The organism is Kitasatospora sp. NPDC092039 (assembly GCF_044756065.1).
Classification (GTDB): domain Bacteria; phylum Actinomycetota; class Actinomycetes; order Streptomycetales; family Streptomycetaceae; genus Kitasatospora.
In genome coordinates, this window is sequence record NZ_JBIVSD010000007.1 from 334,553 (window position 1) to 392,223 (window position 57,671).

Sequence of the window (57,671 nt, forward strand, 5' to 3'; positions counted from 1 at the left end):
AGGTACGCCGCCCCGGCCTTGCCGATCGCCAGCAGCGCCACGACCAGGTTCACCGAGCGCGGCAGGCAGACCGCCACCAGGTGCTCGGGGCCGGCACCGTCCTCGATCAGGAGGTGCGCGAGGCGGTTCGCCCGCTCGTTCAACTCGGCGTACGAGACGACCTCGCGCGCCGCACCGCTGCCGAACACCACCGCGTCCGCATCCGGCGTCCGCGCGGCCTGCGCCTCGAACAGCTCCGGCAGCGTCGCGGCCGGCACCTCGCGGGCGGTGTCGTTCCAGCCGCGCAGCACCGACTCCCGCTGGGCGCCGTCGAGAACGGCGATCCGGTCGAGCGTGGTGGCGGAGTCCTGCTCCAGCCCGCCGACCAGGTTCTCCACCGCCGTGCACAGCAGACCGCACACCACGTCCGAATCCATCGGCGCGCACGCCTGCACGGTGAACCGGAACCCGACACCGGTGTCGTCGACCGACACCGTCAGCGGGTAGTTCGTCCGCTCGGAGGCGTACACGATGTCGATGCCCGTGGTCCCGCCACCGGAAGCCCCCTGCTGGTCGGGCTGAGGGCTGGGCAGGCTGTGGCGGTAGTTGAGGAGCGAGGTGAACAGGGGGCTCTGCGCCGGAACGCCGGTCACCTGCTGGGCGAGGGTCAGCGGGGCGTGCTCGTGGCGCAGCAGCTCACCCAACTGCTGCTGCGCCACCTTCAGACCCGCCACCAGCGGCTGGGTCGCGTCGACCCGGATCGGCAGGGTGTTGATGTACAGGCCCGGGGTGCGGCTCGCCGTGTCCCCGGCGTCCATCCGGCCCAGCAGCACGGTGCCGAAGACGGGGTGGGTCTGGCCGGTGGTGGCGGCGGCGACGCGCGCCCAGGCGAGGTGGAAGAACGCGGCCGCGCTGACGCCGTGGCGGCGCGCCTGCTCGCGGACCCGGTCGGCCAGGTCGGCCGACAGCTCGACGACGGCCTCGCCGGTGTCGCTGCCGTCACCGTGGGTGTCCAGCACGCCGTAGGGCGCGGTGGGCTCCTCGACGTCGCCCAGGGCGCGCTCGAAGTAGGCGCGGTGCTGCTCCGGGGTGACGGCCAGGCGCGCGTGGGCGACGAAGTCGCGGTAGGGCGCCGGCTCGGGCAGGCGGTCCTCCTCGTGCTCCAGGTGTGCGCGCACCTCGTCGAACAGGATCTCCAGGGCCTGGTGGTCGCGGGTGAGGTGGTGGCTGCGCAGGGCCATCAACCAGCGGCCATCAGCGGTGTCCTGAGTGATCGTCAGGTCGACCATGGGTGCGCGACGGATGTCCATCGCGGGCGGGCAGGCCGCCAGCAGCCGGGCCACCGCGTCGCCGCCGGAGTCACCGGACAGGGTGACCTCGTGGACGGGCAACTCCGCCTGCCGCAGCACGACCTGGAGCGGCTGGGGCAGGTTCTCCCACAGCACGGCCGTCCGCAGGATGTCATGCCGATCGACAACCGCCTGGAGTGCGGTCACGAACGCGTCGACCCGCTCACGGGAGTCGAAGGCCAGCACAGTCGGCAGGATGTAGACGTCACGGCCCTGCTCCGCGTCCAGCAGGTGGTGGAAGAAGATCCCCTCCTGCAGCGGCGCCAGCGGGTAGACGTCGGCGACGTTCGCCGCACCACCCGGGACGAACTCCACGATCCGCGCGAGATCGTCTTCGGAGACCTCGGCCAGCGTGACCATGTCCGGCGTCAGAACGGTGGCGTCCTTCGGGATCCGGTTCTCCGGGACCACGAACGCCTGACCCGCGTCGACGGCCGCGAGTCCGGCCGCCGTCGGGGCCTGGAACAGCGCCCGCACCGACACCTGCAGGCCCCGTGAGCGCAGTCGCTCGACCAGGGTGACCGCCAGCAAGGAGTGGCCGCCCAGCTCGAAGAAGTTGTCGTCGATGCCGACCCGGGGCAGACCGAGAACGTCGGCGAACACCTCGCAGAGCAGTTCCTCGTCCGCCGTGCGCGGCGCCCGGTAGGACGCCTCCGACAGCGCGCCGCGGTCCGGCGCCGGGAGAGCGCGGCGGTCGAGCTTGCCGTTGACGGTCAGTGGGAGTTCGTCCAGCGTCATGATCGCGGACGGGACCATGTAGTCGGGAAGCGTAGTCGCGAGCGCGTCCCGCAGGGCGACGACATCCACCTCCGCGTCCACGGCCGGGACGACGTAGGCGGCGATGCGCTTGTCGCCGGGGACGTCCTCGCGGACGATCACGGCCGCCTGCGCGACACCCGGCCGGCCGAGGACGGCCGCCTCGATCTCGCCCAGCTCGATGCGGTAACCACGCACCTTCACCTGGTCGTCGGTGCGACCGAGATAGTCCAGGGTGCCGTCCTCGCGCCAACGCGCCAGGTCACCCGTGCGGTACATCCGCTCCCCCGGCGCGCCGAACGGGCACGCCACGAAACGCTCCGCCGACAGGCCCGGACGGTTCAGATAGCCACGCGCCAACTGCACACCGGCGAGGTACAACTCACCTGCCACACCGACCGGAACGGGCTGCAGAGCCGCGTCCAGCACATACACCTGGGTGTTGCCGACCGGCCCGCCGATCGGCACCGTCGCCGTACCCGGCACGCACTCCCACGCCGTGACGTCGATCGACGCCTCCGTCGGCCCGTACAGGTTGTGCAGCGGAACACCCAGATCCCGCAGGAACGCGTCCCGCAGCTCCGGCGACAACGCCTCACCACTGGCGAACACCGCGCGCAGCGAGGTGCAGGTACGGGCGGCCGGCTCCAGCAGGAAGACCTGCATCATCGACGGGATGAAGTGCGCGACCGTCACACCCTCCGCCCGGATCACCTCCGCCAGGTAGGCCGGGTCGCGGTGCCCGTCCGGACGCGCCACCACCAGCGTCGCGCCCGTGGTCAGGGGCCAGAAGAACTCCCACACGGAGACGTCGAACCCGACCGGCGTCTTCTGCAGCACCCGGTCCGACGGCGTGAGCCGGTAGTCGTCCTGCATCCACGCCAGGCGGTTCACCACACCGTCGTGCGCGACCACCACACCCTTCGGACGCCCCGTCGATCCGGAGGTGTAGATGACGTACGCCGGGCTCTGCGGCCCGTGACCCGCACGCACCGGATCCGAAACCGGCTGCACGGCAAGCGCGTTGACGGTCTCCGGGCTGCCCAGGTCGATCCGACGGACACCCGCCGACAGCGCCCCGTCCATCGTCACACTGTCGGTGACCAGCACCGTCGGACGCCCGTCCTCCAAGGTCGAGGCCAGACGCTCCGCCGGATAGTCCGGATCCAGCGGCAGATACGCCGCCCCCGCCTTCTCGATCGCCAGCAACGCCACCACCAGCTCGGTCGAGCGCGGCAGGCACACCGCCACCAGATGCTCCGGACCGACGCCCTCCGCCACCAGCAGGTGCGCCAGACGGTTCGCCCGCTCGTTCAACTCCGCGTACGACACCACCTCACGCGCCGCACCGCTGCCGAACACCACCGCATCCGCATCCGGCGTCCGCGCCACCTGCGCCTCGAACAGGCCCGGCAGCGTCCCCGCCGCCACCTCACGCACAGTGTCGTTCCACCCTCGCAGCACCGACTCCCGCTGCGCGCCGTCGAGAACGGCGATCCGGTCGAGCGTGGTGGCGGAATCCTGCTCCAGCCCGCCGACCAGGTTCTCCACCGCCGTGCACAGCAGACTGCACACCACGTCCGAATCCATCGGAGCGCACGCCTGCACGGTGAACCGGAACCCGACACCGCTGTCGTCCACCGACACCGTCAACGGGTAGTTCGTCCGCTCCTGAGCGCGGAGGAGCTGGATTCCGGCGATCGTCCGCGCCGTTCCGCCGTCGGCCCCGGCCTCGGTGGCGAGGGTACGGCGGTAGTTGAGGAGCGAGGTGAACAGCGGGCTCTGGGCCGGCAGGCCGGTCGCCTGTCGCGCCAGGGTCAGCGGGGCGTGCTCGTGGGTCAGCAGCTCGCCCAACTGCGCCTGCGCCGACCGCAGTCCGGCGTCCAGCCGCTGGGTCGCGTCGACCCGGATCGGCAGGGTGTTGATGTACAGACCCGGGGTACGGCTCGCCGTGTCCCCGGCGTCCATCCGGCCCAGCAGCACGGTGCCGAACACCGGGTGCGCCTGCCCCGTCGTCGCCGCCGCGACGCGCGCCCACGCCAGGTGGAAGAACGCCGCCGCGCTCACGCCGTGGCGGCGCGCCTGCTCGCGGACGCGCTCCGCCAGCTCGTCCGACAGCTCGACGACCGTCTCGGCGGTCTCGCTGCCGTCGCCGTGGGTGTCCAGCACCCCGTAGGGCGCGGTCGGCTCCTCCACCTCGCCCAGGACCCGCTCGAAGTAGGTGCGGTGCTGCTCCGGGGTGACGGCCAGGCGCGCGTGGGCGACGAAGTCGCGGTACGGCGCCGGCTCCGGGAGCCGCTCGACGTCCTCCTCCAGGTGCGCCCGCACCTCGTCCAGCAGGATCTCCAGCGCCTGGTGGTCGCGGATCAGGTGGTGACTGCGCAGAGCGACCAACCACCGCTCACCAGCGGCGTCACGACTGACCGTCAGGTCGATCAGCGGTGCCGTGCGGATGTCCATCGCGGACGGGCAGGCCGCCAACAGCTCGGCCACCGCGTCGTCACCGGCACCACCGGCCGTGAGGACGATCTCGGAGACCGCCAGCGGAGCCTGCCGCAGCACGACCTGCAGCGGCTGCGAGAGCCCCTCCCACAGAACGGCCGTCCGCAGGATGTCGTGCCGGTCCACCACCGACTGCAGCGCGGACACGAAACCGTCGACCCGCTCACGGGAGTCGAAGGCCAGCACCGTCGGGAAGACGTAGATGTCACGGCCCTGGTCGGCGTCCAGCAGGTGGTGGAAGAAGATCCCCTCCTGCAGCGGCGCCAGCGGGTAGACGTCCGCGACGTTCGCCGCACCACCCGGGACGAACTCCACGATCCGCGCGAGATCGTCCTCGGTGACCTCGGCCAGCGTGACCATGTCCGGCGTCAGAACGGTGGCGTCCTTGGGGATCCGGTTCTCCGGCACCACGAACACCTGACCCGCGTCGACGGCCGCCAGTCCGAGCGGCGTCGGCGTCTGGAACAGCGCCTTCACCGACACCTGCAGGCCCCGGGCGCGCAGCCGCTCGACCAGCTTCACGGCCAGCAGCGAGTGACCGCCCAGCTCGAAGAAGTTGTCGTCGATGCCGACCCGCTCCAGCCCGAGGACCTCGGCGAACACCTCGCAGAGCAGCTCCTCGTCCGGGGTGCGCGGCGCCCGGTAGGACGCCTCCAGCAGGGCCGCCCGGTCCGGCGCGGGCAGGCCCCGGCGGTTGATCTTTCCGTTCGCGGTCAGCGGGAGCTCGTCCAGCACGACCACGGCGGACGGGACCATGTAGTCGGGCAGCGTCACCGCGAGCGCGTCCCGCAGCTCGGCGGCATCGGCCCGCACGGCCACGGCCGCGTCCGGAACGACGTAGGCGACGATGCGCTTGTCGCCCGGGACGTCCTCGCGGACGACGGCGACGGCCTGGGCGACGCCCGCCCGGTCGAGCAGGGCGGATTCGATCTCGCCCAGCTCGATGCGGTAGCCGCGCACCTTCACCTGGTCGTCGGTGCGGCGCAGGTACTCCAGCGTGCCGTCCTCGCGCCAGCGCACGAGGTCGCCGGTGCGGTACATCCGCTCGCCGGCCTCCCCGAACGGACAGGCCACGAAGCGCTCCGCCGACAGGCCCGGACGGTTGAGGTAGCCGCGCGCCAGGCCGCTGCCGGCGATGTACAGCTCACCGGGCACACCGACCGGGACCGGCCGCAGGGCGGCGTCCAGCACGTACACCCGGGTGTTGAGGACGGGCCGGCCGATGGAGACCGGGGTGTCCGCCGAGACGGTCGAGGCCGTGGACCAGATGGTCGTCTCGGTCGGGCCGTACAGGTTGGTGACGGAGGCGGCGGTGCCCGCCAGGGTACGGGCGAGCTCGCCGGGCAGCGCCTCGCCGCCGACCAAGGCCCGGACGGACCGCAGGACGTCGTCGTCCGCCAGCGCCCGCCACAGGCTGGGCGTGGCCTGCATGACGGTGACGGCCTCGCGCACGAGCAGAGAGCGCAGGGCGTCCGGGTCGCGCACCTCGTCGCGGTCGGCGAGGACGACGGCGGCGCCGGACACCAGCGGAAGGTGCAGTTCGAGCCCGGCGATGTCGAAGCCGATGGTGGTCACGGCCAGCAGCCGGTCCTGCTCGGTGACCCGCAGGTGGTGGCCCATCGCCGCGAGGAAGTTGTTCAGCGCGCTGTGCGGGACGACGACGCCCTTGGGGCGGCCGGTCGAGCCGGAGGTGAAGATGACGTACGCCGGGTTCTCCGGCCGGTGGCCGGGGCGCCGCGGGTTCGACACCGGCTGTGCGCCGAGCGCGTCGACGGTCTCCGGGCTGTCGAGGTCGATCCGTCGGACGCCCGCGTCGGCGGCCAGGGCCTCGCCCGTCGTCACGCTGTCAGTGAGCAGGGCGGTGGGGCGCCCGTCGGCCAGGGTCGCCGCCAGGCGCTCGACCGGGTAGTCCGGGTCGAGCGGCAGGTAGGCCGCGCCCGCCTTGGAGACGGCCAGCAGCGACACGACCAGCTCGGTCGAGCGCGGCAGGCAGACGGCCACCAGGTGCTCGGGGCCGACGCCGTCGGCCGCCAGCAGGTGTGCCAGGCGGTTGGCCCGCTCGTTCAGCTCCGCGTAGGTCAGGCTGCCGTCGGCGGTGACCAGCGCGGTGGCGTCCGGCGTGCGGGCGGCCTGCGCCTCGAAGAGCCCGGGCAGGGTCGCGGCCGGCAGCTCGGCGGCGGTGTCGTTCCAGGCGGTCAGCAGCTGGTCGCGCTGCCGGTCGCCGAGGACGGGGAGGCGGTCGAGCGGGATGCGGGAGTCCTGCTCCAGCTCGCCGGCCAGGCGCTCGACGGCGGTGTGCAGCAGGCCGCAGACCACGTCCGGGTCGATCGCGGGAACGGCCTGCACGGAGAGCCGGAAGCCGACGACGGTGTCGTCCACCGACACCGTGAGCGGGTAGTTGGTCCGCTCGTGCCCGTACAGCACCTGGATGCCGGCGAGTCCGGTGCCCTCGTTCGCGGCGCCCGGGCTGTGGCGGTAGTTGAGCAGCGAGGTGAACAGCGGGCTCTGGGCGGGGACGCCGGTGGCCTGCTGGGCGAGGGTCAGCGGGGCGTGCTCGTGCCGCAGCAGCTCGCCCAACTGGACCTGGACGGCGCGCAGTCCGGCGTCCAGCGGACGGGTGGCGTCGATCCGGATCGGCAGGGTGTTGATGTACAGACCCGGCGTCCGGTGCGCGGTGCCGCCGGCGTCCATCCGGCCGAGCAGCACGGTGCCGAAGACGGGGTGGGTCTGGCCGGTGGTGGCGGCGGCGACGCGTGCCCAGGCGAGGTGGAAGAACGCGGCCGCGCTGACGCCGTGGCGGCGGGCCTGCTCGCGGACGCGGTCGGCCAGGTCGGCCGACAGCTCGACGACGGCCTCGCCGGTGTCGCTGCCGTCGCCGTGGGTGTCCAGCACGCCGTAGGGCGCGGTGGGCTCCTCGACGTCGGCGAGCGCACGCTCGAAGTAGGCGCGGTGCTGCTCCGGGGTGACGGCGAGGCGGGCGTGGGCGACGAAGTCGCGGTACGGCGCCGGCTCGGGCAGCCGCTCGACGTCCTGGTCCAGGTGCGCGCGCACCTCGTCCAGCAGGATCTCCAGCGCGGTGTGGTCACGCGTCAGGTGGTGGCTGCGCAGCGCCATCAACCAGCGCTCAGCAGCAAGGTCCTGAGTGATCGTCAGATCCGCCATGGGTGCGCGGCGGATGTCCATCGCGGGCGGGCAGGCCGCCAGCAGCCGGGCCACCGCGTCGTCACCGGAGTCGTCGGCGCCACCGGACAGCATGACCTCGTGCACCGGCAGGGAGGCCTGTCGCAGCACGACCTGGAGCGGCTGGGGCAGGTTCTCCCACAGCACGGCCGTCCGCAGGATGTCGTGGCGGTCGACGACCGCCTGGAGTGCGGTGACGAACGCGTCGACCCGCTCGCGGGAGTCGAAGGCCAGCACGGTCGGCAGGATGTAGACGTCGCGGCCCTGCTCGGCGTCCAGCAGGTGGTGGAAGAAGATTCCCTCCTGCAGCGGCGCCAGCGGGTAGACGTCGGCGATGTTCGCCGCACCGCCGGGGACCTGCTCCACGATCCGGTCGAGGTCCGCCGGGCTCAGCTCGGCGAGGGTGACCATGTCCGGGGTGAGGACGGTCGCGCCGTCCGGGATCCGGTTCTCCGGCACCACGAACGCCCGGGCGGCCTCGTCCGCCGCCGACAGCCCGGCGGGCGTCGGGGCCTGGAACAGCGCCTTCACCGACACCGGCAGGCCGCGCGAGCGCAGCCGCTCGACCAGCGTCACCGCCAGCAGCGAGTGCCCGCCCAGCTCGAAGAAGTTGTCGTCGATGCCGACCCGCTCCAGTCCGAGCACGTCGGCGAACACCTCGCAGAGGAGTTCCTCGTCCGGCGTGCGCGGCGCCCGGTAGGAGGCCCCCGGCAGCGCCCCGCGGTCCGGCGCCGGAAGGGCCCGGCGGTCCAGCTTGCCGTTGACGGTCAGCGGAAGCGTCTCCAGGACCACGACCGCGGACGGGACCATGTACTCCGGCAGCATGGTCGCGAGGGCGCCGCGCAGCACGGCGGTGTCGGTCCCCGCGCCGGTGGCCGGCACCACGTAGGCGGTGAGCCGCTTGTCGCCGGGCACGTCCTCGCGGACGATCACGGCGGCCTGGGCGACGTCCGGCTGCCCCAGCAGGGCCGCCTCGATCTCGCCCAGCTCGATCCGGAAGCCGCGGATCTTCACCTGGTCGTCGGTGCGGCCCAGGTACTCCAGCGTGCCGTCCTCGCGCCAGCGGGCGAGGTCGCCGGTGCGGTACATCCGCTCGCCGGCGCCGCCGAACGGGCAGGCCACGAAGCGCTCCGCCGACAGGCCCGGACGGTTCAGATAGCCGCGTGCCAGCTGGCCGCCCGCGACGTACATCTCGCCCGGCACGCCGACCGGGGCCGGCCGCAGTCCGGCGTCCAGCACGTAGACGCGCAGTCCGGGGATGCCCTCGCCGATCGGGCTGCCCAGGGAGCCGTCGGCCGCCGTCGACTCGTCGAGCCGGAGGTGGCTGACGTGCACGGTCGTCTCGGTGATGCCGTACATGTTGACGAGCCTCGGGGCGTCGTCCCGGTGCCGCGCGTACCACTCGCGCAGGCGGCCGGCGTCCAGCGCCTCGCCGCCGAACACGACGGTGCGCAGCCGGAGTTCGGCTCCGAGGGCCGGGCTCTGGGCCTCGGCCTGGGCCAGCTGGTAGAACGCGGACGGGGTCTGGTTGAGGACGGTGACGCCCTCGTTCACCAGCAGGCGCAGGAACTCCGCCGGCGACCTGGACACCTCGACCGGCACGACGACCAGCCGGCCGCCGTAGAGCAGGGCGCCCCACAGCTCCCACACCGAGAAGTCGAAGGCGAAGGAGTGGAACCAGGTCCACACGTCGTCGGCGCCGAACTCGAACCACGGCTGCGTCTCGTCGAGCAGCCGCACCACGTTCCCGTGCGGGACGACGACGCCCTTGGGGCGGCCGGTGGAACCCGAGGTGTAGATGATGTACGCGGCGTTCGCCGGGGAGAGCGCGCCGGGGACCTCGGCCGGCAGGGCCGCGTCGCCCTTGCCGGCGGACAGCAGGGCGCGGGTCTCCGGGTCGTCCAGGACCACCCGGCGGACGGCGTCCTCGTGCGCGACCGCGCCGGCCGACGCGGTGGAGGTGATCACCAGGGAGGGTGCGCAGTCCGCGAACACGAAGCTGATGCGGTCCGACGGCGAGGCCGGGTCGATCGGCAGGTAGGCGCCGCCGGCCTTCAGCACGGCGAGCAGGGCCACGACCAGGTCGAGCGAGCGTTCGAGGCAGACCGCGACGGACGTCTCGGGCCCGACGCCGTGCCGGACCAGCAGGGCGGCCAGCGCGTCCGAACGCTCGGCCAGCTCCGCGTAGCGGATCCGCTCCTCGCCGAAGACCGCGGCGACGGCGTCCGGCGTCCGATCCACCTGCGCCGCGAAGAGCTCCGGCAGGGTAGCCGCCGGGCGGGTGCTGCGCGCGGGGGTGTGCCAGGTGTCCAGCAGGCGGTGGCGCTCGGCCGGGCTGGTCACCTCCAGCAGTCCGAGCGGCTGGTCGGGGTGCTCGATCACCGAGTCGAGGACCTGGACGAACCGCCGGGCCATCGCCTCGACGGTCGCCGCGTCGAACAGGTCGGCGGCGAAGGTGATGCTGCCGGCCAGGCCGGCGGGCCGGCCCTGGGCGTCGAACCGCTCGCTGAGCTGGACGTCGAGGTCGAACTTGGCCGGGCGCTGGTCTCCGCTCAGCGGCTCGACCTCCAGGCCGGGCAGCCGCAGCACGGCGTCCGCGTTGTTCTGGACGCTGAGGGTGACCTGGAACAGCGGGTGGCGGGACATCGAGCGGGCCGGCGCCAGGTCCTCGACCAGGCGCTCGAACGGCAGCTCCTGGTGGGAGAACGCCTCCAGCGACGTCTCCCGGACCTGCCGCAGCAGCTCCCGGAAGGTGGCCTGGTCGGCCACCCGGGCGCGGAGCACCAGGGTGTTGACGAACAGGCCGACCAGGTCGTGCAGGCCCTCGTCCAGGCGCCCGGCGATCGGCACACCGATCGGGATGTCGTCGCCCGCGCCGAGCCGCGACAGCAGCACCGCGAGGGCGGCCTGCGCCGCCATGAAGACGGTGGCGCCCTCGGCCTTGGCGGTCCGCACCAGCCGCCCGTGGAGGTCGGCGGGCACGGTCAGGTCGACCACGCCGCCGACGTGTGAGGCCCGGGTGGGTCGCGGCCGGTCCACCGGCAGTTCGAGCTCGTGCGGCATGCCCGCGAGCGCCTGGCGCCAGTGCGCCAGCTGCTCGTTGAGCAGGCTCTCCGGGTCGTCGTCGGCGCCGAGGACGTCCTGCTGCCAGTAGGTGTAGTCGGCGTACTGGACCTCGAGCTGCTCCCACTCGGGCGCCTGCCCGCCGAGGCGCGCCGCGTAGGCGACCGAGAGGTCCCGGGCGAGCGGGCCCCTGGACCAGCCGTCGCTGGCGATGTGGTGCACCACGACGATCAGCGCGTGGTCGTCCGGCGCGGTGGCGAACAGCCAGGCCCGCAGCGGGATGTCGTGCTCCAGGTCGAAGGTGTGCCTGGCCGCCTCGGCCAGGGCCGCCGGCAGGTCGGCGGCGGCCACCTCGGTCACCGGCAGGTCGATCCGGGCCAGGTCGGGGGCGAGGACCTTCTGGTACGGCTTGCCGTCCTTGGCCGGGAAGACGGTCCGCAGGACCTCGTGGCGCTCCACCACGTCCCGCAGGGCGTCCCGCAGGGCGTCGCGGTCGAGGGCGCCGCGCAGCCGCAGGGGCAGCGAGATGTTGTAGGTGTCGCTCGGCCCCTCCAACTGCCCGAGGAACCACAGCCGCTGCTGAGCGTACGACAACGGGATCATCAGATCTCCTCCTGCCTGGTGCGACGACGCAGGGCGGGCCTGGTGCGCTTGGGACGGTTGATGTGGGACGAAAGGCCCGCCACGGTGGGGCTCTCGAAGATCGCCCGGAGGGGCAGTTCGACCTCCAGGGCCGAACGGATCCGGCTGACCAGCCGGGTGGCCAGTAGGGAGTGCCCGCCGAGCTCGAAGAAGCTGTCGTCGATGCCGACCCGCTCCAGCCCGAGCACTTCGGCGAAGGCCTCGCACAGGAGGGTCTCCTCGGGCGTCCTGGGGGCGCGGTAGGAGGCCTCGAGTTCGGCGGTGCGGTCCGGGGCCGGCAGGGCGCGGCGGTCGAGCTTGCCGTTGACGGTCAGCGGCAGCGCGTCCATGAGCACGACTGCCGACGGGACCATGTAGTCGGGCAGCACGGTGGCCAGGGCGGCCTTGACCCCGGCCGGGTCCAGCCCGGCGCCGGCGGCCGGGACGGCGTAGGCGGTCAGCCGCTTGTCGCCGGGCACGTCCTCGCGGACGATCACCACGCCCTGGGCCACGCCCGGGCGGGCGAGCAGGGCGGCCTCGATCTCGCCCAGCTCGATGCGGAAGCCGCGCACCTTCACCTGGTCGTCGGTGCGACCGAGGTAGTCGAGGGTGCCGTCGGCCCGCCAGCGGGCGAGGTCGCCGGTGCGGTACATCCGCTCGCCGGCCTCCCCGAACGGGCAGGCCACGAACCGCTCGGCCGTCAGGTCCGGGCGTCCCAGGTAGCCGCGCGCCAGCTGCACGCCGGCGATGTACAGCTCACCGGGGACACCGACCGGAAGCGGACGCAGGGAGCCGTCCAGCACGTAGGCGCGGGTGTTCCACATCGGCCGGCCGATCGGGACGATCTCCGACCCGTCCAGCTCCTCCGGCAGCACGAAGTCCGTGCAGCCGACCGTCGCCTCCGTCGGGCCGTAGTGGTCCACCACCGCGACACCGGGGTTGCGCTCGCGCCACTGCGCCACCGCCGCCGCCTGGACGGCCTCGCCGCCCACCATCAGCCGGCCCGTCGGGCTCACGGCGCCGCCCAGCGAGTCCAGCACCGCCAGAGCACTCGGCGTCACCTTCATGAACGACGGACGACGACCACCCAGCACCCCCGGCAGCGCGTCGTTCAGCGCGGCCACGACGACCTCGCCACCGCACACCAGCGCTCCGTACAGACCGGTCACACCGGCGTCGAAGGACACCGACGCGTGCAGCACCGTCAGCCCCGCGACCTCCGGGTACTCCTCCACGCACCGGACCACGTAGTTCACCAGGCCCGCCTGGGTCACCACCACACCCTTCGGCCGACCCGTCGACCCCGAGGTGTAGATCACGTACGCCGGACTCTCGGCACGGTGGCCGACCCGCTCCGGGTCCGAACCCGGCTGTCCGGCGAGTGCGTTGACCGTTCCGGTGGCGTCCAGGTCGATCCGCCGGACACCGGCGGCCACGTCCCCGGCCACACCGACGGCGGCGGCGGTCAGCAGCGCCACGGGGCCGCTGTCGGCCACCGTCGCGGCGAGCCGCTCGACGGGGTACTCCGGGTCCAGCGGCAGGTACGCCGCCCCGGCCTTGCCGATCGCCAGCAACGACACCACCAGCTCGGTCGAGCGCGGCAGGCAGACCGCGACCAGGTCCTCCGGCCCGACCCCGCCCTCGACCAGCAGGTGCGCCAGCCGGTTCGCCCGCTCGTTCAACTCCCCGTACGTCAGGCTCCCCGACGCGTCCGACACCGCCACCGCACCCGGCGTCCGGACCGCCTGCGCCTCGAACAGCTCCGGCAGCGTCACCGCCGGCACCTCACGCGCCGTGTCGTTCCACCCGCGCAGCACCGACTCCCGCTCCGCCTCGCCCAACACCTCGACGCGGAGGGCCGGCTGGCGCGGATCGGCGGCCATCGCCGCGAGCACCCGGTGCAGCCTGGCACCGAACTGCTCGGCCGTGCCGTGCTCGAAGAGGTCCCTGGCGTAGACGATGCGGCCCCGCAGGCCTGCCGGGCGCCGGTCGGCGGTGAAGCACTCCTCGAAGGTGAAGTCGAGGTCGTACTTGGCCGGCCAGCTGCCGCTCGGCAGGCCGCTGACGTCCAGCCCGGGCAGTTCGAGGGTGGCGCCCTCGTTGTTCTGCAGGACCAGCATGACCTGGAACAGCGGGTGGTGGGTCAGCGAGCGGGCCGGGGACAGGCTCTCCACCAGGCGCTCGAACGGGACGTCCTGGTGCGCGAACGCCTCCAGTCCCGCCTCGCGGACCCGGTGCAGCAGTCCGGAGAACGTCGGCGAACCCGAGAGGTCCGTCCGCAGGACCAGGGTGTTGACGAAGAACCCGACCAGGTCGTCCATGGCGGCGTCGGTACGCCCGGCGACCGCGGTGCCGATCGGGATGTCCTCCCCCGCGCCGAGGCGGGACAGCATCGTGGCCAGGGCGGCCTGGAGCACCATGAACATGGTCACCCCCTCGGCCCGGGCCAGTCGGGTCAGCTCCTCGTGCAGCCCGGCCGGGACGGTCAGTTCGACGACCCCACCGCGGTGGGTCAGCGCCGCCGGGCGCGGGTGGTCCGCCGGGAGCTCCAGCTGCTGCCGGGCGCCGTCGAGCGTCTTCTCCCAGTAGGCGAGCTGACGGTTCAGCACGCTGCCCGGGTCGTCGTCCGCGCCGAGCAGGTCGCGCTGCCACACCGTGTAGTCGGCGTACTGCACCGGGAGCGGGGCCCAGTCGGGCGCGCCGCCGGTGCTGCGCGCCGTGTAGGCCGCCGAGAGGTCCTGGGCCAGCGGCCGCATCGACCAGCCGTCCCCGGCGATGTGGTGGATCACCACCAGCAGGACGTGCTCCTCGGGACCGACCTCGAACAGGGTGGCCCGGATCGGGATCCCGGTGGCCAGGTCGAAGGGGCGGGCGGCCTCCCGGGCCAGCAGCCCGTCGAGGTCCGCCGCGGCCGCCGGGACGACCGCGAGCTCGCAGCGGTACTCGTCCGCGCCGAGGACCCGCTGCCGCGGCTCCCCGGCCGGGGCCGGGAAGACCGTCCGCAGCACCTCGTGCCGCGCCACCACGTCCCGCAGGGCGTCCGCCAGCGCCGAGCGGTCCAGGGCGCCCCCGAGCCGCAGCGCCAGCGGGATGTTGTAGGCCGCGTTCGCGCCGTCCAGCTCGTTGAGGAACCACATCCGCCGCTGCTCCAGGGAGAGCGGCAGCACGTCCGGACGGGCGGTGGCGACCAGCGCGGGCGCGGCCTGCTCCGCCTTGGACAACCGGGGCGCCAGCGCGGCCACGGTCGGGCTCTCGAAGACCACCCGCAGCGGCAGTTCCACCCGCAGGGCCGAGCGGACCCGGCCGACCAGCCGGGTGGCCAGCAGCGAGTGCCCGCCGAGCTCGAAGAAGTCGTCGTCGACGCCGACCTGCGGCAGGCCCAGGACGTCGGCGAACGCCTCGGCGAGCAGCTGCTCCTCCGGTGTCCGCGGCGCCCGGTAGGACGCCTCCAGCGCCGCGGCGTGGTCCGGAGCCGGGAGGGCGCGCCGGTCCAGCTTGCTGTTGGCCGTCAGCGGCAGCGCCTCCAGCACCAGCACCGCGGACGGGACCATGTAGTCCGGCAGCACCGCCGCCAGCTCCGCGCGCAGGGCGGAGGTGTCCACCGCCACGCCCGTCTCGGGCACCACGTAGGCGGTCAGTCGCTTGTCGCCGGGCACGTCCTCGCGGACGATCACCACGCCCTGGGCGACGCCCGGGCGGGCGAGCAGCGCGGCCTCGATCTCCGCCAGCTCGATGCGGAAGCCGCGGATCTTCACCTGGTCGTCGGTGCGGCCCAGGTAGTCGAGCGTGCCGTCCTCGCGCCAGCGGGCGAGGTCGCCGGTGCGGTACATCCTCCCTCCTTGCCCGCCATCGGACAGGAGGGGCCCATGCCCGGTCCCGCCGAACGGGCAGGCCACGAAGCGCTCCGCGGTCAGGCCCGGGCGGTTCAGGTAGCCCCGGGCCAGCCCGGTGCCGGCGATGTACAGCTCGCCGGGCACCCCCACCGGCACCGGCCGCAGCGCGGCGTCCAGCACGTACACCCGGGTGTCGTCCATCGGGCTTCCGATGGGCAGCGTGTGGCCGAGCTCGGCCCCGGCGGCCATCGGGTGCTGGGTGGCGCACAGCGTGGTCTCGGTCGGACCGTACAGGTGACGGACCGTCAAGTGCGGCAGGGCGTCGAGCAGCCGCGCGACCGCCGTGGGCGGCACGACGTCGCCGCCCGTGAGGACCTCCGTCACCTCGGCGAAGATCTCGGGGTTCTCCTCACCGATGACGCGGAAGAGCCCTGCGGTGACGTGGACGTGGGTCGCCCGGGTGTCGGTGATCAGCCGGTGCAGGGTGGCGCTGTCGAGCTTGACCTCGGGGGCGATGGAGACGCTGCCGCCGTGGACGAGCGGGACCCACAGCTCGTAGGTGGACGCGTCGAAGGCGTGCGGGGCGTGGAACAGCACGCGGTCGGCCGGGCCGACGTTCCAGCGCGAATCCCGGACCAGGGCGGCGAGGTCGGCGTGGGTGGTGACGATGCCCTTGGGGGTGCCGGTGGAGCCGGAGGTGTACATGATGTACGCCGCCTGGTCCGGCAGCACCCGCGCGGGGCGGACGGCTTCCTCCGGCGTGACCGGGCCGTTCGCTCCGGGCTCGGACGCCCCGTCGGCGCCGACGAGGAGGACCGGGGTCCCCTGCTCCCCGGCCGCGTGCACGACCTCGTGCTCCCGCAGGGCGGAGTCGGCCACCAGCAGGTGCGGCCGGGCGTCCGCCAGGACGGCCGCCATCCGCGCCCGCGGCGAACGCAGGTCCAGCGGGACGAACACGCCGCCCGCCTTGGCGATCGCCAGGAAGGTGGTCACCAGCTCCGTGGAGCGGTGCATGCCGACGGCGACCAGCGTCTCCGGCCCGACCCCGTGTCCGGCCAGGACGCGGGCCAACCGGTCGGCGCGCGCGTCGAGTTCGGCGTAGGTCAGCGTCTCGTGGTCCGTACCGCCGCCCGCGGCCGCGCGGTCCGCGGCGTCCGGGTCCATGCCGCGCGTGCGCACCAGTGCGACCGCGTCCGGCGTCCGCGCGACCTGCGCCTCGAACAGCTCCGGCAGCGTGGCCGCCGGCAGCCCGACGGCGGTGTCGTTCCAGCCGCGCAGCAGCTGCTCCTGCCGGCCGTCGTCCAGGACGGCGACCGTGTCCAGCGTGGTGGCGGGGTGCGTCTCCAGGGCGCCGACCAGGTTCTCGACGGCGGTGTGCAGCAGACCGCAGACGGTGGCGGAGTCGATCGGCTCGGCCGCGTGCACCGTGAGCCGGAAGCCGGCACCGGTGTCGTCCACCGAGGCGGTGAGCGGGTAGTTGTTCCGCTCGTGGGCGTACAGGATGTCGACGCCCGCGATCCCGGTCTCCAGCAGGTTCCGCTGCGCGGACTCGGAACGCGGCTTGCTGTGACGGTAGTTGAGGAGCGAGGTGAACAGCGGGGTCTGCGCCGGCAGGCCGGCCACCTGCTGGGCGAGAGCCAGCGGGGCGTGCTCGTGCCGCAGCAGCTCGCCCAACTGCACCTGGACCGCGCGCAGTCCGGCGTCCAGCGGACGGGTGGCGTCGATCCGGATCGGCAGGGTGTTGATGTACAGACCCGGGGTACGGCTCGCCGTGTCCCCGGCGTCCATCCGGCCGAGCAGCACGGTGCCGAAGACGGGGTGGGTCTGGCCGGTGGTGGCGGCGGCGACGCGCGCCCAGGCGAGGTGGAACAGCGCGGCGGCACTGGCGCCGTGGCGGCGAGCCTGCTCGCGGACCCGGTCGGCCAGGTCGGCCGACAACTCGACGACGGCCTCGCCGGTGTCACCGCCGTCGACACGGGTACTCAACACGCCGTAGGGCGCGGTGGGCTCCTCGACGTCGCCCAGGGCGCGCTCGAAGTAGGCGCGGTGCTGCTCCGGGGTGACGGCCAGGCGGGCGTGGGCGACGAAGTCGCGGTACGGCGCCGGCTCGGGCAGGCGGTCCTCCTCGTGCTCCAGGTGTGCGCGCACCTCGTCCAGCAGGATCTCCAGGGCCTGGTGGTCGCGGATCAGGTGGTGGCTGCGCAGAGCGATCAACCAGCGGTCGCCCGAGCCGTCATGCGTGATCGTCAGATCGAGCATCGGCGCCTGGCGGATGTCCATCGACGGCGGGCAGGCCGCCAGCAGTCGGACCATCGGGTCACCGGCGGAGTCCCCCGGGTTCCCCGCGAGGACGACCTCCTCGACCAGCAGCGGCGCTTGTCGCAGGACGATCTGGAGCGGCTGGGGCAGGTTTTCCCACAGCACGGCCGTCCGCAGGATGTCGTGCCGGTTCACGACCGCCTGGAGTGCGGTCACGAACGCGTCGACCCGCTCACGGGAGTCGAAGCCCAGGACCACCGGGACGATGTAGACGTCGCGGCCCTGGTCGGCGTCCAGCAGGTGGTGGAAGAAGATGCCTTCCTGCAGCGGGGCGAGCGGGTAGACGTCGGCGATGTTCGCCGCACCGCCGGGGACCTGCTCCACGAGACGGTCGAGGTCCGTGGGGCTCAGCTCGGCGAGGGTGACCATGTCCGGCGTCAGAACGGTGGCGTCCTTCGGGATCCGGTTCTCCGGGACCACGAACGCCTGGCCCGCGTCGACGGCCGCGAGTCCGGCCGCCGTCGGGGCCTGGAACAGCGCCCGCACCGACACCTGCAGGCCCCGCGAGCGCAGTCGCTCGACCAGGGTGACCGCCAGCAGCGAGTGGCCGCCCAGCTCGAAGAAGTTGTCGTCGATACCGACCCGGGGCAGACCGAGAACGTCGGCGAACACCTCGCAGAGCAGTTCCTCGTCGGCGGTGCGCGGCGCCCGGTAGGCCTCCTGGATCACGGTGACCTCGGGGGCCGGCAGGGCGCGGCGGTCCAGCTTGCCGTTGACGGTCAGCGGGAGTTCGTCCAGCGTCATGATCGCGGACGGGACCATGTAGTCGGGAAGCGTAGTCGCGAGCGCATCCCGCAGCGCGACAACATCCACCTCCGCGTCCACGGCCGGGACGACGTAGGCGGCGATGCGCTTGTCGCCGGGGACGTCCTCGCGGACGATCACGGCGGCCTGGGCAACGCCGGGCCGGCCGAGGACGGCCGCCTCGATCTCGCCCAGCTCGATGCGGTAACCGCGCACCTTCACCTGGTCGTCGGTGCGCCCGAGGTAGTCGAGGGTGCCGTCCTCGCGCCAGCGGGCGAGGTCACCGGTGCGGTACATCCGCTCGCCGGGCGCGCCGAACGGGCACGCCACAAAGCGCTCCGCCGACAGGCCCGGACGGTTGAGATAGCCGCGCGCCAACTGGACACCGGCGAGGTAGAGCTCACCTGCCACACCGACCGGAACGGGCTGCAGTGTCGCGTCCAGCACGTACACCTGGGTGTTGCCGACCGGGCCGCCGATCGGGACGGTCGCCGTACCCGGCACGCACTCCCAGGCGGTGACGTCAATGGACGCCTCGGTGGGGCCGTACAGGTTGTGCAGCGGAACACCGAGATCCCGCAGGAACGCGTCCCGCAGCTCCGGCGACAGCGCCTCACCACTGGCGAACACCGCGCGCAGCGTCGTGCAGGTGCGGGCGGCCGGCTCCAGCAGGAAGACCTGCATCATCGACGGGATGAAGTGCGTGACCGTCACACCCTCGCCACGGATCACCTCCGCAAGGTACGCGGGGTCGCGGTGCCCGTCGGGGCGGGCGACGACGAGAGTCGCACCGGTGGTCAGGGGCCAGAAGAACTCCCAGACGGAGACGTCGAACCCGACCGGGGTCTTCTGCAGCACCCGGTCCGACGGCGTCAGCTGGTAGTCCTCCTGCATCCACGCCAGACGGTTCACCACACCGTCGTGCGCGACCACCACACCCTTCGGGCGGCCCGTCGACCCCGAGGTGTAGATGACATACGCCGGGCTCTGCGGCCCGTGACCCGCACGCACCGGGTTCGAAACCTGCTGAGCATCAAGCGCGTTGACCGTTTCGGCCGCGTCCAGGTCGATCCGACGGACACCTGCCGACAGCGCCTCGTCCATCGTCACGCTGTCGGTGACCAGGGCGGTCGGACGGCCGTCCGCCAGGGTGGAGGCGAGCCGGTCGGCCGGGTAGTCCGGGTCCAGCGGCAGGTACGCCGCACCGGCCTTGCCGATCGCCAGCAGCGACACCACCAGCTCGGTCGAGCGCGGCAAACAGACCGCCACCAGATGCTCCGGGCCGACGCCCTCGGCCACCAGCAGGTGCGCCAGGCGGTTCGCCCGCTCGTTCAACTCGGCGTACGAGACGACCTCGCGCGCCGCACCGCTGCCGAACACCACGGCCGTGGCGTCCGGCGTCCGCGCGGCCTGCGCCTCGAACAGCCCCGGCAGCGTGGCGGCCGGCACCTCACGGGCGGTGTCGTTCCACCCGCGCAGCACCAACTCCCGCTGCGCGCCGTCGAGAACGGCGATCCGGTCGAGCGTGGTGGCGGAATCCTGCTCCAGCCCGCCGACCAGGTTCTCCACCGCCGTGCACAGCAGACCGCACACCACGTCCGAATCCATCGGAGCGCACGCCTGCACGGTGAACCGGAACCCGACACCGGTGTCGTCCACCGACACCGTCAACGGGTAGTTGTTGCCCTCGTGGGCGTACAGGATGTCGATACCCGAGATCCCGGTCTCCGGGAGATGCCCCCGCCCACTGCCAGAACCCGACTTGCTGTGACGGTAGTTGAGGAGCGAGGTGAACAGCGGGCTCTGCGCCGGAACGCCGGTCGCCTGCTGGGCGAGGGCCAGCGGGGCGTGCTCGTGGGTCAGCAGCTCGCCCAACTGCGCCTGCGCCGACCGCAGTCCGGCGCCCAGCCGCTGGGTCGCGTCGATGCGGATCGGCAGGGTGTTGATGTACAGGCCCGGGGTACGGCTCGCCGCACCGCCCGCGTCCATGCGCCCCAGCAGCACGGTGCCGAACACCGGATGCGCCTGCCCCGTCGTCGCCGCGGCCACCCGCGCCCACGCCAGGTGGAAGAACGCCGCCGCGCTCACGCCGTGGCGGCGCGCCTGCTCGCGGACGCGCTCCGCCAGCTCGTCCGACAGCTCCACGACCGTCTCGGCGGCCTCGCTGCCGTCGCCGTGGATGTCCAGCACCCCGTACGGCGCGGTCGGCTCCTCCACCTCGCCCAGGACCCGCTCGAAGAACGCACGGTGCTGGTCGGCCGCGACCGCCAGGCGCGCGTGGGCGACGAAGTCGCGGTACGGCGCCGGCTCCGGCAGCCGCTCGACGTCCTCCTCCAGGTGCGCCCGCACCTCGTCCAGCAGCACCTCCAGCGCCTGGTGGTCACGGATCAGGTGGTGACTGCGGAGCGCCACCAACCAACGCTCGGCATCACGATCCTGGGTGATCGTCAGGTCGAGCATCGGCGCCCGACGGATGTCCATCGACGGCGGGCACGCCGCCAGCAGCAGGGCGACGGCGTCGCCACCGGCCGTGAGGGAGATCTCGGAGACCGCCAGCGGAGCCTGCCGCAGCACGACCTGCAGCGGCTGCGAGAGCCCCTCCCACAGAACGGCCGTCCGCAGGATGTCGTGCCGGTCCACCACCGACTGCAGCGCGGACACGAAACCGTCGACCCGCTCACGGGAGTCGAAGCCCAGCACCGTCGGCAGCGTGTAGACGTCGCGCCCCTGGTCGGCGTCCAGCAGGTAGTGGAAGAAGATCCCCTCCTGCAGCGGCGCCAGCGGGTAGACGTCCGCGACGTTCGCCGCACCACCCGGCACCTGCTCCACGATCCGCGCCAGATCGCCCTCGGAGACCTCGGCCAGCGTGACCATGTCCGGCGTCAGAACGGTGGCGTCCTTCGGGATCCGGTTCTCCGGCACCACGAACGCCTGACCCGCGTCAACGGCCGCCAGCCCGGCCACCGTCGGGGCCTGGAACAGCGCCCGCACCGACACCGAGACTCCACGGGCGCGCAGCTGCTCGACCAGCGTCACCGCCAGCAGCGAGTGGCCGCCCAGCTCGAAGAAGTTGTCGTCGATGCCGACCCGCTCCAGCCCGAGCACTTCGGCGAAGGCCTCGCACAGGAGGGTCTCCTCGGGCGTCCTGGGGGCGCGGTAGGAGGCCTCGAGTTCGGCGGTGCGGTCCGGGGCCGGCAGCGCCCGGCGGTCGAGCTTGCCGTTGACCGTCAGCGGCAGCGCGTCCAGCAGCACGACCGCCGACGGGACCATGTAGTCGGGCAGCACGGTGGCCAGGGCGGCCTTGACCCCGGCCGGGTCCAGCCCGGCGCCGGCGGCCGGGACGGCGTAGGCGGTCAGCCGCTTGTCGCCGGGCACGTCCTCACGGACGATCACCACGCCCTGGGCCACGCCCGGGCGGGCGAGCAGGGCCGCCTCGATCTCCCCCAACTCGATCCGGTAACCACGCACCTTCACCTGGTCGTCCGTACGGCCCAGGTACTCCAGCGCCCCGTCCTCGCGCCAGCGCGCCAGGTCGCCGGTGCGGTACATCCGCTCGCCGGCCTCCCCGAACGGGCAGGCCACGAACCGCTCGGCCGTCAGGTCCGGGCGTCCCAGGTAGCCGCGCGCCAGCTGCACGCCGGCGATGTACAGCTCACCGGCCGCACCCACCGGGACCGGCCGCAGCCCGGCATCCAGGACGTACGCCCGGGTGTTCCACATCGGCCGGCCGATCGGGACGATCTCCGACCCGCCCAGCTCCTCCGGCAGCACGAAGTCCGTGCAGCCGACCGTCGCCTCCGTCGGGCCGTAGTGGTCCACCACCGCGACACCGGGGTTGCGCTCGCGCCACTGCGCCACCGCCGCCGCCTGGACGGCCTCACCGCCCACCATCAGCCGGCCCGTCGGATTCGCCGCACCCCCCAGCGAGTCCAGCACCGCCAGAGCACTCGGCGTCACCTTCATGAACGACGGACGACGACCACCCAGCACCCCCGGCAGCGCGTCGTTCAGCGCGGCCACGACGACCTCGCCACCGCACACCAGCGCTCCGTACAGACCGGTCACACCGGCGTCGAAGGACACCGACGCGTGCAGCACCGTCAGCCCCGCGACCTCCGGGTACTCCTCCACGCACCGGACCACGTAGTTCACCAGGCCCGCCTGGGTCACCACCACACCCTTCGGCCGACCCGTCGACCCCGAGGTGTAGATCACGTACGCCGGACTCTCGGCACGGTGGCCGACCCGCTCCGGGTCCGAACCCGGCAGCGCGGCCAGCGCCTCGGCGGTCTCGGCGCCGTCCAGCTCGATCCGCCGCATGCCGGCGTCGACGCCCAGGGCCAGGCCCGCCGTCGCACCGGAGGCGACCAGCACCGACGGCCGGGCGTCCGCCACGGTCGCCGTCAGCCGCTCGACCGGGTACTCCGGGTCCAGCGGCAGGTACGCCGCGCCCGCCTTGCCGATCGCCAGCAACGACACCACCAGCTCGGTCGAGCGCGGCAGGCAGACCGCGACCAGGTCCTCCGGCCCGACGCCACCCTCGACCAGCAGGTGCGCCAGCCGGTTCGCCCGCTCGTTCAACTCCCCGTACGTCAGACTCCCCGACGCGTCCGACACCGCCACCGCACCCGGCGTCCGAACCGCCTGCGCCTCGAACAGCTCCGGCAGCGTCACCGCCGGCACCTCACGCGCCGTGTCGTTCCACCCGCGCAGCACCGACTCCCGCTCCGCCTCGCCCAACACCTCGATCCGACGGATCGGGGTGTCGGCGTCGGCGGCGGCCATCGCCAGCAGGGTGGTGCGGAAAAGCGCCACCTTGGAGCGGTTGGCGTCGTCGCTGTAGAGCTCGGGGTTGACGTCCGAGGCGATGCCGATGAGGCCGTCGGAGGAGTTGTCGTAGAGCGACAGCGAGAAGTCGTTGAAGTGGCCGCCGCCCAGCGGCTTCAGCCGGACCGCGCAGGTGCCGAAGGCGAGGTCGTAGTCGAACGGCATGGCGCTCATGACCAGGCTGAACAGGGTGCCGCGGCCGACGAGCCCGAGGTCCCGGAGGATGTCCTCGTAGCGGTACCGCTGGTGGCGCAGCGCGGTGCGGATCGCGGTGCCGACCCGGCGGACGAGCTGCTGGAGGGTGAGGTCGTCCGACACGGCCACCCGGATCGGCAGCATGTTCGCGGCCATGCCCGGGACGTCGAGTTCCTTGCGGCTCCGGCCGAGGACGGGGACGCCGATGACGACGTCCTCGACGCCGGTCAGGCGGTGGAAGTAGAGCACGGAGGCGGCGATGGCGAGGCCGGAGACGGTGGTCCGCAGGCCGCGTGCGGCCGTGCGGAGGTTCGCGGAGGTCTCGGCGTCGACGGTCTCGGCGTGCCGGGCGAGGCTGTGCGGGGTGCCGACGGGCGGGCGTCCGCCGCTGAGGCTGGGCACGTCCGGGCGGTCGGCCAGGGTTTCGGCCCAGTAGGCGCGGTCCTCGGCGAAGCTCTCCGAGGCGCGGTACTCGGTGTCCTTGTCCAGGAGGGTGTCCAGCGGCACCGTCTCCGGCTCGGGCACCGGGCCGCCGGCCGCGAGGGCGGTGTAGTGCGCGGCCACCCGCGAGGCGACGATGGCCCCGCTGAAGCCGTCGGCGGCGATGTGGTGGCCGCGCTGGTACCAGAGGTGGCGGTCGGCGGCGACGCGGAACAGGGCGTAGGTGAAGAGGCGGTCGCCGTCCAGCCGGATCGGCCGGGCCATGTCGGCGTGCATCCAGGCCTCGGCGGCGGCGACCGGGTCGCTCTCGGCGCTGACGTCGAAGGTGTGCAGCGGCCAGTCGTCCGTGACGGCCACGTACTGGCGCAGCGAGCTGCCCGAGCCGGTGAAGCGCACGTGGAGGGGTTCGACCCGGCCGGTGATCTCCCGCACGGCCTGCTCGAACAGCCGCGGGTCCAGGTCCCCTTCGATCTCCAGGCACTGGGCCACGCTGTAGATCGGGTTGTCCGGGTCGAGTTGCTGAGCGTTCCAGATGCCTCGCTGCGCGGCAGAGAGTTCCTTGTACGCGACGCCGACTTCTGACGTGCTCATACCACTCCATCGTCCCGTTGAGAGCGTGTTTCCACGTGTGCGTGCGAGCAGGGCTGGGGATCGTTCGCCGTCGGAGCGGGCGCCTCCCCCGGCAGGCGCCTCCCAGCAGGCGCCGCCGCCGGGGACCGTCCGGGGGCAGGCGGAGGCCCCGGCCGGGCCGGTGGAGGAGGCGTGCCCGGGGCGGCGGAACCGTGCGGACGGTCGGCGGGGCGGGGCGCGGCCGGGCCGGGCGGCGACGACGGCGCTGACGCCGGGCAGCCCGATCCGCCCCTCGGGACTCCGGAAACGCGGGAATCCCGAGCGGCCGGTCATGGTCCGTCCGCTGCCGGATCAAGCCTGGCGCGGACCGGCCGACGCGTCAGTGAAGCACCGGCGAAAAAAGTGTGGAGGAAATGGCGGCCATTGACGCAGAACCCTCCCTGGGCGGAACGGGCCGGCGGCCCCTACCGCGAATCGCAGGGCGCTCTTCACCGCATCCGGCGGAAATCTTCCCGCCAAAACACTCACACATGACTTTCCCCCGTATTGCTGTCACTTCGCCACGCGAAGCACACATGATGAACCATGCGCGGCGATCACCGCTCCCGCGTCCGGACGACGGAACCAACCGACGTCCGAAGGGCTTCTGAGCAGGCGTCAGAACAGTAAAGTCGATCAAGAGGGGGCCCTGCAATGTGATCCCGGTCACAGGAAAACTGCGATTGCGCCGTCTATGCTGGTCACTCGCAAGCACGCAGAACACGCTTGTCGCACAGTCGGGGGACAACGGGGTATGATGATTAATTTCCGGCCCATTCCAGCAGGGTCCGCAGCAGTTCTTCTTCTCGGGGTCGCACCCCTCTGAAATCTGTCCTGAACATGTCATAACGACTCGGTCCCCTTCGCTCCGAAGGCCGCCGAGGCGTTTTCAGGCAGTCTTTTTCCCTTTTCCCGAATATCGACGCCGCGGTTGTCGCGCGTCGCACTTCGGCGTGCCCGGCACGTCCCGGCGCACGCCGGCAAAGGGTTGAACACGCATGCCCCCGACCGTGTGGCAGGGGCCGGTCCGCGACGTCCGCGGACGGGTGCGCCCACGGCGGGGACGCCGTTCATCACGAAAGGAACGCACCCTCGTGGATCCTGCTTGTACCTACCTGCTCGTGTGCGCCGGCTGTGACTGGCGGAGTTCCGACGACGGGCTCTGCCTGAGCTGCCCGCGATGCGGGGACGACACCCTGCTGCGCACCGAGTACGCGGCACAGCGGTTCACCGTCACGCCGGAGCGGTCCGGCGTCTTCCGCTACGACTGGCTGCCGGTCCGTCGCGAGGTCGAGGGCTCCCACCGGCCGGCGGTCTACCGGAGCGAGGGGCTCGGCAGGGCGCTCGGCCTGACCGACCTGTGGATCTCCTTCAGCGGCTACTGGCCCGAACGGGGCTGCCGCATGACCTCCGGCTCCTTCAAGGAGCTCGAGGCCTTCACGGTGCTGGGGCGCACCCCCGAGCAGGCCGGTGTGATGGTCATCGCCTCGGCCGGCAACACCGCCGCGGCCTTCGCCGCAGCCGGGGGCGAGGGCGTCCCCCGGCTGCTGGTGGTCCCGAGCCGGGCGCTCCCGGCGATCGCGGCGGCCGACGGCGGGTCGGCCGACGTCCAGGTGGTCGCGCTCGAGGACGCCACCTACAACGACGCGATCGACTTGAGCCGGAAGCTGATCGCCTGCGGCGCCGGCTTCTTCGCCGAGGGCGGGGTCCGCAACGTCGGGCGCCGTGACGGCCTGGGCGTGGTCGCCCTGGCCGCCTTCGAGGAGATGGGGGTGCTTCCCGACGTCTACGTCCAGGCGGTGGGCAGCGGCGCCGGAGCGATCGCCGTCCACGAGGCCTCCGAGCGCATCCTCGCGTCCGGCTCGGCCGACGGACAGTCGCTGCCACGGATGCTCCTGTGCCAGAACGCGGACTTCGCCCCGCTCAGCCGGGCGTGGCGGGAGCAGCCCGACGACCCGTCAGGGACCGGGGCACCGCTCGACCTCTACGCCCCGGAGCTGGCCAACGCGACGCCCCCCTACCTCGTCGAGGGCGGGGTGCGGGACGTCCTGCGCTCCACCTCCGGCGACATGCTGGTCGCCGGCCGCGCGCAGGCGCAGGCCGCCCGGGCGATGTTCGAGGAGCTGGAGGGGATCGACATCGAGCCGGCGGCCGCGGTCGCCGTGGCGGCGCTGTGCGACGCCGTCCGGGACGGGCGGATCGCGCCCGACGCGACCTGCCTGCTCAACGTGACGGGCGGCGGACGCCGGAGGCTGAACGCCGACGCCCCGGCCGCCGAGCCGCGCGGCTGGCTGGTCTCACGGGGCGACTCCCCCGACGAGGTCGCGGCGAGGGTGCTGGACGCCTTCGCGACCGGCCGCCGGCCGCGGACCGTGGCCGCCGTGCGCTGAGCCGCACCGCCGACGCGCCAGGACGCATCCCGGCGCAAAGACGAACCGTCAGAAGGGAAGTGGGACCGTTGGGCAACCGCGCCGAGGCAGGGTCGACCCTGCCGCTCGACGTCCGGGACCTGCACGAATCGCTGGGCTCCCCGGTGAGCGCGTCGATGAACTTTCTCAACGAGGTGGCCCAGGACTACCCGGACGCGGTGTCCTTCGCCGCGGGCCGGCCGTTCGAGGGCTACTTCGACCTCGACGACGTCCACCGCCACCTTGAGGTCTACCGCCGGTACCTCTCCGAGCGGTTCGACGGCGACGAGGCGAAGGTCCGGCGCACCGTGCTCCAGTACGGCCGCACCAAGGGCGTGATCCACGAACTGGTCGCCGCCCACCTCGCCGTCGACGAGGGCATCGAGGCGGACCCGGAGTCCGTGGTGGTCACCGTGGGCTGCCAGGAGGCGCTCTACCTGACGCTGCGGGCCCTGCGCGCCACCCCCGAGGACGTACTGCTGGCGGTGACCCCGAGCTACGTCGGGGTGCACGGCGCCGCCCAGCTCGTCGACATGCCGCTGCTCCCGGTCCGGGAGTCCGCGACCGGCGTCGACCTGGACCACCTCACCGCCGTGGTGCGGGAGGCCAGGGCGGCCGGCCGGCGGCCGCGGGCGCTCTACCTCGTACCGGACTTCGCCAACCCCGGCGGGGTGCGGATGAGCCGGGAGGACCGGCTGCGGACGCTGCGGGCCGCCGCGGAGCTCGACCTCCTGGTGCTGGAGGACAACCCGTACGGCCTGCTCGGCGACCCCGACGGGCCGCCCACCATGAAGGCACTCGACACCGACGGACGGGTCGTCTACCTAGGCTCGTTCGCCAAGAGCGGGCTCCCCGGCGCCCGGGTCGGCTACGTCGTCGCGGACCAGCCGGTCACCGGCCCGCAGGGCCGGACCGGCCTGCTGGCCGACGAGCTGGCGAAGATCAAGAGCATGACGACGGTGAACACCTCGCCGATCGCCCAGGCCGTCATCGCCGGGAAGCTGCTGGAGAACGGTCACAGCCTGCGGGCGGCCAACGCGCGCGAGCGGGAGACCTACCGCACCAACCTGCGGCTGATGCTGGACGGCCTGGCCGCCCGGTTCGGCGACGGGCAGGTGCCGGGCGTCTCCTGGAACACCCCGAGCGGCGGGTTCTTCCTGCTGCTCACCGTGCCCTTCGCGGCGAGCGACGAACTGCTGGAGTCCAGCGCCGGGCAGCACCGGGTGCTGTGGACGCCGCTGCACCACTTCTACGCGGACTCCGAGCCGCGCCGGGTGATGCGGCTGTCCTTCAGCCACCTGCTCCCCGCGGAGATCGACGAGGGGCTGGACCGGCTGGCCGGCTTCGTCCGGGAGCAGGCCGCGGCCGCCGCACGGTAGGCGCCGCCGGCACCCCGGGTGCCATCGAGACCGAGGCTGAGAGGAAAGACGTGCGCCCACCACAGCAGTGGCTGCGAGTAGTGAAACCGTCGGCGGACCCCCGCGCCAGGATCGTCTGCTTCCCGCACGCGGGCGGCGCGGCGAGCTTCTACCAGACGTGGGGGCCGTTCGTCCCCGACGGCGTGGAGCTGCGCGCGGTGCGCTACCCCGGGCGGGAGGACCGGCTGCTGGACCCGCTCGCGCGGACCATGGAGGAGCTGGTGGCGCCGGCGGTCGCCGAGTGCCTCCCGCTGCTGGACCGTCCGCTGGCGCTGTTCGGGCACAGCATGGGCGCGTCGGTCGCCTTCGAGGTCGCCCGCCGGCTCCAGGAGGCGCACGGCGCCCGGATCGCCGCCCTGTTCGTCTCCGGGCGCTCCGGCCCCGGCCGGGAGAGCGTCCCGGAGCAGTCGTACGCGACCGCGCCCGACCACGAACTGGTGCGCCACCTCAAGGAGTTGGGCGGCAGCGAGACGGCCGCGCTGGACCACCCGGACCTGCTGGAGCTGGTGCTCCCGGCCATCCGGGCGGACTACCGCATCGTGGAGGAGTACCGGGCCGACCCCGCCGGCACCGTGCTGGACGTCCCCGTCGTCGCCTACTACGGGGACGCCGACGAGGACGTCGACGCCGGATCGGCGGCCGCGTGGGCGCCGGTGACCCGGGCCTCCTTCACCGCGCGCGCCTTCGCGGGCGGCCACTTCTACCTCGCCGACCACCAGGACGCCCTGCTCCGGGACCTGCTGTCCCGGCTCGGCGTCCCGGCCGCCGGCTGAACCGGCCGGACCGGCCGGCCTCGGACCCGCGGCCCACGACCACCACCGCAGAATCACCACCACCGCTAAGGAAACGACAGTGACGAACCCGTTCGAGAACAACAACGCCCCGTACCTGGTGCTGCGCAACGCGGAGGGCCAGCACTCGCTGTGGCCCGCCTCCGTCGAGGTGCCGGCCGGCTGGGACACCGTGTTCGGCGAGGCCGGCCGCCAGGAGTGCCTGGACTACGTCGAGGGCAACTGGACGGACATGCGCCCGAAGAGCCTGGTCGAGGCCATGGCCGCCAACTGACCGACGGCGTGCCCCCGTTCACCGCCCGGAGCCGGCGGCCCCGGGCGGTGAACGGTTCGACACCCGAGCCTCCGCGACCGGCGCACCCGCCCCGCGCCGGCGGAGCCCTGCGACATTTCCAAGGAGAGAATCACGTGAGTGGGTCCGCGGTCTACGGCAACCTCGGCATCGAGTACGTCGAGCTGTGTGTGGACGACATCGAGGCCGGCACGGCCGCCTGGGTCGGGCAGTACGCGTTCCAGGTGGTCGCCCCGCTGGTGGCGACCGGGGCGGGCCTCAGAAGCACCGCCCTGGCCCAGGGGGACATCACCCTCGTCCTCACCGAGAGCCGGGACGCGGACCACCCCCTCGGCGCGTACCGCGCCCGGCACGGCGACGGCGTGGCCGACATCGCCCTGCGCGTCCCCGACGTGACCGCGGCCTTCGCCGAGGCCACCCGGCGCGGTGCGCGGCCGGTGGCCGCCCCGGCACCGCACCCGGCGGGCGGGACCACCGCGACCGTCGGCGGCTTCGGCGACGTCGCGCACACCTTCGTCCCCGACGACGGCACCGCGCCGCCCGTGCTGCCCCACGGGCTGGTCGTCGACCCGGCCGCGCTGGCCGCCGCGCGCACGGTCGCGCCGCCCGTCGGCCTCCAGCGGATCGACCACTTCGCCGTACTGGTGAACGCCGGCGAACTCCAGTCGACCGTCGACCACTACTGCGACGTGCTGGGCTTCGACACCGTCTTCGAGGAGCGCATCGTCACCGGCACCCAGGCGATGGACTCCAAGGTCGTCCAGAGCGCCTCGGGCACGGTGACCTTCACCGTCATCGAGCCCGACACCACCGCCGACCCCGGGCAGATCGACGACTTCCTCACCCGGCACGGCGGGGCGGGCGTGCAGCACATCGCGTTCTCGGTGGAGGACGCCGTGCGCTCCGTCGCCGCCCTGTCCGAGCGCGGGGTGCGGTTCCTGACCGCACCCGGCTCCTACTACGACCTCCTCGGCGGGCGCCTCACCCCGAAGAACCACCCGCTGGAGGACCTGCGCCGGTGGAACCTCCTGGTGGACGAGGACCACGCCGGCCAGCTGTTCCAGATCTTCACCCGCTCCGCGCACCCCCGCCGCACCCTCTTCTTCGAGGTCATCGAGCGCCTGGGCGCGGAGACCTTCGGCAGCTCCAACATCAAGGCGCTGTACGAGGCCGTCGAGCTGGACCGGGCCAAGCAGGGCGGTGCCGCGCGGTGACCACGACCACCCCGCCCGTCCCGCCGGTCCGCGACGAGCCCGCCGCCCGGTGGCAGCGAGAGCCGGCCTGCCTCCAGGACCTGGAGCGGGCCGCCGCCGCGGTCCTCCCGCCGGACATCTGGGACTTCGTCACCGGCGGCAGCGGCACCGAGTCCTCGGTGCGCGCCAACCTCGCGTCCTTCGAACAGCTCCACCTGGTGCCACGGGTCCTGCGGGACGTCGCCGACTGCGCCACCGCCTCCCCCCTGCTGGGCCGGGAGGCCGCGGCCCCGGTCGCCGTCGCCCCGATGGCCTACCACCGGCTGGTGCACCCGGACGGCGAACTGGCCGTGGCCCGCGCGGCCCGGGACGCCGGCGTCCCGTTCGTCACCGGCACCCTGAGCAGCTACCCGCTGGAGGAGATCGCCGCCCAGGGCGGCCGGCTGTGGCTCCAGCTGTACTGGCTCAACGACGAGGCCAGGCTGTTCGACCTCGTCGACCGGGCCGAGGCGGCCGGCTGCGAGGCCCTGATGCTGACCGTGGACCTGCCCTGGATGGGGCGCCGGCTGCGCGACGTGCGCAACCAGTTCACCCTCCCGCTGGACGTCCAGGCCGCCCACCTCGGTGACGGCTCGGCCTCCCGGGCCCACGCCCACGGGGCCCGGACGTCCGCGGTGGCGGAGCACACCAGGGCGTTCATGACCGCCTCGCTCTCCTGGCGGCACATCGAACGGCTCCGCGAGCGCACCGGACTCCGTCTGGTCCTCAAGGGCGTCCTCGATCCGCGCGACGCCCGGCAGGCGGCGGAGCAGGGCGTCGACGCGATCGTCGTCTCCAACCACGGCGGGCGCCAACTCGACGGCGCGGTACCGCCGATGGCGGTGCTCCCGGAGATCCGGGACGCCGTCGACGGCCGCTGCGAGGTCCTGGTCGACGGCGGGGTGCGCACCGGCAGCGACATCGTGAAGGCCCTGGCGCTCGGCGCCGGCGGCGTCCTCGTCGGCCGCCCGGTGTTCTGGGGGCTCGCCACCGGCGGCCAGGCCGGGGTCGGCGGCGTCCTGCGCATGCTGACCGAGGAGCTGCGGGACGCGCTCGGACTGGCCGGCTGCGACTCGGTCGAGGCCGCCCGGGCGCTGCGCGTGGTCACCTCCGCGCCGTGGCGGACGGTGTCCGCTCCCCACGGGCAACCCCGGGAGTAGCAGCAGCTCCCACCCCACCCGACGCTCCGGGCGCCGCCGACCTGAGGACCACTCCCATGGATATTGCGCTCCCGTTCCCCTCCCTACCCGCCCACCCGAACGACCCCGTTCCCACCGGCGGCCGGCGGGCCGCGCCCGCGCCGCTGCACCTGCTGCGCCGGCCGGCCACCGCCGAGGGCTTCGCCCTGGACACCACCGCGCCGGAGGAGCAGCACTTCGTCCTGTCCGCCGAACTCCCGTACGACCACGAGCTGTTCACCGACGGCCCGGGCGCCTTCCACGACGTGCTGTTCCCGGCGGAGACGATGCACCAGGCGGCGCACTTCATCGCCCAGCAGTACTTCCGGGTCCCGGTCGACCGGCCCGAGGCCTTCGCCTCCAGCAGCGTCGACGTCCTGGACCTCACGCCGTGGCGCCGCACCGGGCGGGCCGCCCACCTCGCCATGGAGCTCACCCTGACCCCGGGCGACGTGGTCAACGGCATCCCGCGCGGCCTGGAGTGCGTGGCCCGGGTGGCCATCGACGGGGTCAACTGCGGGCTCAACCGGACCAGGCTGGTGTTCGTCATGCCCGGGGTGCACCGCAGCCACCGCGCCCGGGGCAGGCGCGAGAGCCTGAACGACACCTGCCCGGTGCCCCGGCCCGGCGCGGACGGGGCGCTGCGCCCGGCCCGGGTCGGCCGGTCCGACCCGCGCAACGTGCTGGTCGGACCGCCGCTCAGGGTCCTCGACGGGGAGTTCCTGCTGCCGGTCGACCCGGCCCCGGAGCACGAGGTGTTCCGCGCGGCGGCCGACGGCCCGATCCCCGGATCGCTGTTCCTGGAGGCCTCCCGACAGGCGTCCCTGCTGGTGGCCGCGGAGCTGCACGGCTTCGAACCGGGCCACGCCGTCCTGACGCACTGGCGGACCTCCTACCGCGGCCTCGGGGACACCGACCTGCCGCTCACCTGCACGGTCTCCTCCCGCCGTCCCACCCGGGACTCGGCCGGCCGGCCGGTCGCCCGGATGCGGGTCGTCTTCAGCCAGGGCAGCCGGGTCGTCGCCAGCGCCTCCGCCTCCCTCCTGCAGGACTGCTGAGCCCGGCCAATCGAAAGGACCATGTGATGCGCTTCCGGATCCTGGGGCCGGTCTCGCTGTCCCCCCGTACGCCGTCCGCCGCCAAACCGCGCGCGCTGCTCGCGACCCTGCTGGTGCGCGCCGGGGAGGTCATCTCCTCGGACAGCCTGATCGACGAGCTCTGGGGGACCGAGCCGCCCCGCACCGCGACCACCACCCTCCAGGTCTACATCTCCCAGCTGCGCAAGCTGCTGGCCGAGGGCAGAGGCCCCGGACAGGAGACCGAGGAACTGCTGCTCACCCGCTCCCCGGGGTACCTGCTGCGGGTGCCCGAGGAGGACTTCGACCTGGCCCGGTTCGAGACGCTGCGGGTGGCCGGCCGCACCGCCTTCGAGCAGGGCGACTTCGCCACCGCCTCCCGGCAGCTGCACGACGCGCTGGCGGTGTGGACCGGCCCGGCGCTGTCCGGCGTGCCGCACGGCGTGCGCCTGGAGAGCACCGCCATCCGGCTGGACGAACTGCGGATGGAGTCGCTGGAGCAGCGGATCCGGGCGGACCTGCGGCTCGGCCACCACCGGGAGCTCGCCGGGGAGTTGATGGCGCTGGCCACCGAGCACCCGCTGCGGGAGGCGCTGCACGGCCATCTGATGGTGGTGCTGTACCGCACCGGCCGCCAGTCGGACGCGCTGCGGATCTACGCCAGGCTCCGGCGTTCGCTGGTCGAGGAGCTCGGCGTGGAGCCCGGGCGCCCGCTCAAGCGGCTCCAGGAGCGGATCCTGCACTCGGACCCGTCCCTCGACTGGCGGCCGCCGGAGCCGGCCGGCCCGTCCGCCCCGCCGTCCGCCGGGCCGCTGCGGGGGCTGCCCGGCGGGACGCCGGGGTTCATCGGCCGCCACGAGGAGACCGCCTCGGCCGAGCGGATGCTGCGCGGCGAGGCCGGTCGGCCGCCGGTGCGGCTGGTGGCCGTGGCCGGACGGGCCGGCGTGGGCAAGACGGCGTTCGCGGTGCAGCTGGCCCGGCAGGTCGCGGACGCGTTCCCGGACGGCCAGGTGCTGCTGCGGCTGCGCGGCGCCCTCGGTCGGCCGCTGACCGCCGACGAGGCGGCCGCCGCCCTGCTGCGCCAGCTCGGCGGGGGCGACCACGGCACGGCGGAGCCGGCTCCGGCGGACCGCGGTCGGCTCACCGCCGCCCTTCAGCGGGCCTTACGCGGACGGCGTCCGCTGCTGGTGCTCGACGACGCCGGCTCGGAGGAGCAGATCCGCCCCCTGCTGTCGGCGCTCGGCGACTGCTCGGTGATCGTCACCGGCCGGCGGATGCTCTCCGCCCTCGACGGCGCCCGGCACCTCGTCCTCCAGCCGCTGCGCCCGGACGAGGCGATGGAGATGCTCCACACGGCCGGCGGGGACATGATGGCGGCCGACCCGCTGTCGGTGGCGGAGATCGCCGGGCTCTGCGGCCACCTGCCGCTCGCCCTGCGGGTCGCGGCGGCGTCGATGGTCGCCCGTCCGCACACCACCGCCGAGGGCCTGGCGGCCCGGCTGCGCGACGAGCGGACCCGGCTGGAGCGGCTGCGCGAGGGCGACCTCGACCTGCGGTCCTGCCTGATGACGGCGTACCAGGAGGCGAAGCCCGAACAGCAGCGGGCGTTCCGGCTGCTGGGGCTGGCCCCCGGACCCGACTTCGCGCTGTGGACGGTGGCGGCGCTGCTCGACGTCGAGCAGCACGCCGCCGAGGAGCTGGTGGAGGGCCTGGTCCGGGCGCAGCTGCTGGAGACCAGGCCGCAGCCGGACGGCCGGGTCCGCTACGGCTTCCACGAGCTGCTGCGGGTGCTCTCGGTGGAACTGCGCCAGCAGGAGCGCACGGACTCGCTGCGCACGGCGACGGAGCGGCTGTGCGCCACCTACCTGTCCCTCGCCCGCCGCGCCGACGCGCTGCTCGCGCCCGGCCGCGACCCGCGCCCCGAGGAGCGGGCGCCGGTGCCGCCGTCCGCCGCGGGGGTCACGGTTCCGCTGCGGCTGCCGCCGCTGGCCTGGTTCCGGCAGGAGGCCGCCGGGCTGGTGGAGGCGGCGCGGCTGGCGCACGCGACCGGGCTGTGGTCCCTGGTGTGGGAGCTGGCGGGCAGCGCCGCCGGGTACTTCCAGACCTGCGCGGTGTGGGACCAGTGGGGGACGACCCACCAGCTCGCACTCGACGCCGCCCGCCGGGCGGGTTCCCCGGCGGCCGAGGCCGCGGTGCTCCACTCGCTGGGCGACCTCGCCTGGCAGCGGCGCGAGGCGGAGCGGGCACTCGGCCGGTACGCCGAGGCGCGTCGGCTGTTCGGCCTGGCCGGCGACCGGCTCGGGGCCGCGCGCTGCCGGATCGGCGAGGCCGACGTGCTGCTCGGTCAGGGCCGGCTGACGACCGCCGCCCGGCGGTACGGCCGGGCGCTGGCCCTCTGCTCGGCCGGCCACGACCTGCGGGGGGTCGTGGCCGCACTGGGCGGTCTGGCGATGGTGAACCTGCACCAGGGGCTCCCGCTCGGGGCGCTGCGGCTGCTCGCGGAGTGCGGGCGGGCCGCCGAGCGGCTCGGCGACCGCCGCTGGGCCACCTACGCCCGGCGTACCGCGGAGCGGATCAGCGATCCGAACGGGCGGGCGGCCGCGGTGGAGGTCCGGCCGGGCATGTGGCTGCTCGACCCGGGGCGGCCGTCGTTCGCCCCGGCCGGTGCCGGGCGGGCCTGCGACGGGCAGGGCGGCGACGTGCTCGCCCGGCAGCTCCCTCAGCGGCTCTGAGCGCCGTCGGATCCCAGCTGGTCCCACGTGGTCCCGTCGGGGCCGGCCGGGCGGCCGGCCCCGGCGGGACCGGGCCGTCCCGCCGACGGCTTTCGGCCGTCAGCGGGACCCGGCCGTCGCCTCCGGGGCGGCGGCGACGGCCGCCGGCCGGCGCCGCCGCTCGCCCAGGCGGGCGCGCAGCAGGGAGAGGATCAGCCAGCGGCGCATCGCCCCGACGTGTCCCGGGGAGCCGTGGACGTCGTCGAAGACCTTGAAGCGGGCCCGCGGCGCCAGCAGCGCGAGCAGCCGGTGCTCGCTGGCCGGGATGATCTCGTCGCGCGAACTGGCCACGTAGTCGACCGGGATGTCCACCGAGCCCAGCTGGGCCGGGGTGAGCGGGAACCCGGCCAGCACCTCCCGGAGTTCGTCCCGGTCACCGGTGCCGGTGAGCCGGCGCAGGGTCTCCACGGTGATGCCGGGGACCCGCGGCCACCAGTCGGAGTCGGTGAAGAACCCGGCGACCGGCGCCCCGACGGTGTGGACGCTGCGGATGCGCGGGTCCTCGGCGGCGGCGCGCAGCGCCAGGTGCCCGCTGAAGCTGAGGGCGAGCGCCGAGGTCTCGGTGACCCGGGCGCGGTCGGCCAGCCGGTCCATCAGGTAGGGCAGCAGGCGCCAGGAGTCGGCCCCGTACCGGAGCGTGTTCTCGCCGACCCCGGGCAGCTCGGTGGCGACGGCGGCGAAGCCGAGCCGGGCGAACAGCGGGAGCGTCGGCGCCCACTGCTCCTTGACGCTGACGATGCCGCCCGTGATCAGCAGCAGCGGCCGCGGCCGGTCGGCCGACAGCCCGGCCGCCCAGGCCGCCACGGTGCCGTCCGGGTGGTCGAACTCCAGCCGCTCGATGCCGTTGCGGCCGTTGCGCCGCCAGGCGTCGAAGGAGTCGACGCAGCGGCGCTGGGCCTCCAGCCGGTCCTCGTCGCCGTGGTAGGGGAAGCGGGCGAGCGCGTAGCGCCGGCAGGCGTCCAGCGGACGGCCGGCCCGCAGCCGGTCGCCCTCGGCGGTCCACACCCGCGCCCAGGAGCCGGGGTCGCCGGGCTCGTCCCCGGTGATCCGGGACAGTACGGAGCGGACGTACTGCTCCGTCAGGCCCTGGCCGCGTCCGTGCAGCAGGGCGAACTCCTTGAGCTCTGCCAGATGGTCCATGGTGCGTCCGTCCTCGGGTGGGCGGTTGGCGGGGGTGGTCCGGAGCGCCCGGCGAGGGGGCGGGCCCAGGGGTGGTCCGTGGCGCCCGGCACGGGGCCGGTCCGGGCCCGAGGGGGTGGCCCCGGCCCGGCCCGGCCCCGCCGGGAACGATGGTGCGGGCGGCGGCTTAAGCCGTCCTTGCAGCGACCGTTCGGTCGGTGGCGGGGCCGGCCGGGTCGGCGCCGTCCCCGAAGCCCTCCAGGGCCTGCTTGAGGTCGGCGAGGACGTCGGCGGCCAGGGCGCCGTCGATGACCCGGTGGTCGAAGGTGAGGCCGAGCCGCATGACCGGGGCCACGACGACCTCGCCGTCCCGCGCCACGGGCCGGTCGAGCACCTGGCCGGCGTTCAGCGTCACCGCGGTGCCGCCGCTCGCGTGGAAGCCGTCCACCGGGCGGTGCCCGAGCGAGCTGACGGCGACGGTACCGAGGACGCCGGGGCGGCGCCGGGGGTCGCGCAGCGCGGCGGCGAAGGCCAGCCGGCCGAGCGGCACGGGCAGCCGGCCGAGCATCCGCACGCCGCGGAACTCCGGCAGGTCGGCGGCGGCCGGGTCCCGGTAGCGGTCGATCCGCGCCTGGATGGCGGGCAGGTCGGCGCTCTCCAGGCCCGGCAGCAGCGCGGAGAGCACGGTGCGCTCGCCGTCCACCGACCGGTCCAGGGCGAGCTTGGCGGTGACGCCGCCGAAGCGGACCGTCCGGGGGGCGCGCAGCCCGGGCCAGCCCGGGGCCAGTACGGCGTTGGCCTCGGGGTGGCGGTCCAGCACCCGGCCGGTGGCGTGCAGCAGGTACGCGACCACCGAGTAGCGCTGCCCGGCCTCCCCGGCCGCCGCGCGGTGGCGCTGGACCCGGGTCATGTCGACCTCGGTGTCCAGGTGCACCGGGCGCTGCCGGGCGGCGAACTCCAGGAAGTAGAGCGTGTGCCGCCGGCGGCGCTCCGGGTGCGGGCGGGCGGCGGTCACCGGTCGACCGCCAGCCGGTGGATCTCCTCCAGGCTGCGGGCCTCCAGCACCCGGCCGACCGGCAGCGACCGGCCGGTGCTCCGCTCCAGGGCGGTGACCAGCTTGAGCAGGTAGAGGGAGTCCCACTCGGGGATCCGGTCGAGGTCGGCGGCGATGTCCTCGTCCGCCAGCGGGATGCCCAGTTCCTCGCGGACCAGGCGGGCGAACTCGTCGAGGGTCTGCATCATGCGTCCAATCGGTGACGGGGTGTCACATCTTCTCCAGGGCGAAGCCCGCCTTGATCCACTTGCTGGACTCCACGGCCACCGCGAGGGCCTTCTCGCCGCGGGACATCCGCCCCAGCAGCTTCTCCAGCTGGAGGAAGGGCAGCGCGTTGCCGTTGTTGCCGGTGTCCGCGACGCAGGACACCTCAGTGGCGCCGGGCACGTCGAGCTGCTCGTGGATGCGGCGGGTCATCCGGCCGGAGAGCTGCGGGGGCAGCAGGTAGTCGAGCTCCTCGGCGGACCAGTCCAGGTCGTCGAGCAGCTCCCAGAGGATCTCCACGGCCATCACCGGGACGAACTCCTCGATGGCCTTGTAGTCCTCCCGGACGGCCTGCCGGTCGTCGTACCGGTCGGCCAGGCCGAACCAGTCGATGACCTGGCCGGGCTCCCGGCCGAGGCCGGTGAACCGGTTGAGCACCCGGTGCAGGGCCACCGCCTCGCCGCGGGGCTCGGCGGTGAGCACCGCGGCTCCGGCGCCGTCGCCGAAGAGCACGTAGTTGACCAGGTCGCTCGGCGCGGCGCCGGCGAGGTCCCGGTCGAGGTCGAGGTGCTTGCTGCAGACGTCGCCGCCGATCACCAGGCCAGCCCGGTGGCCCTCGCCGGCGATCAGGGTGCGGCCGAGGCCGAGCGCCTGGACGGCGCCGGCGCAGCCGGACTGGAGCTGGTACGTGGGCACCTGGTCCAGGCCGAGCTGGTCGGCGATGTGGTTGACGGTGGCGGGCATCAGGTGGTCCGGGGTCGCGGTGCCGAGCACCACGAAGCCGATCTCCGCCGGGTCGATCCGGGCGGCGGCGATGGCCCGGGCGCCGGCCTGGGCGCACAGGTCGGCGAGCGACCAGCGCACCGTGCCGGTCGCCAGGTCGCGGGCGAAGTGCCGGGTGCGGGTGCCGATGAAGAGGTCGATCCACTCCTCGTTGACCCCGAGCACCTTGGCGAGCGCGGCGTTGTCCACCGGGTCGCCGGGCAGGGCGGTCCCGACCGAGGCGAGGTACGCCTGGACGGGATCGCGGTCGGGTGGCGGCTGCATGGTGTGCGGTCCTTTCTGCGGGACTGGTCCGGCGCGGGGCCGGTTCGGCCCGTCGGGGTTCGGCGGGACGGACTCAGCGGTACGGGCTCGGGGAGCGGCGGGTTCAGACGGCGGCGGTGTGCCGTTCGCCCAGGAAGCCGATGAGGTCGCCGACCGAGGACAGCCGGGGCAACAGGTCCTCCACGCTGAGCGGTTCGAGGCCGGTCAGCCGCTCCTCGATGCGCTTCTTGAGCTCCATCACCATCACCGAGTCGAAGCCGAGGTCCTCGAAGAGCCGCGCGTGCGGGGAGATCTCCTCGGGCGTGTAGCTGCCCACCTGGGCGACGGCGGCCAGGACGGCGCGGGCGACCGGGTCGAGGGTCCGCCGGCCGGGCCCGGCCGGCGCCTCCTCCCGCGGCCGGGCCCCGGGCTCGGCCTCGGGCCGCGCCCCGACCCCGGCCGGGACAGCCGCGGCCGGTACGGGCGGGCGGGCCCAGAACCGGCGGTCGTCGGCGAAGGCGTACGGGGCCAGCCGGTACGCAGTGCGGTCCTCCTCGGCGTACGCCGCCCGCCACTCCAGGTCGGCGCCGCCGCGGAACAGCTCGGCGACGGCCTCGGCCAGCTCCCGCCCGCCGGCCTGCTCGCCCGGCAGCGGCAGGACGCCGCGCGGCTCGGCCCCGGCGGGGGCCTGCCCCAGCCGGCGCGTCATCGGGACGAGCACCGGCCGCGGGCCGATCTCCAGCAGGTGGGTCGGCGCCTGCGCGAGCAACTCCCCTGCGGCGTCCGCGAACCGCACCGGAGCGCTGACGTGCTCGACCCAGTAGGCCGCGTCCATCGGCTCCGACTCCAGCAGCCGCCCGCGCAGCGTGGAGTACACCGGCAGGGCCGGGACGCCCCCGCCGACCTCCTCCGCGACCTCGGCGAAGCGCTCCAGCATCGGCTCCATCAGCGGCGAGTGGAAGGCGTGCGACACCTCCAGGCGGCGGGAGCGCACCCCTGCCCGGGTCAGCTCCTCCTCGATCCGGGCCAGCGCCGCGAGGTCTCCGGAGAGCACGGTGGCGGTGGGCCCGTTGACGGCGGCGACGCCGATCAGCGGCTCGGTGGCGATCCGCTCGGCCAGCACGGCGGCGTCCGCCCGTACCGCCAGCATCCCGCCGCCCTCGGGGAGTTCCTGCATCAGTCGGCCGCGGGCGGCGACCAGCCGGGCGGCCCGCTCCAGCGGGAGCGCGTCGGCGAGCACCGCCGCCGCGTACTCGCCGATGCTGTGGCCGAGGAGCATCCGGGGGCGCACCCCGAGTTCGACCAGGGTGGCGGCCAGCGCGTAGCCGACCGCGAACAGGGCCGGCTGCGCCCAGCCGGTGCGGTGGACGGCCGGGTCGGCGGTGAGCAGCAGGTCGCGCACCGAGCCGTCGGTGTGCGGCCGCAGCGCCTCGTCCGCCCGGTCGAGGTGGCGGCGGAACAGCGGGGCGTCGCGGTGCAGGGCGGCAGCCATGCCCGGGTACTGCGAGCCCTGGCCGGTGAAGAGCAGGGCGGCCCGCGGCGAGCCGCCCGGCCCGCCGGTGAGGCGGGTCAGCAGGTCCTCGTCCCCGGCCGCCTGCCGCAGCACGGCCGCCAGGTCGCCGGTGTCGGTGGCCGGTACGGCGAAGCGGTGCCGGTGGCCGGTCTTGACCCGGTTGCTGCTCCAGCCCAGCGGCCCGACCGGTGCCAGCCGGTGGCGCTGGAGGGCGTCGGCCTGCGCCACCAGGTTGCGGCGCAGCGCCTGTTCGGTGGGCGCGGTGACGGTGAACACGGCCGCGCCGAGCCCGGTGGGCGGTGCGGCGGCGCCGGCCGCCGGCCGGGCGGCGCCCGCGGGCGCGGACTCCAGCACCGCGTGGGCGTTGGTGCCGCCCATGCCGAAGCTGCTGAGGCCGCCGACGGTCGGCCCGGCGGCCAGCCGCAGGGGCGCCTTGAGCAGCCGCAGGCCGTACTTCGAGAGCTTCAGCGCCGGGTTCTCCTTGGCGGCGAAGCGGCTGGCGGGCACCACCCGGTGGTGCAGGGAGAGCGCCACCTTGATGAGTCCGGCGATCCCGGCCGCGCCCTCGGTGTGGCCGAGGTTGCCCTTGACCGAGCCGAGCGCCATCGGCTTGCCGGTGCGGTCGGCGTGCAGGTCGCCGAGCGCCTTGACCTCGATCATGTCGCCGAGCACGGTGCCGGTGCCGTGGCCCTCGGTGAAGGCGACGTCGGACGGCTCGACCCCGGCCCGGCGGTAGGCCGAGGCCAGCACCTCCTGCTGCGACCAGCGGTTGGGCGCGGTGAGGCCGTTGCTGCGGCCGTCCTGGTTGACGGCGGTGCCGCGGATCACCGCGTACACCGGCTGCCCGTCGGCGATCGCGTCCTCGAGGCGGCGCAGCACCACCGCGCCGACGCCCTCGCCGCGGCCGATGCCGTCGGCCTCGGCGCTGAACGGCTTGCAGCGGCCGTCGGGCGCGGAGAGCCCGGCCTGGGTGTAGAAGATGCCGAGGGCCGGCGTGAGGGCGATGTTCACCCCGGCCGCGATGGCGGTGTCGCACTCCCCCGCCAGCAGGGCGTTGCACGCCAGGTGGACGGCGACCAGCGAGGAGGAGCAGGCCGTGTCGACGGCCAGGCTCGGTCCCTTGAGGTCGAGGTGGTAGGAGACCCGGTTGGCGGTCATGCAGTAGCCGTTGCCGGATCCGACCTGCGCGGTGACCCGCGCGTAGTCGGTGAGGTGGAGGTGGGCCCACTCGTTGCCCATGACGCCGACGAAGACACCGGTGCCGGTGCCGGCCAGGTCCTGCGGCGCGATCCCGGCGTCCTCGACCGCGCGCCAGGCGCACTGCAGCACCAGCCGCTGCTGGGGGTCCATGGCGGCGGCCTCGCGCGGCGAGATCGAGAAGAACTCGTGGTCGAAGGCGTCGGGGTCGGTGATGAAGCCGCCGCTGGTGGTGTTGGAGTGGCCCTCGGCGCCCTCGGCCGAGTGGAAGTCGGCGGCGTTCCACCGCTGTTCGGGCACCGGTCCGACGCCGTCGCCGGAACGCATCAGCAGGTCCCAGTACGCGGCGGGGTCCGGTGCACCGGGGAATCGGCAGTCGATGCCGACGATGGCGACGGGCTGCATCACGCCTCTCCCACGGTGGCGCGCAGCTCCTCCACCAGGTACCCGGCGAGCGCGTCGATGGTCGGGTAGTCCCAGGCCACGGTGGGCTCCAGGACGAGGTCGAAGTCCTCCTCGATGTCGCCGCACAGGCTCAGCGCGGCGACCGAGTCCAGGCCGTACTCGGCGAGCGGGACGCCGGAGGCGATCTCGTCGGCCGGGCGCTTGAGGTAGAGGGAGATCCGGTCGGCGAGCCAGCCGGTCAGCGTCTCGACGGTGTGCTCGCCGGCGGTGGCCGGACGGCCGGTGGTGGGGACGGTCATGGCGTGCTCCTCGCGTTGCTGCGTTGGAAAGGACGGGGCGGCGGCCGGTCAGCCGGCCAGCGGGGTGTCGTGGAGGTCGTAGCCGCGGCGCTCGTGGAAGCGGCGCAGCAGTTCCCGGTGGACCGTCTCCTCGCAGCCGGCCGGCAGGTCGGCCGGGCGGTGTCCGAGCCGCCGGGCGAGCCGGTGCAGGGCGGCGGCGGCCCAGGAGGGGTCGGCGAGGAAGGGGTCGGTGCCGTCGGCGCGGGCCGCGCGCCACACGCCGAGGACGGCGGCCGCGGCGAGGAGGACCGCGTAGCGGTCGGCCAGGGCGAAGGCGCCGGGCCCGGCGAGGGCGGTGCGGTCCTGCGGGGCGAGCGCGAGGCTGTCCCGCTGGATCCGCCGCAGCTCGTCCGCCAGGCCCACGGCGAGGGCCCGCACGGCGTGCTCCTCGGGCGTACCGTCGGGCTGGTCGTCGCGGGCGGCGACCAGCGAGGCGCTGAGGCTGTCCCGCCCGGCGGCGAGAGTGAGCCGGTCGAACGGGATGCCGGGCAGGTCCGTACGGGTCTCGAAGAGTGCCGCGGGCGCCTCGTCGCCGGTGAACCAGGCCCGCCGGGCGAGCCGGGCCAGCTGCGGGATGACGGTGGCCTGGCAGGCCGCCGAGCCGGCGTGGCCGAGGCTGAGCACCGGGAGGTCGCGCAGGTGCTTCTGGAAGACGCCGAACTCGCCGTCGCGGAGGTAGAACCGGGCGCCGAGCACGATCGAGAGGTCGTGCATGACCTCGGTCAGCACCTTGGGCACCAGGTACTTCACGACGGCGGCGGTGACGCTGGTCTCCTCCGGCAGGAGGTGCACGGCGCGGGTGCCGACCAACGACAGGCTGTCGCAGACCAGCAGGTCCAGGAAGGCGCCGGTGAGGGTGGAGCGGGCGTGCGGGATCTCCATGACCGGGCGCCGGTAGAGCCGCCGGCCCAGGGCGAAGCCGACGACGGTGCGCAGGCCGGTGTCGGCGGCGCCGAGCGCCATTCCGGGCAGGACGCTGCGGGTGAGCTGGAAGGAGCGCAGCGCCACGTCCGCCCCCTGGCCCCGCGCGCCGACCAGGGCGTCTTCCGGGAGGTGGCAGTCGTCGAAGTCCAGGCCGGAGATCCGGCAGCCGCGCACCCCGGCGGTCGGGTAGCGGGGCAGGGTGGCGAAGCGGGCCGGGTCGAGCTGGTCGCGTTCGGCCAGCAGGACCGAGTGGCTGCGCGCGCCGGGGGCGTCGTCGGTGCGGGCGAACAGCGCGAAGGCGGCGGCCCGGTCGGCGTTGTTGATGACCTGTTTGCGGCCGTGCAGCCGGTAGCCGCCGGGCTCGGGCCGGGCCCGGAACTCGTTGCGCAGGAAGTCGTTGCCGTGGGCCAGCTCGTGGTAGGCGACCGAGATCCGGGCGCCGCCGAGCAGCAGGTCGGCCACCTTGCGGCGCTGTTCGGAGCTGCCCGCGGTCCAGACGTTGACGGCCGCCATGAACGAGGTGACGCCGTAGCCGAGGCCGAGGGCGACGTCGCGGCGGAAGACCGGGCGCAGGGTCCGCGCCAGCGTGTCGATCCGGGTGAGCCGCCCGCCCAGCTCGGCGGGGACGAACTCGGCGCCCAGCGCCAGGTCGTCCAGCAGCTGTTCGCCGGGACCGGACAGTTCGCCGGCCTCGTCGGCGGCCAGCAGCCGCGCGGCGCCGACCGGGTTGGCCGGGTCGGCTGGGTCGCCGAAGCGGTGCTCCAGTTCGGCGACCCGGGCCCGGACGGCCGCCTCCCCGGCGCCCTCCCGGGGTCGGTCGGCGGGGGCTTCCGGACGCGGGAGCCCGGGAGCCGCGGAGTCGGTCAGCATGGCGCCCCCTCGGCAGGACGGTCGTCGGTGGGTACGGGGCGGTGCAGCCTCAGCGGCAGCAGGGAGTGCAGCTCGCCGGCCGCCCGGGTCTCGCGCAGCCGCGCCAGCAGCGCCGGGTAGGCCTCCGGCCGGGGGCCGTCCTGCTCGCCGAGCCGGACCAGCAGCCGGTCCAGGGCGGGCCAGAGCCAGACGCCGTCGCGCCAGAGCGCGCCGGTGCGGCCCTCGGCGGCGGTGCGGTGGTTGTGCGCCCACAGGCCCAGGCAGGCCGCGCCCGCCAGGCAGAGGCTGTACCGGCGGGCGACCTCGAACGCGGCGGTCGGTACGTCGGAGACCGGGGAGCGGTGCTCCGCCATCTCGGCGTGGACGCGGTCGGTCACCGCGAGCAGCCGCTCGGCGGTCTCGAGGGCGCCCGCGAGCGCGGGGTTGTGCCCGGCCTCGGCGCGCAGCGCGGCGACGGAGTCCGGCAGCGTGGCGACGATGCCGCTGCCGCCCTTGGCGACCAGCGAGAGCCTGGACGGGTCCAGGGCGGGCGACGGCGCGGCCAGGTCGAAGGCGGCGACGGCTCCGGCGGTGTCCCCGGTGCCGCGCTCCCAGCCCCGGGAAAGTGAACGGAACTGGTTCACCAGGGAGTTGAGGTTGACCAGGGTGTTGCCGTCGAAGAGTCCGACGATCCGGTGGTCCCGGTCGACCTTCTGGAACATGCCGCCGGCGTGCTCCCCCTTGAGGAAGGCGCGGGCGCCCAGCAGCCGGGTCAGTTCGGCCATCACCTGCTCGGTGCCGGTGGGCACCAGGTACTTGGTCGCGGCGGAGGCCACGCTGAGCTCGCCGGTGAGGGTGTGGACGGAGCGGATCGCCACCGTCGCCAGCGCCTCGCCGACCAGCACGTCGGCGGCGGCCGAGGCGAGCACCTGCCGTGCCTGCGGCAGCTCCACCAGGCGGCGGCCGTACAGCTCCCGCTCCTCGGCGAAGTCCAGGGCCAGCGCGAGGGCGTGGTCGGCGGCGCCGAGCGACAGCGCGGCGCACATCGTCCGGGTCAGCTGGAGCGCCTTGAGCACCGTCTCCAGGCCGCCGCCCTCGGTGCCGACCAGGGCGGCGGCGGGCACCGGGGCCCGGTCGTAGGCGATGCCGCTGATGTCGGCGCCGCGGATCCCGTGGGTGCGGATCTTGTCGAGGCAGCGGTAGTGCTCGGGGCCGAGGCCGCGCTTGTCCACCAGCAGCACGCTGAAGCCGCGCGGCCCGCCGGCCGGGTCGGTGCGCACCAGCGCGGACAGCACACTGCCCCGGGTGGCGTTGTTGATCAGCCACTTCTCGCCGCTGACCAGCCAGCCGCCGGCGCCGTCCGGCTCGCCGTGCACCTCGTCGGCGAGCAGGTCGCTGCCGTGCGCCCGCTCGGTGAGGCCCAGCGAGACCGGCACGCCGGCGCGGATGTCCGCGGCCAGCCGGGCGGCCTGCTCGGGGCTGCCCGACACCCAGACGCAGACCCCGCCCAGGTAGGTCTTGCCGTGGCCGATGGCCACGGTGAGGTCGCGGCGGGCGACGGTCCGCATCACCTGCATGACGGTCTCGTAGTCGGTGAGCCGGCCGCCGTGCTCGGCCGGCACGTAGTGGTCCTGGAGGCGCCAGTCCTCCAGCACCCGGCAGATGTCGGCCGGGAAGGCCTCCTGCTCGTCCAGCTCCAGGCAGCGGGCGTACGAGAACACGGTCTCGGGGGCGTCCGGGTCGCCGAGGAACCGTTCGAGCTCCTCGGCGACGCGGTACGGCGCGTGGTCCATGTCAGCCCACCGGTTCCGGGTCGCGGGCGCCGACGAGCTCGCGCACCGCCGGGTCGAGCACGGCGTGCAGCGGGGTGACGGCGCCCTCCAGGAAGAGCCGGCGCATCAGGGTCCGCTGGATCTTGCCGCTGGTGGTGCGGCGGACGGTGCCCGGGCGCACCAGCAGGACGTTGCCCGCGGGCACCGAGAACTCCCGGCTGACCAGCGCCTGGACGGTGGCGGTGACCCGCGGGAGGTCCTGGTCCGCCAGGGCGCTCGGGCGGACCTCGTGGACCACCACCAGGTGCTCCCGGTCGGTGTCGACGGCGAAGACCGCCCCGGCGCCGAAGGCCGTCGGGTCCAGCCCGCGCACGGCGTTCTCCACGTCGTACGGGTAGATGTTGCGGCCGTTGATCAGGACCATCTCCTTGAGCCGGCCCGTCACGAACAGCTCGCCGCGCTCCATCGCCCCCATGTCGCCGGTCCGCAGCCACGGGCCGAGCTCCTCCGCGCCGGCGATCCGGGCGCCGAAGACCTCGGCGTTGACCTCGGGGCGGTCCCAGTAGCCGGAGGAGACGCTGGCGCCCCGCACCCAGATCTCGCCGACCTCGCTCTCGGGGCGCTCCGCCCGGGTCTGCGGGTCGACGATGCGCACCTCGAAGTCCTCGGACCGCACCACCCCGCTGGACGCCAGGGTCCGCGTCGGCGCCTGGAGGTACGGGCCCTCCAGCCGCCCGGCCTCCAGGCCCGCGGCGTCCACCTCGCGCACCAGCGCCGTGCGGCCGTGCCGCTTGCCGGAGACCAGCAGCGTGGTCTCCGCCATGCCGTAGCAGGGGAAGGAGGTGTCGGCCCGGAAGCCGTACGGCCCGAACCGCTCGGCGAAGGCCCGCAGCGTCTCGGCCCGCACCGGCTCCGCGCCGTTGCAGGCGACCTTCCAGCTGGACAGGTCGATGCCCTCCAGGTGGGCGTCGGTGATCCGGCGCAGGCAGAGGTCGTAGGCGAAGTTGGGGGCGGCGGAGATGGTCACCCGGTGCTCGCTGAGCAGCTCCAGCCAGCGCACCGGCCGGCGCAGGAAGGAGGTCGGGGACATCAGCACCGCGCTGGTGCCCAGCCACAGCGGCTGGAGCACGTGCCCGATCAGGCCCATGTCGTGGTAGAAGGGCAGCCAGCCGCCCAGCACGGTGTCCTGGTCGCTGCCGGTGGCGCGCTGGATGGCGGCCTCGTTGGCCAGCAGGTTGCCGTGCGAGACCATCACGCCCTTGGGCTCGCTGGTGGAGCCGGAGGTGTACTGGAGGAAGGCCAGGTCCTCGGGGCGCAGCCCCGGGTCGCGCCAGGAGGCGGCGTCGCCCGCCGCCGGCCCGTCCGTGGCGAGGCAGAGCACGTCCGAGAAGCCCTCGTCCGCCAGCCACGCCTCGACGTCCGGCGCGTGCTTGCCGATGGTCAGCACGGCTCCGACCCGGGCGTCCCGGACGATCCCGGACACCCGCTGGAAGTGCTGGCCCTGCTCGGTGGGCAGCGGCGCCGGGACCGCCACCGCGCCCGCGTACAGGCAGCCGACGAACGCCGTCAGGAACTCCAGTCCCGACGGGTACAGCAGCAGCACCTGACGGCCGGTCAGCCCCCGGTCCTGCAGCCATGCCGCCAGTTCCTTCGCGGACCGGTCCAGGCCCGCGTAGGTGAGCCGTTCCGGCTCGACCCCCCGCACCCCGTTCTCCAGGAACAGGTACGCGTCCGCATCCCCTCGCTCAGCCGCCCGCGCGAGCACCAGCTCCGCGAACGATCGGAACTCCGCCACCGTCAATCCCCCTCGTTCGGTCGACACGTCCAGACCGATCATCAGTTCGAGCACTAAAGCCGACGTTGCGCTACACGCGCCTGCGCAGGCCCTCCAGTTGGGCCCACAGCTCCCGCTCCCGCTCCGAGAGCGGCACCCCGGGCAGGAGCCGCTCGGGGTGGTCCGCCGGCGGTTCCGCCAGCGGCACGGGCCCCGGTTCCCGGCCGACGGTCAGGTGGTACTCGACCGTGACCGCTCCGAACATCGCGCCCAGGTTGGCGAACGCCCTGACCCAGCCGGCCGCCAGCCGCCGCACCGCCGCGCGCCGCCGCTCCCGCGGACCCACCGCTACGCCCCCCGGCCCGGGGCCGGACCGAAGTCCGCGGCCAGGGCGACGTGCCCCGGCACCTCGGGCAGGTCCGCCAGGTCGTGCCGGAACGACACCTCCCCGGCGGCGTCCTCGCCGCTCTCCGCGAAGCCCAGCGACGGGTAGAGGCCGCGCACCTTGCCGTTCTTGGCGGTGGGCCGGAAGCGGGCGTGCACGGCCGGCGCCCCGGCCAGGCGGGCCCGCTCCAGGACGGCGGCCAGCGCGGCCTGCTCGATGCCCCGGGCGAAGACCCGGCAGCTGAGCAGGGCGTTGTCGATGTGCCAGCCGTCCTGCGCGGTGCGCACCAGGACGAGACCCACCAGCCCGTTGTCGCCGAACCGGTCGGTGGCGCGGACCGCGAGCACCAGGTGCTCGTCCGCCTCCATCCGGGCCCGGACGTCGGCCGCCTGCAGCCGCTCGGTGGTGAGGTTGAACTGGTTGGTGCGCAGGGTGATCTGGGAGGCCCTGGCCACCTCGTGTTCGCGCACCGGCGAGAGCGAGACCCGCACGTCGAGCCGGGCCAGGTACTCCTCCATCGAACCGGCGCCGTCCAGCAGGTCCTGCCGGGCGGCCTCGGTCCGGTACTGGTCCGCGCGGACCCGGTCCTCCGCGGTCAGCGCGGCCACGTCGAACCAGCCGTCCGCGAGCAGCCGCTCCACGTGCAGGGCCGGCTCCTCGTCCAGCCGCACCACGGCCACCTGGGGCAGGCTGCTCGCGACCAGCCCGCACTCGAACGGCGAGTCGTCGACGAAGACGAAGCTGTCCACGCCCAGGTTGAGCCGGCGTGCGATGTCCAGCAGATTGCCGTCCTTGGGCTCCCAGTTGGCGTTCACCCGGACGAAGTCCCCCTCCCGGAGCACCATGTCGGGGTGGTCGCGCAGCACCCCCAGCACCGCCTCCTGGTCGTTCTTGCTGGACACCGCCAGCAGCACGCCCTGGGAGCCGAGTTGGGCCACCACCCGCTGGAAGCGGCCGAACGCCTCGCCCCGGAACGTGGTGGCCGCGGCGATCCCCTCCGGGCCGTCGTCGCCCAGGATGCCGTCCCACAGGGTGTTGTCGAGGTCGACCACCAGCACCTTCTTCGCCCGGCCGCGCAGGGCGCGCACCAGGTGGCCCACCTCCCGCGCGTACGCCCCGAGCAGCTCCTCGCCGAGCTGCGCCTTGGCGTAGGCGGCCAGCCGGGGCTCGTTCACCGGTCCGCCCGCGGCGACCAGCGGGTCCAGGTCGACCACCCGCACCCGCTCGTGGTCGAGGGCGAGGCGCAGCAGCCCGGCGTTGAACTCCCGCCAGGCGATGCCGATCCGCGCCCGGGAGCGGGCGTCGACCAGCTGACGGGTGTGGACGGGCAGCAGCGGCACGGTGTTGAGCACCAGCGTGCCGGTGCCGTGCTCGACGTAGCGGGCGGCCAGCGAGGCCAGCAGGCGCAGCTTGGCCGCGACCGCCTGCTCCAGGTCCTCCGCCCGCCAGGGGTGCGGCAGTTCGTCGAACACCAGTTGGGCGTCCAGCACGCACAGCGCGAGGTCCACGCCCTGCGCGTACAGCTCGCTGCCGGTGTCCCGGAGGTCCCGCAGCCAGGAGCCGTAGTCGGCGGTGGTCGTCTTCAGCACCACGCCGTGACGGGCGAGTTCGGCGGTGAGCGGGGCGGTGAGGGCCCCGAGCGTGGAGTGTCCGGTGACGGCCGCGGTGACCGTCTCCAGCCCCTCGTGGCGGGCCAGCACCTCGGCCGGGTCGAGCCGGGCGAGCAGCTGCCCGGCCCGGGCCAGGTCCCGTCCGGGGTCCGCGGACGCCCCGGCCGGCGCGCCCGCCGCCAGTTCGGCCAGCAGCCCGGCCACCTGCCGGTACTCCTCGACCAGCCGCCCCTCGCCGTGCAGGGCCCGCAGCCGCTCCAGCGGGCCGGTCCGCTCGCCGGCGGGGGTGTTCACAACCGCGGTCACGGTCTCTCCTTCGCTGCCTCCGGTGGACGGGCCGAGCCTGCGCGGCCCCTCTTAAGGCGCCCTTGCGCGGGTTCCCGGGGGGCTTCGCAAGGACGGCTTTAGCCGGTCCGCGAAGGGTGGTGGCCGAGACCGTGCCTCCGGACCCACCACCCACGCGAGGAGCAAGCCATGACTGATACGGCCGGATCCAGGCCGGTGAGCACCCAGGTGTGCATCGTCGGCGCCGGCCCCGCCGGGCTGACGCTGGCGCTGGAGCTGGCCCGCCGGTCGGTGTCGGTCACCGTGGTGGAGCAGAGCGTCCACTTCAACCGCTCGTTCCGGGGCGAGTCGATCTCGCCGGACTCGGTGTGGCTGCTGGAGCGGCTCGGCATCCTGGACAAGGTCCGGGACAGCACCCTGGAAACCCACCGGATGGAGATCCTCGACGGCGGACGGCCGGTGCTGAAGGCCGAGTTCGCCGCCTTCGACCAGCCCTGCCCGTTCCCGATGGAACTGCCGCAGCCCCCGCTGCTGACCGCGCTGGCCGACGAGGCCGCCGCGCTGCCGGGCTTCACGCTGCTGCGCCGGACCACCGCGGTGGAACTGCTGCGCGACGGCGGGACGGTGACCGGTGTCCGGGTCCGCGGCCCCGAGGGCGAGTACGACATCGACGCGGCCCTGACGGTGGCGGCCGACGGCCGGTTCAGCAAGGTCCGCGAGATGGCCGGGCTGCCGTACGAGAAGATCCCGCTGGAGCGGGACTTCGTCTGGTTCAAGGTGCCGCAGCCCCAGGCCTGGGACCCGCACACCTACCGGGTCCGGATCCAGGGCGACCGCCACGGGCTGTTCATCCCGACCGTGCCCGACCTGGTGCGGGTGGGCTTCAACATCCCCAAGGGCGGGCTGCGCGAGATGCGCAAGCAGGGCATCGAGTCGCTGTACGCCCGGGTCGACGAGCTGGCCCCGGAGGTCTCCGCCGGGGTGCGGGAGTCCGTCACCAGCTGGTCGGACACCTCGATGCTGGACATCTTCACCACCGTGGTGCCGCGCTGGTCGCAGCCCGGCCTGGTGCTGGTGGGCGACGCCGCGCACACCCTGACCCCGGTGCTGGGGCAGGGCGTCAACCACGCGATCGCCGACGCGGTGGTCCTGGCGCCGCTGGTCGCCAAGGCGCTGGCCGGCGGCGGACCGGGCGCGCTGCACGCCGCCTGCCGGCGGTTCCAGCACGTACGGGAGGGGCACGTAGCCCGCTCCCGCGGCCTCCAGATGCGCCAGGAACGGGCGTTCGCGCTGAGCGACCCCGTCCCGGTGGCGCTGCGCCGGCTGGCCTACCGCCTGGTGAGCTCCAACGACTTCCTCAAGCGCAGGATCGTCGCCGGCATCTACTACCCGCTCCAGGAGGCGCACCGGAGCGGACGCGCCGTCCTGCCCGTGGCCCCGCACCGCGCGGGCTCCGTGAGCTGACAGACAACCACCGACTCGGAGAGGAAAGACCGATGACCGCACAGCCCGACGCCGCACCCGCCCCGGACGGCCAGGAGGTGCCGAACTACCCGTTCGAGCGCCCCTCCGCGATGCAGGCCTGCCCGTTCTACGGCCACCTGCGGGAGAACCAGCCGGTGGCCGAGGTGCGCATGCCCAGCGGCGACCACGCGTACCTGGTCACCCGCTACGACGACGTGCGCACCGTCTTCTCGGACCCGCGCTTCAGCCGGGCCGCCACCCTGGAGGACGGCGCGCCCCGGCTCGCGGCGGCTCCGCAGAAGTTCAAGAGCCTGCTGAACATGGACCCGCCGGAGCACACCCGGGTCCGCAAGCTGGTCTCCCGGGAGTTCACCGTCCGCCGGGTGGCCGCCCTGCGGCCGCGGATCCAGGAGCACACCGACGCGCTGCTGGACGCCATGGCGGCGAGCGAGGGGCCGGTGGACCTCATCCCGGCGCTCGCCTTCCCGCTGCCGGTGACCGTGATCTGCGAGCTGCTCGGGGTGCCGTTCGAGGACCGCGAGAAGTTCTCCGCCTGGTCCAGCGCGTTCCTGGCGACCACCTCGCGGACCAAGGAGGAGATGCTGGAGGCGCAGGTCGGCCTGTTCACCTACCTCTCCGAGCTGGTCGCGGCCAAGCGGGAGCAGCCGGACGACGGCCTGCTGTCCGCCCTGGTCTCCATCCACGACGAGGACGGCGACCGGCTCGACCACGAGGAGCTGATCTTCCTCGGGATCAGCCTGCTGGTGGCCGGCCACGAGACCACCGTCAACCAGATCGCCAACAGCGTGGTCGCGCTGCTCACCAACCCGGAGCGGCTGGCCGAGCTGCAGGAGAACCCCGAGCTGATCGACGCCGCGGTGGAAGAGCTGCTGCGCGCCTACCCGCCGGGTGACGAGGGGCTGCTGCGGATCACCACCGAGGAGCTCGAACTGGGCGGCGTGGTGATCCCCAAGGGCTCCGCGGTGCTGCCCGGCCTGGCCTCGGCCAACCGCGACCGCCGCCAGTTCACCGACCCGGACGAGCTGGACTTCCACCGGCCGAGCAACCCGCACTTCGCGTTCAGCCACGGCACCCACTACTGCATCGGCGCCGGCCTGGCCCGGCTGGAGCTCCAGATCGCCATCGGCTCGCTGTTCCAGCGCTTCCCCACCCTGAAGCTGGCGGTGGCCCCCGAGGACCTGCCGCGCCCCTCGGGCATGCTGGTGCACGGCATCAGCTCGCTGCCCGTGGTGTGGTGACCTCCGCCCGCCCGCGCTCCTGACGGCGAGAAGCCCCCGGACTCCGGTCCGGGGGCTTCTCGCCGTCCGCCTGCCGCCGTCCGTACGACCGGTGGGCGCGGGCCCGTACGGCGGTCCCCACCGGGCCCGCGGTGCGGCACCTGGGGCCGGTGGCCGAGGACCTCCGCCGGCACCGCCCCGGGCCCGCGGAGAGCAGTGCCCGGGCACGACGAAAGCGGCTCCCGGGTCCGCGAGAGGAGTCTCGCGGACCCGGGAGCCGCCTGGTGGTGGGGCCGGGGCTCAGCGGCCGGACGCCGCCCGGTCGGGCTCCTCGGACGCCGTTCCGGGCTCCGTGGCGGCTGTGGCGGCCGTGGCGACCGCCCCGGCCCCGCCCGTACCGGGCTGTTCCGCCTCGGCCTGCCGCCGGCGCAGCCGGGAGCGGAACCAGAACGCCGCGCGGACCACGACCGCGACGATCGCCGCGGAGATCAACTGAGGCTCCGGGACTGGAGGGCGCGCATCGGAACTCCTGTGCTGGGGCGGGTCGGGGACGGGAGGGCGGTCGGGTCCGGCGTCAGGCCGCGCGTCCGCCGCGCAGCCCGGCGATCACGTCCCACAGCTGCGCCGGGGTCGCGAAGGTGTCGGCCACCAGCTCGCCGTCCGGGATGCTGATCCCGTACACCTGCTCCACCTGGACCAGGAGCTCGACCATGGCGAGCGAGTCCAGGCCCGCGGCGCGCAGGCTGGCGTCGCCGGTCAGCGGGCCGCGGGCGGCGAGCCGGGGCAGGGTCTGGAGCAGCAGCTCCTCGAAGGCCGTGTCCCACGGCTGGGCCTGAAGGGTCTCGTCGGTCATGGCGGTGCTACCTCCGTGCGGTGGATGGTTCGGTTGCGGGGGCGTGGGCGGGGGTGCCGTCGCCGGGCTCCAGGGCCTGGCGGTGCAGGGCCAGCCGGGTCGCGGAGACGACGCGGTCGCCGTCGACCAGCACCTCGGCCGGGGCCCGGTGGCCGAGGAAGCCGAGCAGGCTCGCGGTGAGGCCGTACGCGCCCACGTTGGGGACCGCGAGCAGGTCGCCGGAGCGGACCCCGGGCAGCTCCACGGCGCGCGCCAGGATGTCCGCCGGGGTGCAGAGCGGGCCGGCCAGGGTCACCGGCTCGGCCGGCTCCCTGGTCTCCGGGGTCCGGGCCGGGCCGGTCGGCTGGGCCCGCAGCGGAAGCAGTCGGCCGAGGCCGGACAGTCCCCCGAGGTGGTTGATCCCGGCGTCGAGCACCGCGTAGGTGCTGCCCCGGCTCGGCTTGACGTCGGTCACGGTGCTCAGCAGCCGCCCGCTGTCTCCGACCAGGTAGCGGCCGGACTCGAAGGCGACCACCGGCCGCCCCTCGCGCCAGCCGGGCAGGTTCTCGTCGAGCACCTCGGCCAGGGCCTCGCCCAGCCGCCGGTACACCGGGCGCTCGCCGGCCGTCGCGTACGGGCAGGCGAAGCCGCCGCCGAGGTCCAACAGCTCCAGCCGGATGCCGAGTCGGTCGCGCAGCCGGGCGGCGGTGCGCACGCTCTGGGCCAGTTCGGCGATCAGGCCGTCCTCGTCCGCGGAGTTGGTCAGCGGGAAGAAGTGCAGCCCGACCACCCGGGTACCGGCGACCAGCAGCCGCTCGGCGTCGTTCTCCAGCCAGTCCAGGTCGAAGCCGAACTGGGAGGGGCCGCCGGTCATCCGCAGCCCCGCGGTGCCCGGCGCGCCGGCGGCGTTGATCCGCAGCACGCAGTCGGCCACCGCGCCGTGGGCGGCGGCGGCCGCGCCGACCCGCTCCAGGTCCCCGAAGGACTCGACGGAGAAGGCGCGCACCCCGGCGCCGACCGCCTCCGCCAGCTCGGCCGGCACCTTGCCCGGCCCGGAGTACAGCAGTTCCCCGGCCGGGTGTCCGGCCTCCAGCGCCGCGGCCAGCTCGCCGCGCGAGGTGACCTCGGCGTGCACGCCGGCCCGGCGCAGCTCGGCGACCAGGGCGGGGTGCGGGTTGGCCTTCAGCGAGTAGTAGATCCGGGAGGGCTGCGGCAGGGCCTCGCTCAGGTCCCGGGCGGCGGCCCGGACCCGGGCCGCGTCGTAGACGTACAGCGGACTGCCGTACGCCGCGACGAGTTCGGGATCGGTGGGCGTGCCCGCGGTCACGGGCCCACCTCGGCGCCCGGGCCGCCCGCGGCCCGCCACTCGGGCTCCGCCAGGATCTCCAGCACGGCACAGGTGCAGGTGAAGCCGGAGCCGCTGCCGACCAGCAGGACCTTGTCGCCGGGGCGCAGCGAGCCCGTCTCGGCGAGGTCGTTGAGCCCGGCGAACTGGTCGGCGGCGCCGAGGTGTCCGGCCCGGCGGGCGAACTCCCAGGTGGTGCGCTCCTCGGAGACCCCGAGCATCTTCTGCACCTGCCACTCCATCTTGCTGCGGCCGGTGGCCGGGATGACCGTCCAGGCCACGCCCTGCCGGTCGGTGCCGGCGTCCGCGAGGGCGGTGTCGATGGCCTCGCCGACCACGGCGATGAGCCGCTCGGTCGCCTCGCGCAGGGTGCCGTGCTGCTGCACGTAGTGGCCGACCCGCTCGGCGAGGCTCTGCTGCTCGCCGTTGGGCAGCGGCTCGAAGCCCCGGCCGCGGACCACCGCCTCCAGCGAGTTGTCCGAGACCGTCGCGGTGGACACCAGGCGGGCGAACCCGCCCTGGTTGTTCAGCACCAGCGCGGCGGCGCCGTCGCCGTAGACGATGCCCTGCTCCTGGCGCCAGCGGCGCATCAGCGGCGCGCCGAAGCGGTCGGCCGTGGTGAGAACCGCGCTGGTGCCGGGCTCCGCCGACGCCAGCCGGTGGGCGGCGAGCTCCATGCCGACCAGGCCGGCGTTGCACTCCTGCTTGAGCTCCAGCGCGGTCACCCGGGGGCCGACGGCGTGGTTGGCCACGTAGGAGGCGGCCGGCCAGCCGTCGATGCCCTGGAAGTAGATGTAGCTGTGCACCAGCAGCGCGACGTCCTCCGGGGAGGCGCCGGAGCGCTTGAGCGCGGTGGTGGCGGCCTCCACCGCCATCTCGGGCGGCGCCACGTCGTCGGGGGCCACCCGGACCGACAGCAGGCCGTCGGCCTCGAACTGCTCGGGGTCGTACTCACCCGAGTCGACGGCGGAGCGCGCGGAGACCGCCGGAGGCAGCCAGGCTCCGGTCCCCGACACGTAGATGTTTTGCCAGCGCATGGGGTCTCCATTCCTCGTGACGGACCGTCGGGCGATGGAGTCGCACCTCACCCCGCCGTCCCCGGCATCCTCCGAGCGCCAACTTGGGTGCCGCTAAAACCGGCTGCCGGCCCGCGGCCGGGCCGCGCACAAGCCCGGCTTCAGCCCGGCGGACCAGCCTGGGGGCCCGACGGCCCCGCGACCCGGGGCCGCCCTGCCACGAACGGGAGCCGAGCCATGCCGCCATCCCCCCGGGACGAAGCGCCCCCGGACCCCCGCCGGTGGTGGGTGCTCGCGGTGCTGTCCGCCGCGCTGTTCGCGATCCTGCTCAACAACAGCCTGCTCAACGTGGCGATCCCGCAGCTCGTCCGCAGCACCGGCGCGGGCATGTCGCAGGCGCAGTGGATCGTCGACGCGTACACCCTGGTGTTCGCCGGGGCCCTGCTGACCGCCGGGACGCTCGGCGACCGCTACGGCCGCAAGCGGGCCACCCTGGCCGGCACCGCGACGTTCGGGGCCGGCTCGCTGGTGGCGCTGTTCGCCGACGCCCCGTCCCACCTGCTGGTCGCCCGGGCCGTGATGGGGTTCGGGGCGGCGTTCGTGATGCCGGGCACCCTGGCGATCCTGGTGGACGTCTTCCCGGCCCGGGAACGCGCCCGGGCGATCGGCGTCTGGGGCTCGGTCTCGGCGCTCGGCGTGGCGGCCGGCCCGGTCCTGGGCGGCGCGCTGGTCGACCGCTTCTGGTGGGGGTCGGTGTTCGTGGTGAACCTGGTGCCGGCGGTGCTGGTGCTGGTGGCCGGCGCCGTGCTGCTGCCGGAGTCGGCCGATCCGGCCCCGCGTCCGGCCGACCCGGTGGGTGCCCTGCTGGGCGCCGGCGCGATGGCCGGGGCGGTGTACGGGGCGATCCAGGCCGCCGGGCACGGCTGGGGCTCGCCGGTCGTACTGGGGGCGCTGGCCATCGGCGGGGCCGCCGCGGTCGCCTTCGTCGCCTGGGAGCGCCGGCACCCGTACCCGATGGTGGACCTGGCGCTGCTGCGCAGGCCGGCCTTCATCGGTGCCGGGGGCGGGAACATGCTGCTGATGATCGGCGTGGCCGGCACGTTCTTCGTGCTCACCCAGCGGCTGCAGTTCGGCCTCGGCCTCAGCCCGCTGCGGGCCGGCCTCGGGATGCTGCCGAGCGCCTTCTCGGTGGGCGTCGGGGCGTTCCTCTCCGGCCGGCTGACCCGCCGTCACGGCGCCCGCGGGGCGGTCGGCACGGGGCTGGCGCTGGCGGCCGCCGGCATCCTGGTGGTCGGTCTGGTGGACGGCGGCTACCCGCCGGTGCTGGCCGGCCTGGTGGTCACCGGGATCGGCTTCGGGCTGGCCATGACGCCGGTGACCGACACGGTGATGTCCCTGGTGCCCGAGTCCCGCTCGGGCTCCGGCGCGGCCCTCAACGACACCCTCCAGGAGCTGGGCAACGCGCTGGGGGTGGCGCTGGTCGGCACCGTGCTCGCCCGCCGCTACGCGAGCGGGACGGCCGGGCTGCCGGATCCGGCCGACCGCTCGCTGCACGACGCCCTGCAGCTCGCGGAGCACACCGGCGGCCGGGCCGGGGAGGCGCTCGCGGCCACGGCGCAGCGGGCCTTCGACCAGGCCGCGGCGGCCGGGCTCGGCACCGCCGCCGCGGTGGTGGCGGCTGGCGCGGTGCTCGGCGCCGTGCTGCTGCCGGGCCGGTCGGCGCCGTCGGCCGGAACG

Annotated in this window: 28 protein-coding genes (2 of these 28 running past the window's edge); 11 read left to right on the plus strand and 17 right to left on the minus strand. The window is 74.3% G+C overall.

Features of this window, described 5'->3' with window-relative positions:
- Together ACIQI7_RS17215 and ACIQI7_RS17220 are read right to left on the minus strand one after the other, a co-directional pair.
- Positions 1–11,432, minus strand: the 5' portion of a protein-coding gene (locus tag ACIQI7_RS17215; RefSeq protein WP_401110387.1) for a non-ribosomal peptide synthase/polyketide synthase. Its footprint begins 8,710 nt before the window's first position; the window shows 11,432 of its 20,142 coding nt (coding positions 1–11,432); the start codon lies at positions 11,430–11,432; the stop codon falls past the left edge of the window.
- Positions 11,432–24,400, minus strand: a complete 12,969-nt coding sequence (locus ACIQI7_RS17220; protein WP_401110390.1) for an amino acid adenylation domain-containing protein — start codon at positions 24,398–24,400, stop codon at positions 11,432–11,434. Before ACIQI7_RS17220 ends, ACIQI7_RS17215 begins: the two co-directional genes overlap by 1 nt.
- A 1,112-nt stretch (positions 24,401–25,512) precedes the next feature.
- Between ACIQI7_RS17220 and ACIQI7_RS17225 the strand changes: the two genes are divergently transcribed.
- The 8 genes from ACIQI7_RS17225 to ACIQI7_RS17260 all read left to right on the plus strand — a co-directional run bounded on the left by ACIQI7_RS17225 (position 25,513) and on the right by ACIQI7_RS17260 (position 35,545).
- Positions 25,513–26,808: a cysteate synthase gene (locus ACIQI7_RS17225; protein ID WP_401110392.1), complete on the plus strand. Its 1,296-nt coding sequence runs from the start codon at positions 25,513–25,515 to the stop codon at positions 26,806–26,808.
- A 155-nt stretch (positions 26,809–26,963) separates the two neighbouring features.
- Positions 26,964–28,205: a PLP-dependent aminotransferase family protein gene (locus ACIQI7_RS17230; RefSeq protein ID WP_401110507.1), complete on the plus strand. Its 1,242-nt coding sequence runs from the start codon at positions 26,964–26,966 to the stop codon at positions 28,203–28,205.
- Positions 28,206–28,255: 50 nt separating this feature from the next.
- The gene (locus tag ACIQI7_RS17235) at positions 28,256–29,017 is read left to right on the plus strand and encodes a thioesterase II family protein (protein WP_401110395.1); all 762 of its coding nucleotides are present in this window, start codon (positions 28,256–28,258) and stop codon (positions 29,015–29,017) included.
- Between the two features lie 79 nt (positions 29,018–29,096).
- Positions 29,097–29,309 carry an MbtH family protein gene (locus ACIQI7_RS17240; protein ID WP_401110396.1) on the plus strand — a complete coding sequence of 71 codons (213 nt, stop codon included), beginning with the start codon at positions 29,097–29,099 and terminating at the stop codon, positions 29,307–29,309.
- 134 nt (positions 29,310–29,443) lie between these two features.
- Positions 29,444–30,541: a 4-hydroxyphenylpyruvate dioxygenase gene (gene hppD, locus ACIQI7_RS17245; protein WP_401110399.1), complete on the plus strand. Its 1,098-nt coding sequence runs from the start codon at positions 29,444–29,446 to the stop codon at positions 30,539–30,541.
- Positions 30,538–31,719, plus strand: a complete 1,182-nt coding sequence (locus tag ACIQI7_RS17250) for an alpha-hydroxy acid oxidase (RefSeq protein ID WP_401110402.1) — start codon at positions 30,538–30,540, stop codon at positions 31,717–31,719. Before hppD ends, ACIQI7_RS17250 begins: the two co-directional genes overlap by 4 nt.
- Before the next feature lie 56 nt (positions 31,720–31,775).
- The gene (locus ACIQI7_RS17255) at positions 31,776–32,795 is read left to right on the plus strand and encodes an AfsA-related hotdog domain-containing protein (RefSeq protein WP_401110405.1); all 1,020 of its coding nucleotides are present in this window, start codon (positions 31,776–31,778) and stop codon (positions 32,793–32,795) included.
- A 26-nt stretch (positions 32,796–32,821) separates the two neighbouring features.
- Positions 32,822–35,545, plus strand: a complete 2,724-nt coding sequence (locus tag ACIQI7_RS17260) for a BTAD domain-containing putative transcriptional regulator (RefSeq protein ID WP_401110408.1) — start codon at positions 32,822–32,824, stop codon at positions 35,543–35,545.
- A gap of 99 nt (positions 35,546–35,644) precedes the next feature.
- On the opposite strand, the gene ACIQI7_RS17265 is transcribed toward ACIQI7_RS17260, so the two are convergent.
- From ACIQI7_RS17265 to ACIQI7_RS17315, 11 genes are all read right to left on the minus strand, one after another.
- Positions 35,645–36,724: an alpha/beta fold hydrolase gene (locus tag ACIQI7_RS17265; RefSeq protein ID WP_401110411.1), complete on the minus strand. Its 1,080-nt coding sequence runs from the start codon at positions 36,722–36,724 to the stop codon at positions 35,645–35,647.
- 166 nt (positions 36,725–36,890) lie between these two features.
- Positions 36,891–37,718, minus strand: a complete 828-nt coding sequence (locus tag ACIQI7_RS17270) for a 2-oxo acid dehydrogenase subunit E2 (protein ID WP_401110413.1) — start codon at positions 37,716–37,718, stop codon at positions 36,891–36,893.
- Positions 37,715–37,945 (minus strand): acyl carrier protein, encoded by a 231-nt coding sequence (locus tag ACIQI7_RS17275; RefSeq protein ID WP_401110416.1) that lies wholly within the window; start codon positions 37,943–37,945, stop codon positions 37,715–37,717. The genes ACIQI7_RS17270 and ACIQI7_RS17275 overlap by 4 nt, the downstream gene beginning before the upstream one ends.
- A gap of 22 nt (positions 37,946–37,967) precedes the next feature.
- Positions 37,968–39,008, minus strand: coding sequence for a 3-oxoacyl-ACP synthase III family protein (locus ACIQI7_RS17280; protein WP_401110419.1), 1,041 nt, complete (start codon positions 39,006–39,008; stop codon positions 37,968–37,970).
- Between the two features lie 103 nt (positions 39,009–39,111).
- Positions 39,112–42,102 carry a beta-ketoacyl synthase N-terminal-like domain-containing protein gene (locus ACIQI7_RS17285; protein ID WP_401110422.1) on the minus strand — a complete coding sequence of 997 codons (2,991 nt, stop codon included), beginning with the start codon at positions 42,100–42,102 and terminating at the stop codon, positions 39,112–39,114.
- Positions 42,102–42,401: an acyl carrier protein gene (locus ACIQI7_RS17290; protein WP_401110424.1), complete on the minus strand. Its 300-nt coding sequence runs from the start codon at positions 42,399–42,401 to the stop codon at positions 42,102–42,104. Before ACIQI7_RS17290 ends, ACIQI7_RS17285 begins: the two co-directional genes overlap by 1 nt.
- Positions 42,402–42,449: 48 nt before the next feature.
- Positions 42,450–44,234 (minus strand): acyl-CoA dehydrogenase, encoded by a 1,785-nt coding sequence (locus ACIQI7_RS17295; protein WP_401110426.1) that lies wholly within the window; start codon positions 44,232–44,234, stop codon positions 42,450–42,452.
- Complete coding sequence (locus tag ACIQI7_RS17300; RefSeq protein WP_401110429.1) at positions 44,228–46,006, minus strand: acyl-CoA dehydrogenase family protein; 1,779 nt, start codon at positions 46,004–46,006, stop codon at positions 44,228–44,230. The genes ACIQI7_RS17295 and ACIQI7_RS17300 overlap by 7 nt, the downstream gene beginning before the upstream one ends.
- A gap of 1 nt (position 46,007) precedes the next feature.
- A complete protein-coding gene (locus tag ACIQI7_RS17305) occupies positions 46,008–47,822 on the minus strand; it encodes a fatty acyl-AMP ligase (RefSeq protein WP_401110508.1) in 1,815 nt (604 codons plus the stop codon).
- Positions 47,823–47,850: 28 nt separating this feature from the next.
- The gene (locus tag ACIQI7_RS17310) at positions 47,851–48,105 is read right to left on the minus strand and encodes a DUF6059 family protein (protein WP_401110431.1); all 255 of its coding nucleotides are present in this window, start codon (positions 48,103–48,105) and stop codon (positions 47,851–47,853) included.
- A 2-nt stretch (positions 48,106–48,107) separates the two neighbouring features.
- Positions 48,108–50,060, minus strand: coding sequence for an HAD-IIIC family phosphatase (locus tag ACIQI7_RS17315; RefSeq protein ID WP_401110433.1), 1,953 nt, complete (start codon positions 50,058–50,060; stop codon positions 48,108–48,110).
- A gap of 168 nt (positions 50,061–50,228) precedes the next feature.
- On the opposite strand from ACIQI7_RS17315, the gene ACIQI7_RS17320 reads away from it, so the two are divergent.
- Together ACIQI7_RS17320 and ACIQI7_RS17325 are read left to right on the plus strand one after the other, a co-directional pair.
- Positions 50,229–51,503, plus strand: coding sequence for an FAD-dependent oxidoreductase (locus ACIQI7_RS17320; RefSeq protein ID WP_401110436.1), 1,275 nt, complete (start codon positions 50,229–50,231; stop codon positions 51,501–51,503).
- A 32-nt stretch (positions 51,504–51,535) separates the two neighbouring features.
- Positions 51,536–52,762: a cytochrome P450 gene (locus ACIQI7_RS17325; protein WP_401110438.1), complete on the plus strand. Its 1,227-nt coding sequence runs from the start codon at positions 51,536–51,538 to the stop codon at positions 52,760–52,762.
- Between the two features lie 279 nt (positions 52,763–53,041).
- Here the strand turns inward: ACIQI7_RS17325 and ACIQI7_RS17330 are convergent, their stop codons facing one another.
- The 4 genes from ACIQI7_RS17330 to ACIQI7_RS17345 form a co-directional block, all read right to left on the minus strand.
- Positions 53,042–53,233 carry a hypothetical protein gene (locus ACIQI7_RS17330; protein WP_401110441.1) on the minus strand — a complete coding sequence of 64 codons (192 nt, stop codon included), beginning with the start codon at positions 53,231–53,233 and terminating at the stop codon, positions 53,042–53,044.
- Positions 53,234–53,315: 82 nt separating this feature from the next.
- Positions 53,316–53,594: an acyl carrier protein gene (locus ACIQI7_RS17335; RefSeq protein WP_401110444.1), complete on the minus strand. Its 279-nt coding sequence runs from the start codon at positions 53,592–53,594 to the stop codon at positions 53,316–53,318.
- A 7-nt stretch (positions 53,595–53,601) separates the two neighbouring features.
- On the minus strand, positions 53,602–54,900 hold the full coding sequence (locus ACIQI7_RS17340; RefSeq protein WP_401110446.1) for a type III PLP-dependent enzyme: 1,299 nt from the start codon (positions 54,898–54,900) through the stop codon (positions 53,602–53,604).
- Entirely contained in the window at positions 54,897–55,955 is a 1,059-nt protein-coding gene (locus tag ACIQI7_RS17345) for a ketoacyl-ACP synthase III family protein (RefSeq protein ID WP_401110449.1), read from the minus strand. Before ACIQI7_RS17345 ends, ACIQI7_RS17340 begins: the two co-directional genes overlap by 4 nt.
- A gap of 216 nt (positions 55,956–56,171) precedes the next feature.
- On the opposite strand from ACIQI7_RS17345, the gene ACIQI7_RS17350 reads away from it, so the two are divergent.
- Positions 56,172–57,671, plus strand: the 5' portion of a protein-coding gene (locus tag ACIQI7_RS17350; RefSeq protein ID WP_401110452.1) for an MFS transporter. It continues 72 nt past the right edge of the window; the window shows 1,500 of its 1,572 coding nt (coding positions 1–1,500); it begins with the start codon at positions 56,172–56,174; the stop codon falls past the right edge of the window.

Coding starts and splice junctions, on each gene's coding strand:
- ACIQI7_RS17275 (WP_401110416.1), bottom strand. CDS start 37,945: ATGATGCAGACCCTCGACGAGTTCGCCCGCCTGGTCCGCGAGGAACTG.
- ACIQI7_RS17220 (WP_401110390.1), bottom strand. CDS start 24,400: ATGAGCACGTCAGAAGTCGGCGTCGCGTACAAGGAACTCTCTGCCGCG.
- ACIQI7_RS17320 (WP_401110436.1), top strand. CDS start 50,229: ATGACTGATACGGCCGGATCCAGGCCGGTGAGCACCCAGGTGTGCATC.
- ACIQI7_RS17305 (WP_401110508.1), bottom strand. CDS start 47,822: ATGATCGGTCTGGACGTGTCGACCGAACGAGGGGGATTGACGGTGGCG.
- ACIQI7_RS17260 (WP_401110408.1), top strand. CDS start 32,822: ATGCGCTTCCGGATCCTGGGGCCGGTCTCGCTGTCCCCCCGTACGCCG.
- ACIQI7_RS17255 (WP_401110405.1), top strand. CDS start 31,776: ATGGATATTGCGCTCCCGTTCCCCTCCCTACCCGCCCACCCGAACGAC.
- ACIQI7_RS17300 (WP_401110429.1), bottom strand. CDS start 46,006: ATGGACCACGCGCCGTACCGCGTCGCCGAGGAGCTCGAACGGTTCCTC.
- ACIQI7_RS17265 (WP_401110411.1), bottom strand. CDS start 36,724: ATGGACCATCTGGCAGAGCTCAAGGAGTTCGCCCTGCTGCACGGACGC.
- ACIQI7_RS17325 (WP_401110438.1), top strand. CDS start 51,536: ATGACCGCACAGCCCGACGCCGCACCCGCCCCGGACGGCCAGGAGGTG.
- ACIQI7_RS17345 (WP_401110449.1), bottom strand. CDS start 55,955: ATGCGCTGGCAAAACATCTACGTGTCGGGGACCGGAGCCTGGCTGCCT.
- ACIQI7_RS17295 (WP_401110426.1), bottom strand. CDS start 44,234: ATGCTGACCGACTCCGCGGCTCCCGGGCTCCCGCGTCCGGAAGCCCCC.
- ACIQI7_RS17285 (WP_401110422.1), bottom strand. CDS start 42,102: ATGCAGCCCGTCGCCATCGTCGGCATCGACTGCCGATTCCCCGGTGCA.
- ACIQI7_RS17280 (WP_401110419.1), bottom strand. CDS start 39,008: ATGCAGCCGCCACCCGACCGCGATCCCGTCCAGGCGTACCTCGCCTCG.
- ACIQI7_RS17230 (WP_401110507.1), top strand. CDS start 26,964: ATGAACTTTCTCAACGAGGTGGCCCAGGACTACCCGGACGCGGTGTCC.
- ACIQI7_RS17335 (WP_401110444.1), bottom strand. CDS start 53,594: ATGACCGACGAGACCCTTCAGGCCCAGCCGTGGGACACGGCCTTCGAG.
- ACIQI7_RS17290 (WP_401110424.1), bottom strand. CDS start 42,401: ATGACCGTCCCCACCACCGGCCGTCCGGCCACCGCCGGCGAGCACACC.